The 57,671-nt window shown below is 72.3% G+C and carries 46 protein-coding genes and 2 pseudogenes (2 of these 48 running past the window's edge); 24 read left to right on the top strand and 24 right to left on the bottom strand.

Features of this window, described 5'->3' with window-relative positions; all coding sequences use genetic code 11:
* The 3 genes from OG294_RS39145 to OG294_RS39135 form a co-directional block, all read left to right on the top strand.
* On the top strand, positions 1-116 hold the final stretch of the coding sequence (locus OG294_RS39145) for a trypco2 family protein (RefSeq protein ID WP_327071338.1). Its footprint begins 184 nt before the window's first position; 116 of the gene's 300 nt are visible here — the last part of the coding sequence; its start codon lies beyond the left edge, outside the window; the stop codon is at positions 114-116.
* Positions 113-3,154, top strand: a complete 3,042-nt coding sequence (locus tag OG294_RS39140) for a tetratricopeptide repeat protein (RefSeq protein WP_327071337.1) — start codon at positions 113-115, stop codon at positions 3,152-3,154. The genes OG294_RS39145 and OG294_RS39140 overlap by 4 nt, the downstream gene beginning before the upstream one ends.
* A gap of 545 nt (positions 3,155-3,699) precedes the next feature.
* Positions 3,700-4,263: a hypothetical protein gene (locus OG294_RS39135; protein ID WP_327071336.1), complete on the top strand. Its 564-nt coding sequence runs from the start codon at positions 3,700-3,702 to the stop codon at positions 4,261-4,263.
* 873 nt (positions 4,264-5,136) lie between these two features.
* Here the strand turns inward: OG294_RS39135 and OG294_RS39130 are convergent.
* Both OG294_RS39130 and OG294_RS39125 read right to left on the bottom strand, forming a co-directional pair.
* Positions 5,137-6,471, bottom strand: coding sequence for a hypothetical protein (locus tag OG294_RS39130; RefSeq protein ID WP_327071335.1), 1,335 nt, complete (start codon positions 6,469-6,471; stop codon positions 5,137-5,139).
* Positions 6,472-7,305: 834 nt separating this feature from the next.
* Complete coding sequence (locus OG294_RS39125; protein ID WP_327071334.1) at positions 7,306-7,746, bottom strand: hypothetical protein; 441 nt, start codon at positions 7,744-7,746, stop codon at positions 7,306-7,308.
* A gap of 400 nt (positions 7,747-8,146) precedes the next feature.
* Between OG294_RS39125 and OG294_RS39120 the strand changes: the two genes are divergently transcribed.
* On the top strand, positions 8,147-8,356 hold the full coding sequence (locus OG294_RS39120) for a hypothetical protein (RefSeq protein ID WP_327071333.1): 210 nt from the start codon (positions 8,147-8,149) through the stop codon (positions 8,354-8,356).
* A 214-nt stretch (positions 8,357-8,570) separates the two neighbouring features.
* Here the strand turns inward: OG294_RS39120 and OG294_RS41285 are convergent, their stop codons facing one another.
* Positions 8,571-9,644: an eCIS core domain-containing protein gene (locus OG294_RS41285; protein WP_442789294.1), complete on the bottom strand. Its 1,074-nt coding sequence runs from the start codon at positions 9,642-9,644 to the stop codon at positions 8,571-8,573.
* 402 nt (positions 9,645-10,046) lie between these two features.
* On the opposite strand from OG294_RS41285, the pseudogene OG294_RS39110 reads away from it, so the two are divergent.
* Positions 10,047-10,385, top strand: a pseudogene (locus OG294_RS39110) (zinc-binding dehydrogenase); the annotation flags it as partial.
* A gap of 49 nt (positions 10,386-10,434) precedes the next feature.
* Here the strand turns inward: OG294_RS39110 and OG294_RS39105 are convergent.
* Complete coding sequence (locus OG294_RS39105; RefSeq protein WP_327071332.1) at positions 10,435-10,830, bottom strand: hypothetical protein; 396 nt, start codon at positions 10,828-10,830, stop codon at positions 10,435-10,437.
* A 180-nt stretch (positions 10,831-11,010) separates the two neighbouring features.
* Between OG294_RS39105 and OG294_RS39100 the strand changes: the two genes are divergently transcribed.
* On the top strand, positions 11,011-11,466 hold the full coding sequence (locus OG294_RS39100; protein ID WP_327071331.1) for a hypothetical protein: 456 nt from the start codon (positions 11,011-11,013) through the stop codon (positions 11,464-11,466).
* 515 nt (positions 11,467-11,981) lie between these two features.
* Positions 11,982-12,641 (top strand): PRC-barrel domain-containing protein, encoded by a 660-nt coding sequence (locus tag OG294_RS39095; protein WP_327071330.1) that lies wholly within the window; start codon positions 11,982-11,984, stop codon positions 12,639-12,641.
* Positions 12,642-12,860: 219 nt separating this feature from the next.
* Here OG294_RS39095 and OG294_RS39090 read toward each other — a convergent pair whose 3' ends face one another.
* The gene (locus OG294_RS39090; protein ID WP_327071329.1) at positions 12,861-13,280 is read right to left on the bottom strand and encodes a winged helix-turn-helix transcriptional regulator; all 420 of its coding nucleotides are present in this window, start codon (positions 13,278-13,280) and stop codon (positions 12,861-12,863) included.
* A 96-nt stretch (positions 13,281-13,376) separates the two neighbouring features.
* Between OG294_RS39090 and OG294_RS39085 the strand changes: the two genes are divergently transcribed.
* The 4 genes from OG294_RS39085 to OG294_RS39070 all read left to right on the top strand — a co-directional run bounded on the left by OG294_RS39085 (position 13,377) and on the right by OG294_RS39070 (position 16,479).
* Complete coding sequence (locus OG294_RS39085; RefSeq protein WP_327071328.1) at positions 13,377-14,015, top strand: NAD(P)-dependent oxidoreductase; 639 nt, start codon at positions 13,377-13,379, stop codon at positions 14,013-14,015.
* A gap of 9 nt (positions 14,016-14,024) precedes the next feature.
* On the top strand, positions 14,025-15,344 hold the full coding sequence (locus tag OG294_RS39080) for a DUF3500 domain-containing protein (protein ID WP_327071327.1): 1,320 nt from the start codon (positions 14,025-14,027) through the stop codon (positions 15,342-15,344).
* A 251-nt stretch (positions 15,345-15,595) separates the two neighbouring features.
* The gene (locus OG294_RS39075) at positions 15,596-16,063 is read left to right on the top strand and encodes a MarR family winged helix-turn-helix transcriptional regulator (RefSeq protein ID WP_327071326.1); all 468 of its coding nucleotides are present in this window, start codon (positions 15,596-15,598) and stop codon (positions 16,061-16,063) included.
* A 26-nt stretch (positions 16,064-16,089) separates the two neighbouring features.
* On the top strand, positions 16,090-16,479 hold the full coding sequence (locus OG294_RS39070) for a hypothetical protein (protein ID WP_327071325.1): 390 nt from the start codon (positions 16,090-16,092) through the stop codon (positions 16,477-16,479).
* Positions 16,480-16,530: 51 nt separating this feature from the next.
* Here the strand turns inward: OG294_RS39070 and OG294_RS39065 are convergent, their stop codons facing one another.
* Positions 16,531-16,968, bottom strand: coding sequence for a hypothetical protein (locus OG294_RS39065; RefSeq protein WP_327071324.1), 438 nt, complete (start codon positions 16,966-16,968; stop codon positions 16,531-16,533).
* A gap of 363 nt (positions 16,969-17,331) precedes the next feature.
* Here OG294_RS39065 and OG294_RS39060 point away from each other — a divergent pair.
* The 3 genes and pseudogenes from OG294_RS39060 to dacB form a co-directional block, all read left to right on the top strand.
* A pseudogene (locus OG294_RS39060) lies at positions 17,332-17,751 on the top strand (phosphohydrolase); the annotation flags it as partial.
* 251 nt (positions 17,752-18,002) lie between these two features.
* Positions 18,003-18,383 (top strand): hypothetical protein, encoded by a 381-nt coding sequence (locus OG294_RS39055; protein ID WP_327071323.1) that lies wholly within the window; start codon positions 18,003-18,005, stop codon positions 18,381-18,383.
* A gap of 381 nt (positions 18,384-18,764) precedes the next feature.
* Positions 18,765-20,357, top strand: coding sequence for a D-alanyl-D-alanine carboxypeptidase/D-alanyl-D-alanine endopeptidase (gene dacB / locus OG294_RS39050; RefSeq protein ID WP_327071322.1), 1,593 nt, complete (start codon positions 18,765-18,767; stop codon positions 20,355-20,357).
* Positions 20,358-20,470: 113 nt separating this feature from the next.
* Here dacB and OG294_RS39045 read toward each other — a convergent pair whose 3' ends face one another.
* The gene (locus OG294_RS39045) at positions 20,471-21,130 is read right to left on the bottom strand and encodes an NIPSNAP family protein (protein WP_327071321.1); all 660 of its coding nucleotides are present in this window, start codon (positions 21,128-21,130) and stop codon (positions 20,471-20,473) included.
* Positions 21,131-21,185: 55 nt separating this feature from the next.
* Between OG294_RS39045 and OG294_RS39040 the strand changes: the two genes are divergently transcribed.
* The 4 genes from OG294_RS39040 to OG294_RS39025 all read left to right on the top strand — a co-directional run bounded on the left by OG294_RS39040 (position 21,186) and on the right by OG294_RS39025 (position 24,463).
* On the top strand, positions 21,186-22,169 hold the full coding sequence (locus OG294_RS39040) for a helix-turn-helix transcriptional regulator (protein ID WP_327071320.1): 984 nt from the start codon (positions 21,186-21,188) through the stop codon (positions 22,167-22,169).
* Positions 22,170-22,238: 69 nt separating this feature from the next.
* Positions 22,239-23,204, top strand: a complete 966-nt coding sequence (locus tag OG294_RS39035) for a GlxA family transcriptional regulator (protein WP_327071319.1) — start codon at positions 22,239-22,241, stop codon at positions 23,202-23,204.
* Positions 23,205-23,286: 82 nt separating this feature from the next.
* Positions 23,287-23,964, top strand: coding sequence for an HD domain-containing protein (locus OG294_RS39030; RefSeq protein ID WP_327071318.1), 678 nt, complete (start codon positions 23,287-23,289; stop codon positions 23,962-23,964).
* Between the two features lie 76 nt (positions 23,965-24,040).
* Positions 24,041-24,463 carry a RidA family protein gene (locus tag OG294_RS39025; protein ID WP_327071317.1) on the top strand — a complete coding sequence of 141 codons (423 nt, stop codon included), beginning with the start codon at positions 24,041-24,043 and terminating at the stop codon, positions 24,461-24,463.
* A 72-nt stretch (positions 24,464-24,535) separates the two neighbouring features.
* On the opposite strand, the gene OG294_RS39020 is transcribed toward OG294_RS39025, so the two are convergent.
* The 5 genes from OG294_RS39020 to OG294_RS39000 form a co-directional block, all read right to left on the bottom strand.
* Positions 24,536-25,564: an aminoglycoside phosphotransferase family protein gene (locus OG294_RS39020; protein WP_327071316.1), complete on the bottom strand. Its 1,029-nt coding sequence runs from the start codon at positions 25,562-25,564 to the stop codon at positions 24,536-24,538.
* A gap of 140 nt (positions 25,565-25,704) precedes the next feature.
* A complete protein-coding gene (locus OG294_RS39015; RefSeq protein WP_327071315.1) occupies positions 25,705-26,223 on the bottom strand; it encodes a DinB family protein in 519 nt (172 codons plus the stop codon).
* Positions 26,224-26,256: 33 nt separating this feature from the next.
* Complete coding sequence (locus OG294_RS39010) at positions 26,257-27,258, bottom strand: aldo/keto reductase (RefSeq protein ID WP_327071314.1); 1,002 nt, start codon at positions 27,256-27,258, stop codon at positions 26,257-26,259.
* A 323-nt stretch (positions 27,259-27,581) separates the two neighbouring features.
* The gene (locus tag OG294_RS39005) at positions 27,582-33,725 is read right to left on the bottom strand and encodes a polyketide synthase (RefSeq protein WP_327071313.1); all 6,144 of its coding nucleotides are present in this window, start codon (positions 33,723-33,725) and stop codon (positions 27,582-27,584) included.
* A 97-nt stretch (positions 33,726-33,822) separates the two neighbouring features.
* On the bottom strand, positions 33,823-36,015 hold the full coding sequence (locus OG294_RS39000) for an MMPL family transporter (protein ID WP_327071312.1): 2,193 nt from the start codon (positions 36,013-36,015) through the stop codon (positions 33,823-33,825).
* Between the two features lie 163 nt (positions 36,016-36,178).
* Here OG294_RS39000 and OG294_RS38995 point away from each other — a divergent pair, with 163 nt between their 5' ends.
* A complete protein-coding gene (locus OG294_RS38995; RefSeq protein WP_327071311.1) occupies positions 36,179-36,766 on the top strand; it encodes a TetR/AcrR family transcriptional regulator in 588 nt (195 codons plus the stop codon).
* A gap of 175 nt (positions 36,767-36,941) precedes the next feature.
* Here OG294_RS38995 and OG294_RS38990 read toward each other — a convergent pair whose 3' ends face one another.
* Positions 36,942-38,369 (bottom strand): MFS transporter, encoded by a 1,428-nt coding sequence (locus OG294_RS38990; RefSeq protein ID WP_327071310.1) that lies wholly within the window; start codon positions 38,367-38,369, stop codon positions 36,942-36,944.
* A gap of 504 nt (positions 38,370-38,873) precedes the next feature.
* Between OG294_RS38990 and OG294_RS38985 the strand changes: the two genes are divergently transcribed.
* Entirely contained in the window at positions 38,874-40,007 is a 1,134-nt protein-coding gene (locus OG294_RS38985) for an aromatic ring-hydroxylating dioxygenase subunit alpha (protein WP_327071812.1), read from the top strand.
* Positions 40,008-40,082: 75 nt separating this feature from the next.
* On the opposite strand, the gene OG294_RS38980 is transcribed toward OG294_RS38985, so the two are convergent.
* From OG294_RS38980 to OG294_RS38970, 3 genes are all read right to left on the bottom strand, one after another.
* Positions 40,083-40,514 (bottom strand): hypothetical protein, encoded by a 432-nt coding sequence (locus OG294_RS38980; protein ID WP_327071309.1) that lies wholly within the window; start codon positions 40,512-40,514, stop codon positions 40,083-40,085.
* Positions 40,515-40,767: 253 nt separating this feature from the next.
* On the bottom strand, positions 40,768-42,024 hold the full coding sequence (locus tag OG294_RS38975; RefSeq protein ID WP_327071308.1) for an alpha/beta hydrolase: 1,257 nt from the start codon (positions 42,022-42,024) through the stop codon (positions 40,768-40,770).
* 204 nt (positions 42,025-42,228) lie between these two features.
* Complete coding sequence (locus OG294_RS38970) at positions 42,229-43,128, bottom strand: helix-turn-helix domain-containing protein (protein ID WP_327071307.1); 900 nt, start codon at positions 43,126-43,128, stop codon at positions 42,229-42,231.
* Positions 43,129-43,268: 140 nt separating this feature from the next.
* Between OG294_RS38970 and OG294_RS38965 the strand changes: the two genes are divergently transcribed.
* Both OG294_RS38965 and OG294_RS38960 read left to right on the top strand, forming a co-directional pair.
* The gene (locus OG294_RS38965) at positions 43,269-44,186 is read left to right on the top strand and encodes an MBL fold metallo-hydrolase (protein WP_327071306.1); all 918 of its coding nucleotides are present in this window, start codon (positions 43,269-43,271) and stop codon (positions 44,184-44,186) included.
* A 79-nt stretch (positions 44,187-44,265) separates the two neighbouring features.
* Positions 44,266-45,705, top strand: a complete 1,440-nt coding sequence (locus OG294_RS38960; protein WP_327071305.1) for a carboxylesterase/lipase family protein — start codon at positions 44,266-44,268, stop codon at positions 45,703-45,705.
* Positions 45,706-46,282: 577 nt separating this feature from the next.
* Here the strand turns inward: OG294_RS38960 and OG294_RS38955 are convergent.
* Positions 46,283-47,476: an FAD-dependent oxidoreductase gene (locus tag OG294_RS38955; protein WP_327071304.1), complete on the bottom strand. Its 1,194-nt coding sequence runs from the start codon at positions 47,474-47,476 to the stop codon at positions 46,283-46,285.
* A 246-nt stretch (positions 47,477-47,722) separates the two neighbouring features.
* On the opposite strand from OG294_RS38955, the gene OG294_RS38950 reads away from it, so the two are divergent.
* Complete coding sequence (locus tag OG294_RS38950; RefSeq protein WP_327071303.1) at positions 47,723-48,097, top strand: hypothetical protein; 375 nt, start codon at positions 47,723-47,725, stop codon at positions 48,095-48,097.
* Between the two features lie 86 nt (positions 48,098-48,183).
* On the opposite strand, the gene OG294_RS38945 is transcribed toward OG294_RS38950, so the two are convergent.
* From OG294_RS38945 to OG294_RS38915, 7 genes are all read right to left on the bottom strand, one after another.
* Positions 48,184-48,711 (bottom strand): hypothetical protein, encoded by a 528-nt coding sequence (locus tag OG294_RS38945; protein ID WP_327071302.1) that lies wholly within the window; start codon positions 48,709-48,711, stop codon positions 48,184-48,186.
* A gap of 123 nt (positions 48,712-48,834) precedes the next feature.
* Entirely contained in the window at positions 48,835-49,821 is a 987-nt protein-coding gene (locus tag OG294_RS38940) for a carbohydrate kinase family protein (protein WP_327071301.1), read from the bottom strand.
* Positions 49,818-50,807 (bottom strand): zinc-dependent alcohol dehydrogenase family protein, encoded by a 990-nt coding sequence (locus OG294_RS38935; RefSeq protein ID WP_327071300.1) that lies wholly within the window; start codon positions 50,805-50,807, stop codon positions 49,818-49,820. Before OG294_RS38935 ends, OG294_RS38940 begins: the two co-directional genes overlap by 4 nt.
* A gap of 28 nt (positions 50,808-50,835) precedes the next feature.
* A complete protein-coding gene (locus OG294_RS38930) occupies positions 50,836-51,708 on the bottom strand; it encodes a carbohydrate ABC transporter permease (protein ID WP_442789293.1) in 873 nt (290 codons plus the stop codon).
* Positions 51,705-52,541, bottom strand: a complete 837-nt coding sequence (locus tag OG294_RS38925; protein WP_442789393.1) for a carbohydrate ABC transporter permease — start codon at positions 52,539-52,541, stop codon at positions 51,705-51,707. The genes OG294_RS38930 and OG294_RS38925 overlap by 4 nt, the downstream gene beginning before the upstream one ends.
* Before the next feature lie 140 nt (positions 52,542-52,681).
* The gene (locus tag OG294_RS38920) at positions 52,682-54,046 is read right to left on the bottom strand and encodes an ABC transporter substrate-binding protein (RefSeq protein ID WP_327071298.1); all 1,365 of its coding nucleotides are present in this window, start codon (positions 54,044-54,046) and stop codon (positions 52,682-52,684) included.
* 176 nt (positions 54,047-54,222) lie between these two features.
* Entirely contained in the window at positions 54,223-54,984 is a 762-nt protein-coding gene (locus OG294_RS38915) for a DeoR/GlpR family DNA-binding transcription regulator (RefSeq protein ID WP_327071297.1), read from the bottom strand.
* A gap of 551 nt (positions 54,985-55,535) precedes the next feature.
* On the opposite strand from OG294_RS38915, the gene OG294_RS38910 reads away from it, so the two are divergent.
* Positions 55,536-57,671, top strand: partial view of an AfsR/SARP family transcriptional regulator gene (locus OG294_RS38910; protein ID WP_327071296.1) — the 5' portion only. The gene runs 753 nt beyond the window's last position; only the first 2,136 of its 2,889 coding nucleotides appear in the window; its start codon is at positions 55,536-55,538; its stop codon lies beyond the right edge, outside the window.

Here is a 57,671-nt window from a genome sequence, read left to right as displayed (position 1 = left end):
ACGGCAGCGTGGACCGCACGTCCACCCAGCGCATCAAGCTCACCCTCACCCCCCGCGAAGGCAGGGAGGGCTGGACCCCCATGGTCTCGGGTGAGGCCGGGGAGCAGGAGCGGTGACCGACCGCTCCGGCGGTCTCGATCCGCAGCGCGTCGCCGAGGTCATCATCTCCACCGCCGCCAAGGGCGGGAGCCGCCGCTGCGGATCGGGCTACCTGCTGGCCCGGGACCTGGTGCTGACCGCCGCGCACGTCCTGGACGGCGCGGCCTCGATCAGGGTGCGTCTCAACGCCGATCAGGACGGGCAGTGGACCGCTCGGGCGCAGCCCGCCTGGTCGGATGCGGACCTGGACATCGCCGTCCTGCGCATCCTCGAGGCGTCCGTCGATCCGCCGGGCCCCGTGCCACCGGTGGCTCGTGTCCGCTTCGGCCGCATCCTCCGACCGCCGGTGGAGTGCGAGACCATGGGCTTTCCACGGTTCAAGGTCCGCGACGATGCGGCGCGCCCGGGCGCCGACGGCAGACCGACCCAGTACCGCGACTGCGAGCACGCCACCGGCCATGCCACCAACTGGGCCAACCGGCGGGAGGGAACGCTGGAGATCCAGGTCCGGGAACCGGCACCCGACCCGGACCGCGGACGCTCCCCCTGGGAGGGGATGTCCGGCGCCCCGGTGTTCTGCGGGGACACCTTGGTCGGGGTGATCGGCAAGCACCACCCCAAGGACGGCCCCGGCGCGCTGGCCGCCTACCGGGTCGACCACTGGTACCAACGCCTTGACGCCGACCGGCTCGCCGAACTCGCCGCCCTGATCGGCCTGCCCGGCAAGCCCGGGGGCCTGACCCAGGTCACGGCCCCCGACCACCGGGGCACGGACGGGACTCCCCGCCAGTTGCCCGCCACGACCTCCGCATTCACCGGCCGCGAACGAGAACTCGCTCAACTGCTCGACATCACCGACGATCCCGGTGGTTCGTCGGGAACAGTGGTGATCTGGGCCATCGACGGAATGGCCGGGATCGGCAAGACCACCCTGGCCGTCCACGCCGGGCACCGACTCGCTGAGCGATTCCCTGACGGTCAGCTCTTCGTCGACCTGCACGGCTACACCCGAGGCATGACCCCGCGCGACCCCGCCGACGCGCTCGCCGCTGTGCTGCAGGGCTACGGAGTGCCTCCGGGCCGGATCCCCGCGGACCTCGACGCCCGCGCGGCGCTCTACCGCGGCCGCCTGGCCGGGACCAGGACCCTGATCATCCTGGACAACGCCCGCAGCGAAGCACAGGTGCGCCCGCTGCTGCCCGGCGACAGCGGATGCCTGGTGCTGGTGACCAGCCGAAGACGACTGGGCGCACTGGACGACGCGTCGTCCCTGCCGCTGGACGCACTCCCGATGAGGGATGCCGTGGCGCTCTTCCGCGAGGTGGCCGGGCCCGGCCGGACCCAGGCGGACGATCCCCTGCTCGAAGAGATCGTCGAGTTGTGCGGGGGCCTGCCCCTGGCGTTGCGGATCGCCGCCGCCCTCATCCGCATCCGTCCCACCTGGACCCTGTCGCGCCTCGCGCGCAGACTGCGTGACGCCCGCCCCAGCCTGCAGCGATTCTCCGACGGAGAACGGGACCTCACCTCCATGTTCGACCTGTCCTACCAGAACCTGACCCACGACCAGAAGTCCCTCTTCCGCTGTCTCAGCCTGAGCCCCGGGGCCGAGATCGACGCCTACGCCGCCGCGGCCCTGCTGGACTGCGACCTCACCGACACCGAGGACCTGCTGCAGGACCTGGTCGACCACAATCTGCTGGCCGAACCCGCGGCCGGCCGCTACCGGATGCACGACCTGATCCGCGCCCACGCCCACACCTTGGCGCAGGGCGACCCGGCCGATCAGAGGGGCGCGGCGGTGCAGCGGCTGCTGAACTACTACGGGCACACATCCGTCTCGGCCGACACGAGGACCTTCGAGTACGCCCGGCACGAGCAACACGGCTCGGCCCCTGCCCACGCGCCGGCCCTGCCCTCCCCGCACGAGGCGTACACCTGGCTCCGCGCCGAACGCGCCACCCTGGAGGCCTGCCTCGCACTGGCCACCCGCCAGGGGTGGCTCGAACACGTGGTCACACTGACCGAGGGCCTGGCCGAACTGCTCTACGCCGACGGCCCCTGGTCACGGGCACGGGCCCTGCACGCCGCCGCGGCGGCCGCCGCAGAACACCTGGGCGACCGCGCCGGGCAAGCCGACGCGTTGAACAACCTCGGACGCGTGCTGCACATGACCGGGGAGTACGTGGCCGCCGCCGACGCACATGCCCGCGCCGCCGACCTGTTCCAGCAGGTGTCCGAACGGGCCGGCCAAGCCGATGCTCTGAACGAGCTCGGGCGGGTGCTCAGGAGCACCGGGGACTACCCTGCTGCCGCCGACGCGCACTCGCGTGCGCTGGCGCTGTACCTCGAGTCGAACGACCTGATCGGCCAGGCCGGTTCACTGGGTCATCGCGGCAGGCTGCGACGACTGACCGGGGACACCGCGGGAGCCGTCGAGGACCTGTCCCAGGCGCTGAGCCGCTACGAGCAGTTGGGCCACCGGCTGAGCCAGGCCAAGACCCTCACCGTGCTGGGACAGGTGAGAAGGGCCACCGGGGACGAGGCCGGCGCCGCCGACGCCGACGGCCGCGCATTGACGATCTATCAGGAACTGTCCGAGCAGTCGCGTCCGCCGTCCGGCCACAGTGAGTGGCTGGACCGGGCCGGCGCACTCATCGGGTTGGGGCGGATGCGGATGACGGTCGAGGACTACGCGGGCGCGCTGGACGCGCATGCCCGAGCCCTGGACATCTACCGCGAGGTGAACTCCTACGACAACGAAGCGTGGGCGACGAACCTCTATGCCGCCGTCTTTGCCGCCGCCGGCGACACGGCCCACGCCTTGGCCACGTACCGCGATGCACTGCGCCTCACCCGGGAAGTGCAGCACCGCGACGACGAGGCGATCGCCCTGGAGGGCATCGGTGCCATGCTGCTGCGCTCCACCGAGGGAACCGGGCAAGGCGCCGAGTACCTGAACCAGGCGCTGGCAGCCTACCGAAGCCTCAGCATGCGCCCCGACGTCGAGCGCGTCCAGGCCCGCCTGGACGCGCTCACCACCACCGATCCGTCCTGATCCGGCAGCGGTAGCGGCAGCGGCAGCGGCAGGCAAAGAGAGCGGCTCCGAGCCGGAGCGCTGCCACCCACGGGTGGTCACCGAGGACCTGGCAGCGGGTGGGGGCACCGACTTCGCGCGGCTCCACCCGCTGTTCCAGGTTACGACCTGGCTGACGAAGCCAGCCGGTACCCTGCACGACCCGGACCCCGTCGCCCGAGGGGGGATGCCGCCGCCGTCCGTACCCGCCCGCCGCCACCGAGGGTGGATCCGGTACCCCATGCCGGTGGCTGCCTCGCGGGCGTGCCAGGGCCCATCTGCCCTGAAGTTCCCAGATTGTCGGAAAAGCAAGCCGGTTCGGAATTTTTCTGAGCCACTCGTGGGGCGGCGGTCTCGGGGTCGACGAGCATTGGCACGGCGAGTGGGACATCCACAGCGGCGGTGCCACCTGGGAGACGGCCGGCGTCGTCGCCAGCAGCGATGTCCTGCTGTGGGACGGCGAGCTCTGCCACACCGGTGCCCCCAGCGACACCACCTGGGTCTTCTGACACAAGGGAGCGCAACCTATGACGGCAGCACCGAGCACGGCATGGTCGGTCACGCTGGACTACTCACACGACATAGCCTTCGCCCTCGCCATCCGTGACGCGCTTGGCTTTACCGACCCGCTCGGCCTGCCGCCGATCGACCCGCCTCTGCCGCTGACGCCGCTTCAGGACACGGTCCCCGAGATCGAGTCACGGTGGCAAGCGTGGTGGGAGTTCGCTCTGGCATCACCGGGCCACGAGTCCAACGCCGCGCAGAGCCTTCACGGCCCCCTCGGCGCCCTCGTCCGACGCCACTCCACCGAACTCCTGGCCTGGAGCTCCCAGCGGAAGAGGGAACTGGCGAAACTGAGCCGGACCGCCCCGGGACAGCCACGCACCCGCCTGGCCGACGCCATCCACGAACACGGACGGAAAACCGGAAACCAATTCCCGGAATTTCATCTGACGATCATCGCCATCCCGGTTGCCGGAACAACGTTCACACCGGTCAACAAGAGCAGCGCCATCGTAGCCAGCATCGAGCTGATGCGAGACCGAAACGCATATTTCTCCAAAATCATCGAACACCTCGTGGGGACCTAGCTCATCCCTTTGAAAGCGGCGACCACAGCGACCGTGATCCGACCAGGTCACGAACAACAGCTCGCCGTGACCCCGTGCTGATCTGGTGCCATGGAGCCCGATGGCGGCCCTCTGCAATCCGGGGGCCGCCATCGGCACGTCGCTGCCCGGTAATGCGCCGTCGCTGCGTAGCCAGGCTGGGCTCTCGGACGATCGCCATTGAGCCCGGAGGAGCCACGTGGCCGGGCCAGGGGCGTAGCCGGGGAGGAGGCTCGCGGTCCGGGAACGGTCGCTTCCATCACGATCGCGTGCGTCGCGCCGACCACCCGTGCGGGCACGGGCCGGCGCCAGCGAACCGGCTGGCCTGGCATCCGGCCCGGCATCGACTGGCTCCTCTCTTCCGCGGCTATCGCGTGGAAAGAGGTGTCGTCGCGCGAGAAGGGCTTGCCCATAGGCCCTGACCTGCGGATACGGCGGCACGAGCCGCCAGGCGGCTGCACCTTTCGGTGCACCCTTCGGTTCACCCCTCCAGGCACCGGTCCAGGCATCCCTCCAGGCATCCCTCCAGGCACCGGTGGGACGGTGTGGCACCCACCCGGATGCCACACCGTCCTACGTCATCTGTTCCGGGGCCAGATCGGTCCTGATCCGTGTCACCCGGGCTGTGACGCATCCACTCGAACTCCAGCTGCGCCTGGTCCGTACAGGTGCACGGTTCGAGAACGGCATCCTCGTCGAGCGCGAGGAGCAGGCCGCTTGATCGACTGACGGAGCCACCGGCCGGGCCATGGCCAAGCCGTCCAGCCGCACAGATCCTGGCCCATGCCCAGTCGAGTTGCTTCGGGGCGCCGAGAGCTTGGTGCGACTGGACTACCGGCCCAGCGTCCCATGGCGTCACGGGGTGGCCGACGGCAGGGCAGGTGCCGCCTTTGCGGCGGTGGCCACGGTCGGGTCGGCGAGCAGCTTGGCGTACTGCTGCTGGAGCAGGGCGGTCATGACCGCCCGGTCGACGGCCTTGCTCGGCTGCCAGTAGCTGACGTCGATGGCGATGTTGCCGATGACGGCGTAACTCTCGGTCAGGATGTCCCCGTTGCTGTCGAGGTCGCGGTGGTCGTAGGCGATGGTGTCGCCGCTGTTCGGGATCGGGTAGGTGCCGGCGGCGTCCGCCTTGTCGCCGGCGCTGCTCTGGTGGCCGAGGGTGTAGCTCTGTGCGCCGGTCGCGGTGGCGAACTGGGCCAGTACGATGTCGGCTTCCTGGCCGTCGCTGGTGTTCCAGTTCTCCCGGACCGCGTACTGGAAGCCACGGGTGGTCTGCTTGTCGATGACGCCCTGCCGGTCGGCCTGCGCGTAGCGGATCGCGAACTGGTTGAGCGTCAGGATGCCACTCGGCCCGGTCTGGTCGTCGGCCTGCCACGGCTTGGAGGCGGCGGGCGGCGCCACCAGGTCGCCCAGCAGGCGGTTCTGGTCGGCCGGGGCCGCTGCGGCCGCCGTGGTACCGGCCGGGGCGGGCGCAGCCGACGTGGTGCCGGGGGCGGGTGCGGCCGACGTGGTGCCGGCGGGCAGCGGCGAGGGGGTGGTGACGTTCCCGGTCAACCGTGCCTGCTGGGCGCGGGCGAGTTGGGCCAGCCCGCCCGAGTCGGGCTGGCCGGGGGTGTAGTAGTGCACGTCGGCGGCGATGTTGCCAACGGAGAACCAGGCGCTCTGGCGGATGTTCCCCACGGTGTCCACCGCGCCGGCGGTCCACGTCTCGCCCCCGGATATGCCCGGCAGCGAGCCCAGCGGCCGCTGCGGCTTCTCCTCGTTCGCCGTCGCCTGCGACACGCCGCTGACGAAGTCCTGCGCGCCGTCGGACCTGGTGAACTGGAGCAGGAAGACGTCGGCCGAGGTGCCGTCCGGTGCGTCCCAGTTCACCTCTGCGGCGGACTTGAAACCCCGGTCGGTCATGCTCCGCTTCTCGTCGGACCGGTCACCGGCCTTGATCACGCCGTCGACGAACTGGTCGAGCGTCAGGATGCCGTCAGGCGACAGCGTTCCCTGGGCGAACGGCTTCGACCCGGCCGGCGCGGTGACCAGCTCGCTCTTCAACTGCTCCGGCGGCAGCGTCTTCAACTGGCCGGACAGGGCCTGGCATCCGCTGAGAGACTTGAGGCTGGCGAGTACGACGGCGACGACGGCGAACGAGATACCGCCCCTGAAACGGCGGGCGGGGCTGGACTGTTGAGACACCATGAACCAATCGGGAGCAACGAGCACAGGAACGTGAAGATCACCTGACAGTCTGACGGAGAAAGATCACATCTCCGTCGCGAGCCGATCAAGGTGTCGACCGCCCGAACCAGCGCACCTCCCGGGACCGCCCCCAGCAGTGGTGAGAGGAAGCGGGCGCACCGGAGGACGCGGACGGCTGCTGGGTGGATCGGACGGTGACCACTCGTCTGCTGGGGAAGCGGCCCTCCCGGTCTGGGTCGGCCGGGACGGCGGGGGGGCATCGCGGAGCGGCGAGCGGATCAGCAGGCGACGGTCCTGGCCGGCCGGCCGGCGGAGCGGCGGCCAGGGGACCAGCTCCAGGCGCGCGCTCTGCCGCCCGATCGGCCTCCCGGCGGTGCGGACCGTCGCCTGCTTGCGCGGCCACGAGCCGGGCCGAAAGGTCGGATCGTCACCGAGGCCGGTGCGGTTCGCGGGGCCGGCCAGCGTGGCGCCGACGGCGAGGCAGGCCGGCAGGCGGCGGTAGGAGCGGTAGGAGCGGTAGGAGCGGTAGGAGCGGTTCCAGCGCGGCCTGCACAACACTCGTCAGACGTACCCGAATGCCAACGACGTCTGCCCGGACGAACGGGGCCGGCTGCGTGTGTACGACGACGCCATGCTCAGCCTGCCCACCGACGTGCAGTAGTCGACGTTCGGTAGGCACTGCGACGTCCGATGGCGCGGTGCTCGGACCCTCAGGCGAGGGCGGCCCCGCCGGCACCCGGCACGGCGGCCGCGAGGACGGTGGCGACCAGGACGGTACTGGGCCACTCCGAAGCGGTGCCGCCTCGCCTGCGCCACGGTCTGCGGGATCAGGCGTCAGCGGCGGCCGCTGGCCAGGATGACGAGGAACTGGCCGCCGCCCGCCTCGATGTCGGCGGTCACCGGCAGCCCTGGTACCAGCCGGGAGAACCGGTCCACCAGCCAATCCGCCGCCTCTTGAGCGTCCTGCCTGGTCGGACAGCGGCCCACCATCTCGCGGCCCCCCTTGCGCTCCAGCCTCCCCGCAACGGTGATCAGCGGCGCGGGTTCGACCACGTACAGACGGTCCGGCCAGGCGATGACCACCTTGACCGCGCCCTTGTGGGTGTTGCACCCGCGGTGCGCGAGCCGCTCGGCGACCTTGGCCTTCCGGTCGGTGGTCCGGCTGTCGACGCTGGGCCCTCGCGGGTCGTTCACCGACTTGTCGGGGTCGACCGGCTCGTCGCACACCCAGCACCGCCAGCCGTCACGCTCGGCCACATCATCAAGGAGACTCACCCGAGCAAACTAGCCTGCCCGGTCGCCATCCCGCGAACCGGGGCCTCGGCAGAGTCCTGACACCGACAGACCATGCTGGAGATCCTGGCCATGACATCCGCGAAGCCTTCCCCGTCCCCGCCACCTGCCTGATCACCCACCGACACGTCCAACGTCCCTGACAGGACCCTTGCGCCGACGCTCATCGATGAGCAGGTGGTGCGCGCCCACGCCCTTCCAGGGTACGGACGCGCACCACCTGGGACGGGGTGAGGGGGCTCACGGGACGAGATTCCGAGAGGAGCGTGCGGTGCCTGACCTGTCCCCTTGCGTTCCGTCCCTGCCGAAGTGCCCTTCGCCGGTGCGGACAGCGCCGTACTGGCGCTCGGCATGAGTGCTGAGGAGCGCCTGGTGGTACTCGGTGCGATCACCCGCCTCGTGGCGGGGGCAGGGCTACGTGGCGTTGAGCGGTCTGACGGCCAGTCGGGCGCCGATCCGGCGTCGGGAGATCGGGACCGGGCCGGGTGCCGCGCTCAATCTGGCCGACTCGCTGGTCGAGTGCTCCGCGCGGGAGTTCGGCGAGCAGCACCCGCACACCTTGGCGGACCTGGTGCTGCTGTGCATGAGCTGACCCTCGTCACGGTGCGTCGGATGCGACGGCCAGCCTGCGCAACGGTCCTCGCGCGGCCCCGCCCCGCGCGCCACGCCCGCCGACTGGTCTCGCACGACCTGGCACGAGCGGTACCGGACCGGGGCAGCCTGCTGACCGCCCGTCAGCAAAGTGCTGCTCGCCACGGGTGAACAGCACCCGTGGCGAGCGGGAATGGCGAAGGCTGGCTGGATTGCTAGTCATCAGCCACATTCGGGTTCTGCGGTCGCTCATCGCCCGCCTTCACGCGGCGGCCCTTGCCGCGTGGTCCGATGACGACCGTCTTCATGGTCACCTTGGGGTGGTTCCTGGCGTAGTAGCCGCCGCTCCAGACGTCGTGGAAGGACGCCGTCGAGGCGATGGTGTACGTCCTGGGGTCCGGGGTGGTCTGTCCGCTGCCGGCGAATGCCTCCAGGGTCAGGGTGTCGGCTCCGTCCACCCCCACGACCGCCGCCGCGTGGTACTGCGACATCTCCTCCTCGCCGGGGTTCATGGCGACCATCACGTAGGCCTGGCCGACCACCGGAGCCGCGCGGCGGTCCGGCTCCCCCTTGAAGTCCGCCGCGCGCTCGCGGTTCGACTCGTCCGACACGCCGAAGGCCTTGGTGCCGTCGTTCGTACGGATGTTGCTGTTCGCACCGTCGCCCAGTTCTCCGACGGCGTTGTGCATGATCTCCTCCGCGGTGTGGAGGCAGTCGTCCAGGATCTCCCGGGCAAGCTGGTACTCCTGGTAGTTGCCGGTGCCGAAGAGGTCCTGCGGTTCCGTCGTGGTGCGCCGCAGCGCCGGGGAGACGTTCGCGGCCGGTGTCCCGGCTTTCACCCAGACCGAGTCCGGTTCATCGGCGACGACTGCGAACAGCCCGCCGGCCGACACCTTCATGGCCTGCTCGGTCTGGGAGTCCTGATCCGCCCAGCGCTGGACCGCCAGCCCCGGTGTCCGGTCGGCGCGCTGCACGGTGCTCTCCCGCACCGGCACCGCACCGCCCATCACCCGGCGGGCGGTGCTTTCCGCCTCCCGCTCGAAGCGGTCGGCGGGATCGGAGACCCGAAGCCCGTCGCCGGTGTCGGAGCCGGCCACCGGCCCCTGACGCTGCTGGATGACGTGCGTGAGCTCATGGGCAAGGGTGTGCCTGTCCGCACCGCCCGCACCGATCACCACGTGGTGCCCGGAGGTGTAGGCGCGAGCTCCGACACCGGCCGCGGATGCCTTCGCCGCCCCGTCGTCGTGGATCCGCACATCGGAGAAGTCGGCGCCGAAGCGACTCTCCATCTCGGTACGGGTACCGTCGTCGAGCGGCCGCCCAGGAGATCGCAGCACGTCGTGAACCGCTGAACGCTGCACCGCTTCCGGCCCGTCCGACGAACCCAGGCGGCCGGCCTGTCGCAGCCGCTGCACGACCGCGGCGTTCCCGACGGTCGCCTGAAGCCGGAGAAGGTCAGGAGACTGCTCCCCGCGGGCTGCCGAGGCGCCGCGGGGCACCGGGTCGGCCTCCTTCTTTCCGGTGTCCCTGGCATTCGCATGGCCGCGCACAGCGCCTCCTCCGGGGTGGAATGACGTCCTCCTCCTGGATACGCCGAACCTGGGTCTGCTGTCAGGGCCGCAGGGGCAGAGTGCGGTGCCTGCGAGGGCAGAGCCGCCCGGCCTGCGCGGGCGCCTGCCGTTCCTTGCTGCTGCGATAGCGTTGGCGGCCCGCAGTTGGTCGCGGCATGGCACCTGCTCGCTCCCGGTGGCCGTGTGCAGAGCGTCGGTTGGACCTCCGGCGAGCCGGCTGTCTTCCCTCCGTACGCGACGGTCGGCCCTGCCAGGTCGCTGACCTCCTTCGTCATCGAGGGCGACGTCGGCGCGGAGCTGGCGGTGCTGGCCGGGCTGGTCGCGGAGGGGACGCTGGCCGTGGAGACCGGTTGGCTGGGCGCCTGGGAGCGCTTCGCCGAGGCAGCCGAGGCGCTCCGCGGGCGTCGGGTCACCGGAAAGGCCGTTCTGGAGGTACGGCGCAGCGCCCCCGCAACGTGACCGGCCCGGAGCCAGGGACCCGGGTTGTCCGCGGTCGCTGCGGTGTCACTCAGCGGGACGCGGCACTCTCCCGGAACCGACGAAGGAGCTCGCGCGCCGGAGCACTCGCGGGATCGAAGGTCTGGCGAGCCAGGTTCGGGGTGACGGCCTGGCCGTAGAACCACGCCGCGTGGCAGTGGAAGCAGAAGGCGATCTCGAAGAGGACCTGACCCGAGAAGACCTGGCCCGGACCGGTGTGGGCACGGACTGCGAAGCCCGGGGAGAAGCACCGCGTCCTGGTGCTCGCGGGGAGGCCAGCGACGAGCGCGAGGACCTCCTGCGCATCGTCCCAGAGCCCGACGGTCTCGCCGGGGACGGTATCCGTCCACTGGTACCAGCCGTGTGGCTCGGTGATCCGGACGGCCTCGACCAGCTCGACGAGGCCGGCGGTGGTGGGAAGCAGCACCCGGCCAGTCTTCCGCAACCGGTCGCGTGGCAGCCAGCGGGTTTCTGTGCTCGCCCGGTACGAGCCTCTGGTCGGAGGACTTCGAGCTTCTGGTGGGAGGATCCAGCAGGCACGCCACCCACGACGCGTGATCGTGCCGAAGCGGACCGGTCGGAAGCACGCCCGGCATCCACGATCACCGTGATCATCAAGGGAAGGGGCTACGAAGTGACTGGCGAGTCCGTCGAGTACACGTCGCCGTGCCCGGACTGCGCCGCAGCGCTGACCTGCTCCGGCGGGCAGGAGCTCGTCGGCAGCACGTTGGAGTGGAGCATCGAATACCACTGCCCGACCTGTGGGTGGGCACTGGCCGATTGCGGCCGAGGCGACCTCCCCGATTCCCTTCGAGGGCGGCTTCTGGCTGAACACGGGCCCGCTCGGCTGCAGCTCGCCGACCCCGCAGCAGGCGCCGTCACCGTGATGAAGGTGCTCCGCGCCGAACTGGGCGGCGACCTGGCCCACGCCAAGGCAACCCTGCACCGGATCCGGACCGGCACATACGTGGGAACCCTCGCGGAGATGGCTCTGCTGGCCATGCGCCTGCAGGACGCCGGGATCGCGCCGCTGATCACCCGCCCGCGAGTCAGGCAGCCGTAGTGCGAAGCAGCGAAGTCGAGCAGCAATCAACCGGACAGCCAGCAACCTTGACCCTGGACGCCACCTCGCTCAACAGGACGTGGCGTCCAGGGTCGCCCGGCTCCGCGCAGAGCCACGACATCGCAGAGGGGATCACGCACCCCAAGCGTGTCCGAGGTGCCTCCCCCGCTCGTTGGGGCGTCGCTCGTTTCGATGGCCTGTCAGCCGCGGCTGAGGGCACGCACGACCAGGACGACGATGACGATGAGCACAATGGTGCCGAGCCCTATGTACATGTGACTTTCTCTCCTGTCTCGCCTCGCAAGGCGGCTTGACTGAACGTGGAGCGGCTTCCCCGCTTGCGGTGTGTCATGCCGCGGTACGACGGAAAGGACCTGGCGCTCGGTTGTCCCCTGGGGCACCGCCCAGGTCCTGGCGGGAGACCGGCGGGAGAGGTGTCGAGTGCCTGCGGCGGGGCAGACGGGCGGCGACCGGACCGCTGGACGCGGTCCGGCACAATCGCAGGAGGAATTCAGGTGAGCACACCAGTGCAGTACGCGATCGGCGCCGAGGTCCACTGCCCGGACGGCACCTACGGCCAGCTGAAGCGGGTGGTGATCGAACCGCAGTCGGCGCGGGTCACCCACCTGGTGATCGGTGGCCGTGACGCCACCGACCAGCTGGTGCCCGTCGACATCGTCGACGGGACGGCCAGTGACTCCGAGAACATCCGCCTGTTCCGGGACACGGCGGCCGTCGCCCAGCTCGCCCCCGCCGAGGAGACGGAGTACCTGGCGGGCGCCGATGAGCAGTTCGGCTACGAGCCCGGCCAGTGGCTCGTCATGCCGCCTGCCGGCCTCGGCGGAGGCGGCGCCGTCCCCATGCCGCTGTTGCCCGACAGCGGCGCGCCGCACACGGTCGTCCGCGAGCGGGTACCGGGCGACGAGGTCCAGATCCGCAAGGACGACCGCGTCGTGGCCGACGACGGCGAGGTCGGCCGCGTTCAGGGGCTGCTCGTCGACCCGCGCGACCAAGGCGTGACCCATGTGCTCCTCAAGGAGGGCCACTTGTGGGGCAGGAAGACCGTCGCCATCCCGATCGACGACGTGTCGTGGCAGGCCGGGGTCGTCACGACGCGGCTCAGCAAGGCGCAGCTGGCCGACCTTCCGCCGGTCGACATTGACAGCCGCCCCTGACCCCGGCCGGGAGTCCACCAGCCCCGCGGTGCGCGGCCCGGTCAGCGCCGCCTTCGAGTCGGGCGGGCGTGGCGAGGACGGGCAGCCCGCGGCACAAGCGGGGGCGCCGACGGCTCGGGCGGCAGGACGCGGGCGAATCCCGGCAGGAGCCCACCCGGCGGACGTGACCGCCCGTCGTGCACAGGCGCAGGCTCCTGCGGCGAGGCCGAGGTCGCAGCGCTACGTGTCGCGATCCGTGGAGTCAGGAAGAGGAGGTCGATGCGCGAGGTCGTAGGCTTCCTGCGACGCCGACACGTCGCCGAGGTGCGCGATCGACCATTCCTGTAGCGCGCGCAACGGCTCGCGCAGGGTGCGGCCCGCCTCGGTGAGCGTGTACTCGACGCGGACCGGGACTTCGGGGTGGACGGTGCGGAGCACGAGCCCGTCCCGTTCGAGCCCGCGGAGGGTCTGGGTGAGCATCTTCTGCGAGACGCCCTCGATGCGCCGCCGCAACTCCGAGAAGCGGGCGCTGCCGTCCCAGAGGGCGCCCACGATGAGCACCGTCCAACGGTCGCCGATGCGATCCAGGATGTGGCGGGTCGGGCAGTCCGCGCGGTAGGGGCTGCCGCCGGGCACCGGCTCGGCCTGCGTGGTTACCACAAAGTGCCTTCTTCCCGTCAAAGAGCTGCACTCATACGGTAATCACATCGCGTCGCCCGACGCCACCGTCCCGTCGAAAGGCCCCTCGTGTCCCGCATGACCGTCATCGGCGGTACCGGCTATGCCGGTTCGGCCATCGTCGCGGAGGCCGCCGCCCGCGGCCACCGGGTCACCGCACTGAGCCGCTCGCTCCCCGGCGCGCCCGTCCCGAACGTGACCTACGTCCAAGGCGACGCCACCGACGAAGCAACGCTCGCGGCAGTCATCGAGGGCGCGGACTCCGTCGTGGCCGCACTCGCCCCACGCGGCCCGCTGGCCGGCTCCTTCCGCGAGGTCCACCGCACCATCGCGCGACTGGCCGATGCCGCAGGCGTGCCCCTGTTCGTCGTCGGCGGCTTCTCCTCGCTGCGTCCGGCCCCCGGGGCGGATCGCTTCGTCACCGACCTCGGCCACATCCCCGCAGCGCTCCACGACGAGATCCGCGCCGGTGCGGCGCTCGTCATCGAGGACCTCCCGGCCACGCCGGCGACCCTCGACTGGGTCTTCGTGAGCCCGGCGCTCGGGTTCGGTGCGCATGTGCCCGGCGAGCGACTCGGCCGCTACCGGCTCGGCGGCGACGTCGCGGTCCAGCCCGACGACGGCGGCGCGATCTCCGCCGCGGACTACGCCCTCGGGTTCGTCGACCTGATGGAGAAGGGCGACCACCACCGGACACAGGTCAACCTCGGCCATTGAGGCGATCCGGTGATCCAGCGGTCCGGTGATCCCCGCGGGCTCCGGCTCGCCGCAAGGAAGGCATGTTCCCTCATGGATGACGACTGTGAAAAGACGCTCTACCGGGGATTCGGACCCGTTCTCGGGCTGCCGGTCCAGGACGCCCGGGTGGATCTCGCGGCCCTTCCCCCGAATCTCCGGGCGGTAGTGCGGGAGGCGTTCCCGCCGGTGCTCGAGCGGGCGAAGGAGCCGCTGGTCGGCATCACGACGGACGGGCACGTCATACCCGATCTGTTCGCCCTCCAGGACACCGGCTGGGATCCGGGGCCCGCGAGCAGGGCGGCGACCGCCTTCCTCGACGGCCTCACTCCCGCGCAGCGCGGGGAGGTCCTCTTCGCCGTCGACGCGGACGAATGGCGGATGTGGATCAATGCCTTTCCGAACTGGGATCCGCACGGCCTGCGCCTGGAGGACCTCGAGCCCACGCAGCGCGAGCGTGCGCTCGCGGTCCTCGAGGCCTGCTTGTCCGCCAGCGGCTTCTCCGACGCTCGCACGGCGATGAAACTCAACGCCGCGCTCGGCGAACTGATCGGCCAGTACCGCGACACCCTCACCGAATTCAGCTATTCCTTCGCGGTGTTCGGCACCCCCTCGACAACGGAGCCGTGGGGATGGCAACTGTGGGGCCACCACCTCGACGTGCACTGCTTCATCATCGGCCGGCAGATGGTCCTCACCCCGACCTTCATCGGCGCCGAGCCCACCGAGGCCGACCGCGGTACCCACAAGGGCCTGCGCCTGTTCGACGAGCAGCGGACGGCCGGGCTCGACCTGCGGCGCAGCCTGCACCCCGAACAGGCACGTCAGGCCGTTCTCCACCCATCCATCCGGTCGCAGGACCTGCCCGCGGAACTCGCCGACCCGGTCAACGGCAGGCACCTGGGCGGCGCGGCCCAGGACAACCGTGTCATCCCCTACGCCGGGCTGCCGGCCGGTGGGCTCTCCCCCGGGCAACAGGAGTTGCTGCTCCACTTGGTGAAGACCTACGCGCAGCGGCTCCCGGACGGTCCCGCCGCCGTGTTCATGGAGAGCGTCGAGCAGCATCTCGACGACACGCACCTCGCCTGGATCGGCGGGAGCGGCGACGACGACGCCTTCTACTACCGCATCCACAGCCCCGTCGTCCTGATCGAATACGACTGCCACCAGGGCGTCTTCCTCGACAACGACCAGCCCGAACCGTTCCACGTCCACACCATCGTGCGCACCCCCAACGGCGGCGACTACGGACGCGACCTGCTGCGCCGACACCTCGCCCACCACCATCCGCAGCAACGCATCGGACGCTGACCACCATCGCGCCCGAAGACCGGGAAGCCGGGAGACCGGGAAGCCGGGAGGCCTGGAGGCCCGGGGTGGCCGTCGCTCAGACGTGGCAGTGCACGTCGACCAGGAGTGTGTCGCCCGGCAGGGCCGCCAGGCAGCTGTTGACGCGGTCGTAGCCAGGCGCCGGATCCGGCTCTTCCCGACCCGGAAGCGACGCCCTCGCCCAGGCCATCTGTTGTCTTGACAACAGTTGTCCCGGCATGCAGACTGGAGGGGTGACAGCATCGAGCAGCGGGCTTCGTGACCACCTCGGCTACTGGCTGCGCCGGCTCTCCGACGAGGTCCACGGCCGGTTCGAGAAGCAACTCGCGGAGCACGGCGTGACCGTCTCCCAGTGGGCGGTCCTCATCACCGTCCACCGCGGCGACGCCACCACCACCCGTGAGGTGGCCCGCTACGTCGACATCGACGTCGGCGCGGTCTCCCGCCTGGTCGACCGGCTGATCGCCAAGGGCCTCATGTCCCGCGAGAGCGACCCAGGATCCCGGCGCATCCTGCGGCTCACCCTCACCGACGCCGGCCGCGACCTCGCACCGCGCCTGGCGGAGATCGCCGATCGCAATGACGCCCACTTCTTCGCCCACCTGGCCCCGGCCCAGCGCCTCCAGCTGGAGGACTGGATCCGCCGTCTGGTAGGCGACCCCCATCCCGAGACCCCCGGCTCCGGAAAGGCCCCGTCATGAAGACCAGCCCCGCCACCGTTCGCTCGGTGACCAAGACCGTCAGCATCGACCGCCCCGTCGCCGAAGTCTTCGCCTTCCTCGCCGACCCGGCGAACTGGCCCGCCTGGGCCGTCGTCAACGTCAAGGCCATCGAGCCCACCGACGAGCCCGGCTGGTGGCTGATGACCACGCCGCACGGCCCCGCCAGGCTCCGGATCCGCGGCAACGCCGAACTCGGCCTCCTCGACCACGACTACCTCGACGAACAGGCGTCCTGGCAGGTCCCCGCTCGCGTCGTCGCCAACGGCACCGGCGCGGAGTTCATGATCACCTTCTTCCAGCCGCCGGCCTTCACCGACACCTACTTCGACGAGCAGATCGCTCTCGTCGACACCGAACTGACCACCCTCAAAAGCATCCTGGAGACCGGCGCGTGACCCTGCCCGTGCCCGCCCGGACCGGAGCCGCCGGCCCAGGGCGGGCAACGGTCAGCCCATTCCCTGGCGGGCCAGGAGTTCGGCGATGCGCTTCGCCGTCTTCTCTCCTGCCCGCTGTTTGATGAGCCCCTCCTTGGCCGCACCACGAACGGACACCGTGGTGCGCTCCGGCCCGTCCTCGCTCAGACCGACGGTGATCAGCACCGGATTCAGGCTCCCGTATCCGCCCCCGACCACCGCTCGGACAGCGCGCGCCCCCGTGGGCCGGGTGTCCTCCGCGTCCAGCAGGTGTCCGGCCCGAGCGAGGACGGCAGCAACGTGTGCGGCGGCGGCATCCAGCGGCATGGCCAGCGACAGGCCGATCTCATGGACGTTCTTCTTCAGGCGCTTCGCCGCGAACGTCGCCCCCCGTCCGCCGCCGAACCCACCGCTGCCGGCTCCCAGCGCACCGATCGCAGCAGCCAGGATCTGGTCCTCGTCATCGATCACGGCCGCAGCGTACTCCCCGGCCGGGAGCGCTCACGGAGCCCCCTGCAGTCGGCGTGACCCGTACCGATCGGCCGACGGCCTGATCACGTCCACACGAAGCGGCGCGAACCGGGGAGAGCCGACGGGCAGCCGCCCGGCCCGGGCAGCCGACCGCGGCTGCTACGCCGGGCGAAGAACGGGGGCGATCCCGGCCAGGAACTCCTGCGGCTGACGAGCCCCCTGGTGGGCCCCAGGAGGTGCACCGGACCCGCAAGACCGCCCAGCTCACCCTGCCCGTCAGCTCCCTGGCGGCCGTCCTCCTGGGCCGCGTACGCCCCTCGGCACTGGCGGCGGCCGGAGCCGTGACCGTCCTCGACCCCAGAGCGCTGCCCGGCCCTGCTCTTCGACCGCGAGGCGGTGCTCTTCGGGGCCGCGACACACGACATCGGGAAGACCGTGCACGTCTCCGAGCTTTCCGGGCCCGGAGCGGCGCACGAGGAGGCCGGACAGGCTCTGCTGCTCGGCTGCGGCGTCGGCCCGGAGCTGTCCCGCTTCGCCGCGACACACGCGTCGTGGACAGCGTCGCGTGCCGGCTTGGAGGACCTCCTGGTGAGCCTCGCCGACAAGATCTGGAAGAACAAGCGCGTCGCCGACCTGGAGGATCTCGTCGTTGCCCGGCTGGCCGAAGCGACCGGCCGGGCGGCCTGGGAGGAGTTCGTCGCACTCGACGACGTCCTGTCCCGCATCGGCGATGACGCCGACGGTCGCCTGTCGTTCCAGGCATCCTTCCCGATCCACGGCTGACAGACGGTAAGCCCGCACACGGCGCCGAGTGCAGCGTGTGCGGCCTCGGCCGGCCACCCCGGCTCTGCAGCCGGCGGTGGTGTCCGCGGACACCACCCGGGTGTCCGAGAACGTCCGAAAGCCAGCGCAGCCCTTGCCACCGTGATCATCCGCTGAAAACATCGCTCCGCCCGGCCACACCCCGGCGGAGCCGTCCGCCGCTGCGTGTGCCGGGTACCGACAGGAACCGACAACAGGGGGAACCCCACACCATGCTGTCTCGCCGTACTTCGCTGCGGACCGCCGTCGCCGTCCTCGGCGCGGGGACCGTGCTCGCCCTGACCATGTCCTCGCCGGCCTTCGCCGTCGAGGGCGATTTCCAGATGCCCAGCACCCCGAACTGCGACGCCGTGCAGAAGATCGAGCCGCGGCTCTACACCGACGGCCAGTACCACGACTTCCAGGCCATCGACCCGACCAGGACCAACGGCCACTGCGAGTTCCTGATCTGGGACAGCAGCAACGGCAGGCCGGTGTACGACTCCATCAGCGGCTCCCAGTCCCCGTGGATCTACGACGGCCCGGGCCACTCCGTCCGGACCGAGATCATCGACCACCTCGGCGGCAAGCTCTCCTGGGGCATCTACAACTGACCCCGGATGAGGCCGGGGAGGCGTACGTCTCCCCGGCCGGCCCCGACGACTCCGCCACCTGCACCGCCACGTGGGAACACCCGACCGGTTCCCGGAGAGTTCGGCTGGGTCGAGGAGTCCTCCCCGGTCCGCGTGATCACAGAGCGTCGCAACTCCACGATCACCGATCCCTGCGCCCACCTTCCACCGACTGAATGATTTTCATACCGCACGCCGTCAGCACACCGCGCTGCAGCCCCGCTCCCGGAGTCCGGACTCCTACCATGCGCCGTGAGCGCCCCGCGAAGCGGGGCTTCCGACTCCAGAACGGCTGGGCGAATGAGATCGAGGATCCGTCATCGGGTTCGGGCCTGGGCCACCGTCGGCGCCACACTCGCGGTCGTGGCGGGTACAGCTGCCGCCGCACCTGCGGAGCACCCGCACAGCGGCTTCGGGCCCGACATCACGGCGATCATGGACAAACCCGCGTACGAGCACGCGCAGTGGAGTGTGCTGGAGATCGACCCCGCGAGCGGGCGGGTCATCCACTCCACGTACCCCGACCAGTTCTTCATGCCGGGTTCGACCATCAAGCTGATCACCATCTCCGGTGCCTGGCACGCCCTCGGCCCGGACCACCGCTTCACCACGCCGGTGAACGCTGTCGGCCACCTCGACGGGTCGACCCTCACCGGGAACCTGGCGCTCGTCGCCCAAGGCGATCTCACCATGGGCGGCCGGACGAAGCCGGACGGGTCGGTGGACTTCACCTCCATCGACCACACCTATGCCGACGACATCCCGGGCGCCACCCTCACGCCCGAGGACCCGCTCGCCGGCCTGGACCAGATCGCCCACCAGGTCCACGACTCGGGCATCACCACGGTCGACGGCGATGTGGTCATCGACCCGCGGCTGTTCACGCCCCCGCCGATCAGCCCCCAGCCGACGCCCCTCATCATCAACGACAACGTCATCGACCTGCTGAGCACGCCGACCTCCCCCGGTCAGCCCGCCCAGCTGAGCTGGCGCCCGCAGGTCGCGCCGTACCAGGTCACCTCCAACGTCCAGACGGTGGAGGCCGGTGGCACCACCGACATCCAGGTCTCCACGTCCCCCGACGGCACGGCGATCACGCTCTCCGGCACGATCGCCGCCGACGCCCAGCCCACCCTGAAGAACTCCCAGATCCAGGACCCCAATGCCTTCGGGCGCACCGCCCTGATCGAGGCCCTGGGCCGCGCAGGGGTCACCGTCACCGCCCCACCGACCGGGCCCAACCCGGAGAACACGCTGCCCGCCTCGTACACCGGCGATCCCCAGGTCGCCGCCTTGGTCTCGCCGCCGTACCGCGACTACGCCAAGCTGATCCTGAATGTCAGCCACAATCTCGGCGCCAACCTGGCCCTGTGCAACATGGCCGTGAGCCGCGGCAGCACGAACTGCTTCGACGGCTTCCCGGTCATCCACGACTTCCTCACCCGGACGGCGAACGTCGACCCGACCCAGTTCCAGATGGCGGACGGACGCGGTGACGTCCCCGTCGACCGCGTCACGCCCACCGGGCTCAACCAGTTGCTCGCATACTGGCTGCGCACCCCCGACGCGGACGCGTTCCGCACCTCACTGCCGATCCTCGGTGTGTCCGGCACGGGCGCCCTCTTCTGCACCAGCGACTGCCCGGCCAAGGGCAAGGTCTTCGCCAAGCCCGGCACCATCATCGGCTTCGACCAGCTCAACCAACAGGTCGCCGTCAACGCGCAGACGTACGCGGGCTACCTGCAGGCGGACGACGGCCACCTCTACACCTTCTTCGTCGGCGTCAACGGCGCGGCGGCACCGAACATCCAGGGGTTCTTCGACGTCAACGACGACGTCGACGAGATCGCCGTCCTCCTCCAGCAGGAGGCATGCGCAGAACACAGCCCCGACCGCCCGCGCCACACGGCCGGCACGTCCGCGAGCAGGCCTCTCTCCCGGATCATTCGTCCGTAGCGCGGCCAGAGCTGCCGCCCGCCTGGCGGGTGTCGCGCCGTCCGGAGGGCAACCGGGCGGCGCGACGCCTCACGACAGGGCGAAGGCCCGCTGGTCCGGCCCCGGCAGGAGTGTCACGCCACGGGTGCGAGACGCAGCTGCTGCGGGGCGGACCGCAGGTGTGCCGAGAGGTCCGGCAGGGGGGCGGTGTCACCCGCGGTGAACCACACCAGGACGTCCTCGCCCGCCCGTACCGGCAGGGCGGGGAAGGTGTTCTCCGCGTGTTCGGTGCGGTGCACCGCCAAGGGCGGTGTCAGGGCGGCCAGCTCCGGGCGCAGCTGCCGCTCGAAGTGGTCGGCGAAGGCAGCCGTGTCGAGGGGGTGGCAGATGGTCGCGACGACCGGTCCGCTGCTGTCCGGGGCGGTGAAGCCCGGGCCGCGCAGCAGGAGAACGTCGTCCGAGTCCAGCATGGTCGCGTTGGCGGCCTGCCGGTGCTCCTGCCAGACGGGGCCGTAGTAGAAGGCGTGCAGTGCTCGTTCGCGGGTCGCCATGTCCGGGAAGCCGCGCAGCCAGACGAAGCGGTCCGGGTCGTCCAGGTCACGGAACCGGCCGCCGACGGTGATGCCCACCGCCTGCTGCCCCGTCACGAACTCCCGCTCGAAGAGGTCGATCAGGGTGTCGCGGGCGCCTGGGCGCAGGGTGTACTGGCGCAGTTCGACAATGCTCATGAGGGCGTCGGCGATTCTGCGGTCGGCCACGTCCGAGGAACCGTGGCGGAAGTCGACATCGTTCATGGCCGCAGGCTAGAACCGATCCACTGACATCTTCTGTCAGTGGATACTGGCAGCCATGCGCGCCAGCCGACTGATCTCGCTGCTCCTGCTCCTGCAGAACCGCGGAAGGATGACGGCCGATCAGCTCGCCGACGAGCTGGAGGTCTCCGTCCGCACCGTCTACCGGGACCTCGAAGCCCTCGGCGCCGCCGGTGTCCCGCTGTACGGCGAGGCCGGTCACGGCGGCGGCTACCGGCTGCTCGACGGGTACCGCACCCGGCTGACCGGACTCACCGCCGATGAGTCGCAGGCCCTCTTCCTGGCCGGGCTGCCCGGCCCGGCAGCCGAGCTGGGCCTGGGCGAGGTGCTGATGACCGCCCAGCTGAAGCTGTGGGCCGCCCTTCCGGCGGAGCTTCACGAGCGGGCCAGGCTGGTCCAGGAGCGCTTCCACCTCGACGCACCCGGCTGGTACGCGCAGGCGGACGAGACGCCGCACCTGGCGGCGGTCGCCGCCGCGGTCTGGGACCGGCGCACGGTGTGGGTCCGGTACCGGCGGTGGAAGGCACCCACCGAGGTGGAACGGCGGCTGCAGCCGTACGGGCTGGTGCTCAAGGCCGGCCGCTGGTATCTGGTCGCCGCCGCGGACGGCGCCACCGCGCGTACGTACCGGGTCGATCAGATCCTCGAACTACGCTGTCTGGAGGAGCAGTTCGCGACACCCGAGGGCTTCGACCTGGCGGCGCACTGGCAGGACCGGCTCGCCGACTTCCATGCCCGGCTGCACACCGCGCAGGCGACGGTACGACTGTCGCCGCGCGGTGTCGCCCGGGGCGGCGAGCAGCTCGGCCAGGCGTTCGCCCGGGCGGTCGCGGAGTCGGGGACGGCCGAGGCGGACGGCTGGACCAGGGCGTCCGTGCCCATCGAATCCCTTGACCACGCCCACGGCGCGTTCCTGGGGCTGGGCACCGATGTCGAGGTCCTGGAACCACCGGCCCTGCGTGCCCGCCTGGCCGTGACCGCCCGCGAGCTCGCCGACCGGTACGGGGCCCCGGCCTCGTGAGGTCGTCGTCGCTGCTCCCCCGCTCATCCGGCGCGTGGCAACAATGCCCTGGTCCCCTAGGATCTTGCCATGACAGTGCATCGAGTCGCCGTCCTGGCGCTGGACGGGGTCACCCCGCTCGATCTGGCCATCCCGGCACAGATCTTCAACGCCCGACCGGAGACGCCGTACGAGATGACCGTGTGCGCGCTCGACGCGAAGGTGGCCACCACCGCAGGATTCGCCCTGGTCGCCGGTGGGGGCCTGGAGCAGGTGCGCGCCGCCGACACCGTGATCGTGCCGGGCTTCGAGCCGATCGTCCGGCCTCCGGACGCCGTACTCGCCGCGCTGGCCGAGGCCCGCGGTCGCGGTCAGCGCGTGGTGTCGATCTGCACGGGAGCCTTCGCGCTGGCCGCGGCGGGCCTGCTGGACGGCCTGCACGCCACGACCCACTGGAAGCACATCGAGGAACTCGAACGGGACTTCCCCGCCGTCACGGTCGACCGCGACGTGCTGTACGTCGACGAGGGGGACGTCCTCACGTCGGCCGGGGTGTGCTGCGGCATCGACCTCTGCCTGCACATCGTGCGCCGCGACCTGGGAGCGGGGGCCGCCAACGAGATCGCCCGCGGCCTGGTCGCCGCCCCGCACCGGGACGGCGGACAGGCCCAGTACGTGCCCGCTCCGGTCGTGGTGGCCGGTGAAGCCTCGCTCTCCGCCACCCGGGGATGGGCCCTGCAGCGACTCGACGAGCCGCTCACGCTGCCGGTACTCGCCCGCCACGCCGGCCTGTCGCAGCGCACCTTCATCCGCCGGTTCGCCGAGGAGACCGGCACGACCCCGCTGAAGTGGCTGCTCAACGCCCGGCTCGGCCGGGCGCGGGAACTGCTGGAAACCACGGACCATCCGGTGGACCGGGTGGCGAGCGACTGCGGACTGGGCACGGCCGCCAACCTGCGGCTGCACTTCCGCCGCGTACTCGACACCACGCCCACGGCCTACCGGCGCACCTTCTGGCACGCCGACCGCACCCGGCCGCCAGTGCCGACACCCTGATCGCCGGTCGTGGCAAAAACCTGACGAAGTTGGTCACTTTTGCCACTCGTCCGGCAGATGGCGCCACGGCGACGATGAAGTCATGACCGGACCTCCTCCGCACGAGGCGGTCACCGACCTGATCACGCTGCCCGGCACCCCGCTTGCCGACGCCGTCGTGAACCTCATCCGGCCGGTGCACACGCCCTCCCTGTTCAACCACAGCGCCCGCAGCTACCTGTTCGCCCGACTGGTGGCCACCCGCCTCGACCTGGCCGCCGGCCGGGACTACGACGACGACCTGCTGTTCGCCGCCTGCGCGATGCACGACCTCGGCGTCGCGTCCGACGGCCCGCACCGTCAGCGCTTCGAGGTCGAAGGCGCCGACCGGGCCGCCGAGTTCCTCATCCGCCACGGGACGTCCACGGCCGACGCCGACCAGGTCTGGCAGGCCATCGCCCTGCACACCTCGCCCGGCATCGCGGAACGCCGCGGCACGCTCTGCGTCCTCGTCCGCGGGGGCGTCGCGCTCGACTTCGGCGGCCCGCTGGGGGCCGATCACCTCGGCGCGGTCAGCGACGAGCAGGCCGACGCCGTCCACGCCGCCTATCCACGGCTGGACATGGTCCGTTCCCTGACGGACGCGATCGTCGCGCACGCGGCGAAGGACCCGAAGAACGCACCCCGGTACACGATTCCCGGCGAATTCCTGCGGGAGCGCGAGACCTTCGGCCGGACCCGGCTGGAGCACGCCTGCCGTTCCTCCCGCTGGGGCAACTGAGCCCCTGGCTCACCCCTCGGCCCGACGACCGGGCCGAAGAAGAAACCCACAGTCAACGCAAAGGCCACGCATCGCCATGACCAGCTACACCGTCGAAGTCCCCGAGGACAACGCCGTCTTCGGGCAGACCACCAGCGCCTTCGCAAGCTTCGGCTACTCCGCCGCGGTCCGCGCGAACGGCCTCCTGTTCATCGCCGGAACGATCGGTCGCCGGGCCGACGGAACCATCCCGGACACCATCGAGGAGCAGACCGAGATCGCCATCCGGAAGATCGAAGAGATCCTTCGGCTGGAGAACCTCGACCTGTCCGCCCTCGTCGACGTCACCAGCTACCACGTCGACATCCGCCAGCACCTGCCCGGCTTCGCCGAGGCCAAGAAGCGCCTCGTCAAGGAGCCCTACCCGACCTGGACGATCATCGGCGTCAGCGGCCTGGCCAGCCCAGGGCTCCTCGTCGAAATCCGCGCGATCGCCGCCTGCCCCGAGGCATCCCGGTAGATCGCCGCTCCTGGGCCGCCCCTGGCCCAGGAGCCCCTCTTGCTGTGCCGGCACCGGGCCCGGCGGGTTTGGCTACGGCCGTTGCCGGGGCAGCGGTTGAAGGGCGGGCCAGCGGGTGAGCATGCCCTGCCGCACGGTTGCGGCGAGCTGTCCCAGGCCCTTGAGCTCCTCGCCGGCTGCGGCCATCCGGCCGACGACTTCGAGACGGTGGACCAGTCGCTGCCGGGCCGTTGCCGTGCCCCACGTCCAGTCGCGGTTCGGGATCTCGGCCAGGTGGTCGGCGGTGCCACGGTGGGCCCGCTCGACCAGCGCGTCGCCCCGTAGCAGCCAGCCGGCGCATGCGTCGGTGAGATCGCCGTGGACCTCGGTGCCCGTCGCGCTGCGCCACGTCTCGCGGTAGGCGGCCTCCGCCGCCCGCAGCAGGGGCTGGGCCGGGGCGGTGACGCACCAACAGGTGGGAAAGCCGATGCGCAGGTAGGCGAGCTCCACGAGCCCGTTGCCCAGCGCTGCCTGTTCGAAGTCGATGAACCGGATGCCGCCGCCGGTGTGCATGTCATTGCCGGGGCAGGGGTCGCCGTGCAGCAGGGCATGGCCCGGTGCGCCGAGCAGACGGTTCACCAGGCCGTCCAGCTCGCTTCGGACACCGGAGGGCACTGCGACGCCGAGCGCCCTGGCAAGCCCGAGGAAGGAGTCGACGTCGTCGTGGGTCGGGCCCGACCAGGCGGGGAGCCTGCCCGCATCGTCGGCGCCGGTGGCCATGTGCAGCCGGGCCAGCGCCGAGGCGTAGTCGATCACCCAGTCCTCGCGGGGCTGCCGGTGCTCCAGGTACTCGAGGACCAGCACCCGTTCCGCCGGATCGGCGCCGAGGAGCACCGGCACCACCGGCGGATCGACCCGGGATGCGAGCGTCAGCGCGGCCACCTCGCGCGCATACCGCTCGTCGGCCTCCGGTCCGTCGACCAGCTGCTTGACCACCACGGGTGTGCCGGACAGCTCCGCCCGCCATACGCGTGATCGCGGGCTGCTGCCCAGTCGGCGGCCCCGACGAGGTGCGCCGAGCTCGGCCCGCAGCTCCTCCCCGAAGGGCAGTCCCGTCCCCATGGCGTCATCCTCGCATGCACGCGAACACTTGTGGCGGTGAAGCGGGTTGGTCACCCGGAGCCCGTCAGTCACACCCCGCCTCCGCGCGCATCCGGCGCCCGCGGCTCCGTCCGCTTCGGCGGGCGACGAGCCACCGGGGCCTAGGAACCGGTGGCGCCGTCGGTCAGCTCGCGGACGATGTCCAGGTGGCCCGCGTGACGGGCGTACTCCTGCAGGACGTGGAAGAGGATCCAGCCCAGGGTGGGCCGCGGGGTGCCGTCGTCCGGGAAGCGGCCGCCGGCGGCGGCGAGGGTGCCCAGCGGCGTCCCCGTGACGATGGCCCGGGTGCGCTCGCCGCCCGCGTGCAGCGCGGCGAGCAGGTCGGCGGCCGTCTCCTGCGGGCGGACGTACCAGCGGTCCGCGGGGCCGCGGTCGCCCCAGGGCTCCGCGACCTGCTCGCCCCGGAAGCCCCAGCGCAGCCAGCGCTGCTCCATGTGGACGAGGTGCTTGAGCAGTTCGAGCAGGGTCCACCCGGACGGGAGCCTGCTGGCGCGCAGGTCCGCGTCGGACATCCCCTCGACCTTGGCACCGATCACGGAGCGGTAGTAGTCGAGATAGTCCAGCAACAGCGCGCTGGGGTCGGAGAGTTGCTGGTCCGGCTCGGGAACTGTAAACGTCATGGACCGGAGTCTGCCACTCCAGATCCCGGCCGCCTACCAGCCCGTCCGGTCAACCGTGCGACCGGCCGCACCTGGCCGCTCAGGCCGCGGCCGGCTCCGCGTCGAGGATCGCGTCGATCTCGGCCAGTTCCTCGCGGGTCGGCACCCACTGTCCGGCGGCAGCATTGGCGCGCACCTGCTCGGCGCTGCTGGCCCCGGCGAGACCGAGCCGCAACCGGGCCGTGCGGCGAGCGCGCCCACGCCGATCTCCAGGATGCTGCGGCCGTGCGCCTGGCCCCAGGCGGCGAGGCGTTCGACCGTGTCGAGACCGGCCTCGGTCACCCGCTCGGGCCGCGACGCCAGGCGCGAGCCCGCGGGGACACCCGTGGCACGGCGCACCTTCCCGGTCAACAGACCGTTGGCGAGCGGGAAGTACGGCAGCACCCCGAGACCGTAGTGCAGCGCCGCCGGCACCACCTCCCGCTCCACGCCGCGTTCCAGCAGCGACCACTCGTTCTGGGCCGAGACGAACGGCACCGCCCCGGTCTCCCGGGCGACGTGCGCGGCCTCGGCGAGCTGCCAACCGGCGAAGTTGGAGTGCCCGATGTAGCGCACCTTGCCTTCGCGCACCAGCTCACCGAGCGCGGCGAGCGTCTCGGAGATCGGCGTGTGCGGATCGGGGGTGTGCAGCTGGTAGAGGTCGATGTGGTCGGTCTGCAGCCGCCGCAGCGATTCCTCGACCGCCCGCCGGATGTACGCCCGGCCGCCCTTCGACCCGGCCGCGGGGCCGTACCCCAGGTCCGTCCACTGATGGCCGAACTTGGTGGCCAGCACCACCTCGTCGCGCCGCCCCTTCAGTGCCTGGCCGAGCAGCGTCTCGGACCCGCCCAGGCCGCCGTACATGTCGGCGGTGTCGAAGAGCGTCACCCCGGCGTCGAGTGCCGCCTCGACCACCGCGCGGGTCTGCGCCGCGTCGAGACGTCCGCCGAAGTTGTTGCAGCCGAGTCCGACCGCGGAGACGAGGAGCCCACTGCTGCCGAGCGTTCGATAGTCCATGGGGGCACTGTACGTGCGGGACACGGACGGGCGGGGCAGGCTCGGCCCCGGAGTCAGGGCAGCAGGACGGCCCTGGCCCGGCACGCCGGCGCCCGAGGCATCGAAGACGAAGTCCACGCCGCCCGGGGCGACCGCCGCCACCCGCTCGGCCCAGCCGTCGCCGCGGCGCACGGCGGCGCCGAGTCGCCGTGGCTCTACGACGGCCCGGGCATGAGCCTGGCGGCGTGCGTGCTGTCGCCCGCCGGACTGGTGTGCGGCCCGTCCAACTGAGTGCGGTGCGGTGAGCGGGGCGGGAGCGGCCCTCGCGGGTCCGCTCCCCCGCTTCAGCCCAGGGGGAATGCTCCGGCGCCGGGGTCTGGGGCCTGTCCCTGTTCCTCCCCCGGTTCGGGCGGCAGCGTCCGGGTGAGCCACCGGTGGATCGCCTCCGCCGTGGTGGCCACGTGCTCCTCCAGGACCGAGTGGTGGTCGCCCGGCACCTCGCCGGCCCGCAGGTGCAGGGTCGGGACGGTCGTCTCCGACGGCCGGTCCAGGAACAGGCGCGTGTAGGCGCCCATCGCCGCGAGGGCGGGCTCGTCGAGCCTGAGCGCGCTGCGGACGGCCAATTCGGCCAGCCACCGCTCGTCCCGGACCGGGTGGGTGTCCACCAGCACCACCGCCAGGGCGCCGACCTGCTCCGCGACGGCCTGGGCGACCAGGCCGCCGGTGGAGCGGCCCAACAGCACCACCGGCCGGTCGAGTTGCCCGATGGAAGCGGCGTGCGCGCGGACCAGGGCCGCCACGTCCTGCGGCACGGCGCCGCCCTCGTACCCCGGGTGCGGGAGCAGCCACAGGCCGGGCAGGTGCCGGGCCAGCGGGCCGTACTCCCCGGGGGGCGAGGTGAAGGAGGGGAAGCAGACGATCGCCGGGCCGTCGCCCTCGCTGAGCCTGCGCGGAGCCGCAGCAGGCAGCGCGGCCGCCGACGGCAGCGCCCAGGAAGCGCAGACGAGCAGGTGCACGGCCTCCTGGGGCCGGCCCAGCTCGCACAGCCTGTGGTAGAGGAACGCGAGCGTCCCCGGCGCGGGTGGCGGGCGCAGCTGCTCGGCCAGGGCACGGGGCGTGGCGGAGTCGAGGACCACGGTGGCGGGCAGGCGCAGGCCGGTGCGCGCCTCCAGGCGGTTGCGCAGCTCGATCGAGGTCAGCGAGTCGAAGCCGAGGTCGAGGATCGGGGTGTCCGGCTGCACCTGCGGGTAGCTCAGCACGGCGGCGACCTCGGCGCACACCAGCTCCAGCAGGTCGGTCGGCGGCGCCTGCTGCGGCGTGCTGCCGGCCTCGGGCCGGGGCGGGCGGTCGAAGGCGATCGGCACCAGGACCGGCTCGTCGGTGCCCAGCGCCGCCTCCAGCAGGGCCACGCCCTCGGCGGGCGTCAGGGGCAGCAGGCCGGGGTCGGCCCTCTGGTCGGCCATCATCCCGATCGTCCACGGGCCCCAGGCCAGCGAGAGGGCGGGGAGCCCGAGGCGGCGGCGGTGGCGGGCGAGCTCGTCCAGGTAGCCGTTGGCCGCCGCGTAGTTGGCCTGCCCGGCATGGCCGAGCACACCGGCGGCCGAGGAGAAGAGCACGAAGGCGTCCAACTGCCGGTGCGCGGTCAGCTCGTGCAGGTGCCAGGCCGCTTCGGCCTTGGGGCGCCACACCGTCTCCAGGCGCGCCGGGGTCATCGACGCGAGGATCCCGTCGTCGAGGACCCCGGCGGTGTGCACGACGGCTCGCAGGTCCTCGATCGAGTCGACCAGCGCGGCCAGGGCCGCCCGGTCGGTGACGTCCAGCGGCGTCTCGCCGCTGCGGCCGGCGACCACGACGCGCACGCCCTGGTCCCGCAGGTGGTCGGCGACCGTCCGGCCCAGCGCGCCGCCGCCGGTGACCAGGACGGTCCCGCGCCAGCTGAAGGACCCGCCCGGCACCGGGACCAGCTCCGCGCGCTCGGCGACGATCTGCGTGCGGCCGGCGTCGGCTTCGGCCAGGGTGAACCTGCCGGGGTGCTCCGTCTGCGCGACGCGCACCAAGGCGGCCACCGCCGCTGCGGCCAGGTCCCCCGGCCGCACCAGGACCGTCAGGTGCTCGTGGCCGGCCTGCAGTTCCCGCAGGGTGAGCGCCAGCGCCGCGGGCGCGTCGCCCGGCGGCACCTGAAGGACCCGGCCGGGCGGCGGCGGGCCCGCGACCCGCTGCCACGCGGGGCGGAACAGCGTGCCGCGGCCGGTCGCGGCCGCCCGCACGGTGAGCGATTCGACGCACGCCACCGGCCGGCCGCTCTGATCGGCCAGGTCGATCCGCCCGTCCCGGAGGCGCACGCGCAGGCCGGTGGCGCCCCGCGCCAGCAGGTGCACGCCGCGCAGCGCGAACGGCACCCCGCCGCTGAGCTGCCGGGCCGGGTGCAGCGCCGCGTCGAACAGGGCGGGGTGCAGCGCGAACCGCCCCGCGTCCGGGAACTGCCCGCGCACCTCGCCGAAGAGTTCCCCGCCGCGGCGCCACATCCTGCTCAGCCCGCGGAAGGCGGGTCCGTAGTCGGCGTGCTCGACTTCGAGCTCCTCGGCGTCCGGCGGGGGCCACGGACCGAGGTCCGGCTGCGGCCCGGGCCGGGAGTCCAGGCGGCCGCTGGCGCAGCGGACCCCGCCCGCGTGCACCTCGAACGGCCGGGCGCCGTCGGACTCGGGGCGCACGACGATCTCGGCCCGCCGCGTCTGCGGAAGGCGCATGGCCGTGTGCAGGACCAGTTCGTCGACGGTGGTGCAGCCGGCCCGCGCTCCGGCGTACAGCACCAGCTCCAGGATCGCCGTGGCGGGCACGATCGCCGTGCCGTCCACGACGTGGTCGAGCAGCCACACCGGGCTGAGGTCGGCGACGCACACCACCTCGCCGGACCCGGGCACCACCACGGTCGACTCGATCAACGGGTGCTCAGCGGCGCGGTCGAGCCAGTAGCGCTGCCGGTCGAAGGCGCGGGTGCCGCGCAGCCGGGCCGCCGCCCGCTCGGGGTCGGCGGCGGGGATGACCCCTTCGACGAGCGCGGCCAGCGTGTGGCCGGGGCCCAGTTCGACCAGGGCGGCGCCGTCGACCGCGGCCAGGTGGTCGGCGAAGCGGACCGTCTCGCGCACGTGCCGCACCCAGTGGTCGGGATCCTCCGGTCGGGCCCCGATCACCGCAATGAGCGGTGGACGGTACGTCAGACTCCTTGCCACCTGCGCGAACTCGGCCAGCACGGGGTCCGTCAGCGGGGAGTGGACGGCGTCGCTCGCGGTGCGCCCCGGGGCGCCGCCCGCGGGCAGGTCGCGCATGAGCCGCCCGCGGGCGGTGACCAGGGTGGCCGCGTCCGCCAGGGACAGGACGCCTGCCACGTGCGCCGCCGCGAGCTGCCCGGCGGAGTGCCCGATCAGCGCGTCCGGGCGGTACCCCCAGGACTCCAACAGGCGGAACAGCGCCACCTGGTAGGCGAACAGGGCCGCCTGGGCGAAGTCCGTGCGGTGCACCAGGTCGGTGTCGATCGCCTCCCGCAGCTGCGGATCCAGCCGGTCGCACGCCTGCTCGAAGGCCGCAGCGAAGACCGGGTACCTGGCTGCCAGCTCCCGGCCCATCCCGCGCCGCTGCGCGCCCTGCCCCGGGAACAGGTACGCCACCCGCAGCTGCTCGTACTCCTCGACGATCACGTGCGCGTTGGTCCCCGAGATCCCGAAGGCCGACACCCCGGCCCGGCGCGGGCGGTCCCGCGCCGGCCAGGGCGTCGGCTCGGTGACCAGGCGCAGCGCACCGGCGGACCAGTCGACGTGCGGGCTGGGCTCGTCGAGGTGCAGCGTGGCGGGCACGGTGCGGTGCCGCATCGCCATCACGGTCTTGATCACGCCGGCGACCCCGGCGGCCGCCTGGGTGTGCCCGAGGTTGGACTTGACGGTGCCGACCAGGACGGGCTCCGGCCGGTCCTGGCCGTAGGTGGCGAGCAGCGCTCCCGCCTCGATCGGGTCGCCCAGCGCGGTGCCGGTTCCGTGGGCCTCGACCACGTCCACCTCGGCGCCCGTCACCCCGGCGTCGGCCAGCGCCTGCTGGATCACGGCCGCCTGGGCGGGCCCGCTGGGCGCGGTGAGGCCGTTCGACGCCCCGTCCTGGTTGACCGCCGAGCCGCGCAGCAGGGCCAGGATCGGGTGCCCCTTGCGCACCGCGTCGCTCACCCGCTCCAGGACCAGCAGCCCCACGCCCTCCGACCAGGCCGTGCCGTCGGCGGCCGCGGCGAAGGGCTTGACCCGTCCGTCCGGGGCCAGGCCGCGCTGGCGGCTGAACACCACGAAGCTGTCGGGCGTGGCCATGACCGTCGCGCCGCCGGCCAGGGCCAGGTCGCACTGTCCGGCCCGCAGGGCGTCGGCCGCGAGGTGCATGGCGACCAGCGAGGAGGAGCAGGCCGTGTCCAGGGTGAGCGCCGGACCGTGCAGCCCCAGGTGGTAGGCGATCCGCCCGGAGGCCACGCTGCCCGCCGCGCCCAGCGCGATCTGGGACTCCAACGGGTGCGCGGCGCCCCGGAAGCGGCCGGCGTAGTCGTTGTACATCAGGCCCAGGTACACGCCGGTGTTGCTGCCCCGCACCGACTCGGGCGCGATGCCCGCGCGTTCGAACGCCTCCCAGGCCGTCTCCAGCAGCAGTCGCTGCTGCGGGTCGGTGGCCAGGGCCTCGCGCGGCGACATGCGGAAGAACGCGGCGTCGAAGTCGGCGGCGCCGGTGAGGAAGCCGCCGCGCGTGACGTAGCTGGTGCCCACGTGGTCGGGGTCGGGGTGGAACAGCTCGTCCAGCGGCCAGCCCCGGTCCGCGGGGAAGTCCGTGATGGTGTCCTGGCCGGCGGCGACCACCCGCCAGAGGTCCTCGGGGCAGCTGATCCCCCCGGGGTAGCGGCAGGCCATGCCCACGATCGCGATCGGCTCGGTGGCCGGGACGGGCGGCGGCGCAGCGGCGGCCCCGCCCGCGAGGTGGCCGGCCAGCGCGCGGGGCGTGGGGTGGTCGAAGACCAGCGACGGTGGCAGCGCGAGGCCCAGCTCCGCGCCCAGCCGGTCGCGCAGGCGCACCGAGCCGAGCGAGTCCAGCCCGGCTTCGGCGAACGGCTGGTCGGCTCCGGGCGACCGGCCGGTGATCGCCTCGGTCGCCCGCCCGACGGCGTCGAGCAGGTACTGGAACCGCAGCAGCCGCCGAGCGGGCTTGCCGGAGGAGGTCTGCGGGATCCGGCTGACCGGGCGGATCGCCTGCGGCACCCGGTGCGGCGGCAGCCGGCGACGGCAGGAGGCGAGCAGCGCCGCCGGGTCCGCCTCGCCCACGACGTAGGCGACCGGCACCTCGCCGAGGAGCGGGTCAGGCTCACCCGCCACGGCCACCTCCTGGACGCCCGGGAGGGGGGCGAGGACCCGTTCGATCTCGGCCGGGTGGATGTTCTCCCCGCCCCGGATGATCATTTCGCCGGCCCGCCCGGTCACCACCAGCCGGCCGCCCTCCTGGTGGCCGAGGTCCCCGGTGGCGTGCCAGCGCTCGGCGCCGGGCATCCTCAGCTGGATCGCGCCGTCCACGAACCGGGTCTCGATGCCGGGCAGCACGACGCCGTCGACGGCGATCTTCCCGGACGCCTCCGTGCTGCCGTAGCCGTCGTGCAGGTCACGGGCGAACCTGCGGCGGAACCGGAGCCGCAGCTCCTCGGGCAGCGGGGCCCCGGCCGACAGGCACCGCACCGGCAGTGGGGCTCCGGCGTCCAGGAGTTGGCCGAAGACCGTCGGCACGCCGCCCAGCGCGGTGAACGGTGTGCGGCGCAGCAGGTCGGCGGCCCGGTCCGGGGTGAAACGGTCCATCACGTAGGCGCTCGCGCCCAGCGCCAGGACGCCCACCACGCACATCGAGTGCCCGAAGGCGTGGAACAGCGGCAGCGGCCACAGCAGGTGGTCGTCGCCGGACATGCCCAGCAGCCCCCGGTAGGCGTCCTCCGCCGACCGGAGCCAGGCTCCTTGCGCGGACAGCACGCCCTTCGGCTCCCCGCTGCTGCCGGAGGTGTAGTGGAGCCAGGCGGGCTCGTCCGGCCCGAGGTCGTCACGCGGCGGTCTGCCGGTGGGCACGAGCAGGTCGTCGACGGTCACCACGCCGACGCCGGCCACCCGCTCGACCTGCGCGAGGTGTTCGCGGTCGGTGACCACCAGCCCGGCTCCGCTGTCCGCCAGCCGGAGCCGGAGGTCGTCGTCGCCGCTGCGCGGGTCGAGCGGGACGCCCACCGCGGCCGCCCGGCAGACGCCGAGCACGGCCGTGACGGCAGGCACCCCGCTGCCCAGGTACAGCGCCACCCGGCTTCCGCGATCGACGGGGAGGTTGCCGGCCACCCGGGCGGTGCGGTGGGCGAGATCCCGGTAGCTCACCGCACCACCGGCGTCGGCGAAGGCGGTCTTGCCCTGGAGCTCCGCTGCGTGACGGAGGATCAGCTCGTGCACCTGGCACCTCTGCGGTCGGTCCCGGCGACCAACTGGCGCTGGTCGCCGGGATCCTGCCCCGCGGTCGGCTGCGGACTCCTCACACTATTCGGCGGCGTCAGGGGACGAGGGTCAGCCGGCGCTCCTCCTCCTCCCGGTGGTCGAGTGCCTCCGCCAGCTTCTCGCCCTCGATGTCGGGGTCGGGCACGAGGCGGCCGTACCACCGGGGGTGGTACCAGATCCGCGAGCCGAGGATCGCCATCAGGGCGGGCACCAGGGCGAGCCTGACCACGAAGGCGTCCACCAGGACACCGACGGCGAAGCTGAAGCCGATCGCCTTGACCATCGGGTCGTCGCCGAGCATGACGGCGACGAAGATCGAGGCCATGATCAGCGCGGCTGCGGTGACCACCCGGGCGGACAGGCCGGTGCCGGTGACGGCCGCGCCCCTGGCGTCACCGGTGCGGGTGTACTGCTCCTTGATCCGGGAGACCACGAAGATCTCGTAGTCGCTGGAGAGGCCGAAGATGATCGCCAGCAGGATGATCGGCAGGAAGCTGAGCGTCTGGGTGGGCTCGACCCCGAACAGCGCCTTGCCCCAGCCCCACTGGAACACCGCGACCTGGGCGCCGAGCGCGGCACCCGCCGAGAGCAGGAACCCGAGGATCGACTTCAGCGGCACCAGGATGGTGCGGAAGGCGAAGGTGAGCAGGACGAAGGCCAGGCCGACGACGACCACCAGGAAGACCGGCAGCGCCTGGGAGAGCTTGGCGGAGACGTCGATGTCCATCGCGGTCTGGCCGCCCACCAGCACGGTCCCGCCGGCCTGCTCCTGCAGCGCCGGGCGGTCGTCGCGGATGTGGTGGACCAGGTCGGCGGTGTGCGGGTCGGCCGGCCCTGTGGTGGGCACCACGCTGATCAGCGCGATCCCGTCGGTGACCACGCCGACGTGCGCCGAGGCGACCCCTGGGAGCCGTCCGAGGGAGGCGCTGAGCTGCTGGGCCCTGGCCGGGTCGGTGACGTTCTCGGCCAGGACGGTCAGGGTGCCGTTGTAGCCGGGGCCGAAGTGCTCGGTCGTCAGGTCGTAGGCGACGCGCGAGGTGTCGCTGGTGGGGCGGGCGTTGGCGCCGGGCAGCCCCGGGTCCATCGAGACCGCCGGGACCGCCAGCAGACCGAGGCCGAGCACGCCCAGGACCAGCACCGGAACCCGGCGGCGCACCACCCAGGCCGCCCAGCGGGTGCCCGCCAGCCGGGCGGGGTCGCGCACGGCGTTCTCGGTGGCGGGGCGGGCACGGCGCAGCAGCGGCAGCCGGGAGAACCGGCCGGCGCGCTCACCGGCGAAGCCGAGCAGGGCGGGCAGCAGGGTCAGCGCCACCAGCAGGGCGAGCGCCACGGCGCCGGCGGCGGTCAGGCCCATCACGGTCAGGAACGGGATGCCGACCACCGCGAGGCCGCACAGCGCGATGATGACGCTCAGTCCGGCGAAGACCACCGAGCTGCCCGCCGTCCCGGCGGCCCGCCCCGCGGACTCCTCGGGGCTCTGCCCGGCCAGCAGGTTGGTGCGGTGCCGGGAGAGGATGAACAGGGCGTAGTCGATGGCGCAGGACAGCCCCAGCATGCTGGCCACCGAGGTCGAGGCGGCGGCGATGTCGGTGACGGCGGCCAGGATGCTGATGCCCGTCATCGAGATGACCAGCCCGAACAGGGCGGTGGCGATGGGCAGTCCACCGGCGAGGAGGGAGCCGAAGGTGAGCACCAGTACGACGAGCGCGACCGCCATGCCGATGGTCTCGCTGTTGGCGGCCTTGGCGTGCGGGTAGACGGCGCCGCCGAACTCGACCTGCACACCGGCGTCGTGCGCGGCCTGCGCGGCGGGCCGCAGCCCGTCGACGGTGGCGCTCTTCACGTCGCCCGCGGCGGAGTCGTAGTTCACCGTGGCGAGCGCGAGGTGCTTGTCGGGTGAGACCGCCATGGTCTTGAACGGGCTTGCCACACCGGTGACCTGGGGCAGCTTGCCGAGCTCCTGCACGGCGGCGTCGATGGCCTGCTGGTAGCCGGCGGCGGTGATGTCGGCGTTCGGCGTGGCGAAGACGACCTGGGTGGAGGCTCCGGAGGCGGCGGGCAGCTTCTCCTGGAGCGCGCTGACCACCCGCTGGGACTCGGTGCCCGGGATGGAGAGCGCATCGGTGGTCCTGCCGCCGGCCGCGCCGGCGACGCCGACCGCGGCGGCTATCACCAGCAGCCAGCTGAGCAGGGTCGCCCAGCGGTGGCGGAAGCACCACCGGGCGAGTCGGTACAGGTAGCGGGACATCGGTGCTGGGCACTCCTCGTTCGATGGCGCAGGGCGTTCGGCGACCTGGGGCCTTGGGTGTCACGGGCACGCCGGACAGCGGGCTGCCAGCGAAGGCAACAATGCCAACGGTAGCTTTTTTGCAGCCAACGGCAAAAATGCCGCCTGCTGCTATGCTGCCGCCATGGGAGAACCGAAGGGGGCGCCGGGCGCGACGTCACTGCGCGAACGCTCCAAGGCCAAGCGCCGGGAGGCGATCCGGCGGGCGGGGATGCGCCTGTTCGCCGAGCGCGGCTACGAGGGGGCGACCATCGCGGACATCGCGGAGGCCGCCGAGGTGGCTCCCCGCACGGTCTCGATGTACTTCCCGTCCAAGGCCGACATCGCCCTGTCGGTGGCCGCCGACGTGGCCGGCCGGCTCACCGCGGTCTTCGAGGCCCGGCCCGGCGTCTCGTTCCTGGCGGCGGTCGACGAGTGGCTGACCGGCGAGATCGAGCACCTGGATCCGGAGCTCATGGCACTGACCGCGGCGATGTACGAGGCCAACCCCGCCCTGCGCTCACTCAGCAGCACCGAGGTCGCCGACGCGGCCGCCGTCGGCGGACCCGCCTTCGCCGCCGAGGCCGGACTCCCGCCGGAGCACCCGATGACCGCCGTGATCGGCGCCGCCGCCGGTGCGGCCATCGCCAAGTACCTGACCTCGGGCCCCGATCCGGACCTGCACGGCCCGTTCATGGCCTGCCTGCGAGCGATCACGACCGCGGCCTCCTGAGACCGCGGTCCGGCTCCGCACGGGTGCGCCGGCCCCTTGGCCGGGGCCGCCCCGGCCGCCGGGAGACGCGAAGGTCCGCCCGGGAGCAGCGCTCCCGGGCGGACCTTCGTTCCTCTCGCTCCCCGTCCGTCCTGTCCGCCCCTGGTGCGGGGCCCGCGGGCCGGTCGGCGAGGGCTCAGCCGCTCACCCTCCGGTCGCTGCCCGGCAGCCCCTGGACCAGCAGGGCCAGCAGCAGCTCGAGCGCCACCAGGGCCAGCAGGCTGAGCGTGAAGGCGTGGCCGAAGCCGCCGTGCGCCAGGCTGCTGTAGAAGAGGTTGCCGAGCAGCGCGATCCCGAGGGCGCCGCCGACCTGCTGGACGGTGGCGAGCACCCCGGACGCCGAGCCGACCAGCTGCGGGCGCACCCCGGTGAGCACCGTAGCGGTCAGCGGGCCCATCACCAGACCCATGCCGAGACCGTCGACGAACAGGCCCGGCACGAGCCACCAGACGCTGCCCGAGGTGCCGACCTCGGTCACGGTCAGCGCCATCAGGCCGAGGCCCGCGGCGATCACCACCGCGCCGAGCGCGTTCACCTGGCGGCCCAGCCGCGCCGCGACCCGCGGCGCCACGAGGGAGGTACCCAGGTAGCCGCTGCCGATCGCCATGAACAGCAGCCCGGAGTCGAGGGCGTCCAGGCCGTGGCCCTGCTGCAGGAAGACGGCGAGCACCAGGAAGAACGAACCCTGCCCGAGGTTGAAGACCAGCTGGCCCAGCAGGCCCAGGCCGGTGGCGCGGTCCCGCAGCAGCCCGAAGTCGACCACCGGGTCGGTGGCGAAGCGGCGCTGGTGCACCGCGAAGGCGGCGAACAGCAGCACCGAGCCGGCCAGGCAGACCCACGTCCACAGCGGCCAGCCCTGCGCCTGGCCCTGGATCAGCGGCAGCACCAGGGCGGTGACGGCGGCGACGACCAGCACGGTGCCCGGCAGGTCGAGTCCCTGCTTCTGCGGGGCGCGGGACTCGGGGACGCAGCGCCGCACCATCGCCAGCGTGGCCAGGCCCACCGGCACGTTGATCAGGAAGCAGCTGCGCCAGCCGAGGCCGAAGAGGTCGGCCTGGATCAGCAGACCGCCGATCAACTGCCCGAGGACCGCGCCGATGCCCATCGTCATGGCGTAGGAGCCGAACGCCCTGGCCTGCGCCGGGCCGCTGTAGGCGGTGCGCAGGATGGCCAGCACCTGGGGGCCGGTCAGCGCGGCGGCCAGGCCCTGCGCCACCCGGGCGCCGACCAGCACCCCGGCGCTCGGGGCCAGGCCGCAGGCGGCCGAGGTGATGGTGAAGAGCAGCAGGCCCAGCGCGAACATCCGGCGCCGCCCGAACCGGTCGCCGAGCCGACCGGCGGTGATCAGGCCGGCCGCCAGGGCCAGGCCGAAGCCGGCCACCACCCATTGGACGGCGGTGGGGCCGGCCCGCAGGCCGGTCTGGAGCGAGGGGATGGCCACGTTGACGATGAAGAAGTCCAGGGTGGTCATGAAGGTGGCGGTGAGCACCACGGGAAGCAGACCGCGCGGGACCGGCGCGGGGGCATCGACGCTTGGTAGCGGGCGGGACAGGGTGGTGGCCATCGGGACTCCTTCAAGAGCTGTGCCTGGAGGTGAAGCTGTGCCTGGGTGACGCTGTGGCTGGGTGACGCTGTGCCTGGGTGACGCTGTGCCTGGGGTTGAGCGGTCGCCGGCTCCGGGTCGTCGGCCCGGTTGCTGGAGGCCGGTCGTCCCCGGCTCCCCGTCGGCTTGTCGCGCCTCGTTCTTGCTGGTCATGACGTTAGGCGCGAAGCGCGACGGCCGAATCAGTCAGGCATAGGTAGGCCGCGACCGTGCCGTGCGCACGAGCAGGCCGGGCATCCGTGGATGCACCCGGCGACGCCGTCCGGCACGGCGGTGGGCCGCCCCGTCGGCGCAGGTGCGTTTGCCGTGCCGGCCGCAGCCGTGTGACGGTGAAGTGCCGTTGCGGTCGGCAGTCGCCCCCGGCCCGGGACTGTCCATCGGTCCGACCCCCCGGCGTCCGGCCTGACGAGGGAGCACCCCGTGATCGAATTCGGACCCGGAAGCGACCTGCCCGTCGCCGGTGCGGTGGCGGACGGTGCCCCGGTACCGGTGGCCGCGTATCGCGAGACCACCACGGATCTGCGGCGCGTCGGGATCGACCCCGACTTCTGGTACCCGGTGGCCGTCTCCTCGGCCGTGCGCAAGGAGGGCACCTTCGCCGCCGTCTTCGCCGGGGAGCGGATCGCGCTCTACCGCGGCCGAAGCGGGAAGGTCCACGCCCTGGAGGACCGCTGCGCGCACCGCCAGGTGCCGCTGAGCATGGGCGTCGTGGAGGAGGAGACGCTCCGCTGCTGCTACCACGCCTGGGCCTACCGCGGCAACGGCCGCATCTCGCAGATCCCGTACCTGCCCAGGGGCTGTGAGCGGCCCCCGCGCGGCGTGCGGTCCTACCCGGTGCGCGAGGCGTACGGCCTGGTCTTCGTCTTCCCCGGCGACCCGGAGAAGGCCGCCGCAGCGCCGTTCCCGCAGTTGCCGCAGTTCGGCGCGGCCACGCACCGGACGATGACGTTCTCCCGCACGGTGCGGTGCCACTACTCGTTCATGCACGAGAACCTGTTGGACATGAACCACCAGTTCCTGCACCGCAGCGTGCTGGGCAGGATCCAGCCGGAGCTGCTGGGCTACGAGGCCGGGCCGCGGTTCGTCGAGGCGCGCTACCTGTTCGTGCCCGCCGGGGGCAGGAAGGACCGCGGCGCCGGTCTGCTCTCCGCCGAGGGGCTCGGTGGACGGCAGACACCCGACGTGGTCACCATCCGCACCGAGTACCCGTACCAGACCCTGCAGGCTGTCCCCACCGGCGCCGAGCTGCCGGCGTTCTCCCTCTGGACCGCCTACGTCCCACGGGACGCCGAGCAGCGCACGTGCCACGCCTACGGACTGCTGATGATCGCGAAGCCGCCGGTTCCCGGGCTCATCCACCTGGCCTGGCCGCTCATCCGGCGCTTCACCGAGAGGGTCTTCGCCCAGGACCGGATGGCGGTCGAGGCCGAGCAACGGGCCTGGGACGAACAGGGCGAGGACCGCAACCACGAGGTGTTCCCGCTCATCCTGGAGGTCCGGAACGTCCTGCGGACCAACGGCACACCGCTTGCTCCCGAAGCCGCCGCCGAGCCCCCCGCCGTCGACGGCCCGTGCGGCGTGCACCGCGAGGGGCCGTGACCTGCTGCGCGCGAACCGTGCCCTGAAACGCGGGACGGCACCGACCCGTTGGTCGGTGCCGTCCCGGAGGTCGGGTCAGCAGAGACCGGTGTGCTTCGTGCTGCCGAACCAGACCTCGCCCTCGGTGTCGATGTTGACGTTCGACCCCGCCGCCCCCTTGGTGGCCGACGACCAGAGCACCCAACCTCCGTTGTAGAGGACGAAGTTGCCGTCCGACTGGTAGGTCGCATTGGTCGCACCGGACCCGTTCGTGTGCGTCGACCAGCACACCGAGGCCCCCGCAACCCCGTCGTTGTGCCTGTACTCGACGAGATTGCCGTCCGTCTGCAGGGTCAGCTGGTAGTGAACGTCCCCACCAATGTTGTCGGCCCAGATCGAGTCCCCGGGGTTGAGGCTCTGGCCACGGTTCAAGGCACTCATGTCGTTCGCCGAGGCGGCCCCGGACACCCCGGCCATGGCCGCCACTGCCATGGCGCCCGTCACGAGTATCTTGGTGGTCTTGCGCATGGACTTCATGATCCCGCCCTTGTCGAGTGAACTGCCATCCACGGACGGCGCCGGTGTCGGACCCTGGCGCCCCGCAGTACAGCCTCCTGGAGCAGCGATCTCGCAGCTATCCACTTCGTGACGCCGGCGGTGCGCACCTGCGGATAGCCAATCGCCCCGACGATGTGTTAGGGCCCGTCCGTCGCCCGGTCGGTGGCGCCTGAGCCGCCCCAACGATCAGCAGCGTGTCGAGGCGGCAGCCTGGAGCGGGCGGTCACCCACTGCGGTGGGTGGCGCTGGTGGCGTCGAACGTCCGCTGCAGGCGCGGGAGCAGGTCGGCCAGATCCTGGTCCCAGCAGGTGGAGTCATGGCCGCCGTCACACCGTCCCCAGCCGGCGCCACCGCCGTAGTCCACGAAGTACGGGGTCTGGCCGGCGCTCGTCAGGGCGGCGGCCAGGTGCTGGGACGAGCTCTCCATCCACCACTCCCTGACGTCCCCCGACGGTCCGTTGCCGTTGCCGACGTAGAGGGAGACGCCCATGCCTGCGAACGCCGAAGCATGCTCGGTGGGGTCGGCAGCGTTCCACAGCGAGTCGTTGTACGGCGGGGTGATCGACAGGGGGTACGGCGAGCCGAACAGCGCGTCGCTGCTGACGGCGGGCTGATAGGGGTCGTTCGTCGGATGGCAGGCGCTCCAGGTGGAGACACCGGGCACGATGCCGCTCGTCAGGACCGGAAGAGCCCCGTACCCGTCGATGAGCGAGGCGACGACCACCTCGCGCAGGACCATCTCGTTGCGCGACAGGTCGTCATCGCCCGACAGGCTCGCGACCTGACCGAACAGGTCCGGGTGAAGCTGAGCAAGGTGCAGAGCACCGAAGCCGCCCATCGAGATACCGGCGATGGCGCGGTGCTGCCGATCCGCGACGGTGCGCAGGTTCGCGTCGATGAACGGGATCACCTGGTCGATCTCGAAGTTCTCCCAGTTCTGGGAACCGGCCTGGGTGCTCTGGTCGCGCCAGTTGGAGTACCAGCTGCGGGCGCCCCCGTCGGGGATGACGGTGATCATCCCCGAGGTGTTCTTCACCGCGTTGAACTGGGGGAAGAGGGAGCTGTTGAAGTAGTCGCAGGGGTCACCCGGGGAGCCGTGGAGCAGGTACAGGACCGGGTAGCGCTTGCCCGGGCTGCTGTAGTAGTCGGCGGGCAGGACGATCCGGATGTGGTGCCCGACGCTGCTGGGGTCGTTGGCGACCTCGGGTGTCGTCACCGTGATCGTGAAGTCGGTAGCGGTGGCAGCGGGAATGTAGGGGCTGTTCAGCGACGGATCGCTCCGGGTGACCTGGGTCAGCCCGAAGCCGTCCGAGAGGACGGGCGGCGTGCTGGGGTCGGCCGGGGCGCCGGCGCCGGGGGTGAGGCTGCCTCCGGCACCCGCGGCGGCCGGGTCGGCGGATGCGGCACTGCCGGCGAAGGCCGCGAACAGCAGGCTCGCGAGGGCAGGTAGCAGAAGGCGGCGGATCGAACGCTGTGGCATCACAGGCACATTCCCTCTCTCGATGAAGCTCGACCGGACCTGCGGATCTCGCCGGGTGCGGCGGGCACCGTGAATCCCGCAGCTGAGCAGGACGTCGGTGTCCGGCCCGGCCTGCTGCGAGGACATTAGCCGTGTACGGTCAACTTCGGACAGGGGAAATCTGGACTCTTCGCTCTCTTCCGCCGGGCTGAAGGGAGTTGCGCCTCACCCGCCCGGGCGATCACTTCGCATGTCCTGCGCCACAACAGTCCGGGTGGCGCACGCCTGGGCAAGGAGCGCCAGGGCCTGCTCGGAGGAGGAGCCGGCGGGGGTCGTGCAGACGATGAGCAGCTGGTCGGGTGAACGGGCGATCGAGAGCGTCTGCTGGGTGACCGTCACCGTGCCGACGACGGGATGGTGCAGCTCGTAGGAGGCGGCCTCGCACGGCGCCACCCGGTGGTCGCGCCACAGGGCGAGGAACTGCGGGCTGCTCATCGTGAGTTCGCCGATCAGCTGCGCGAGCAGCGGGTCCTGCGGGTGCCTGCCGACGGCCAGGCGCAGGTTGCCGACCACCGCGCGCACCTTGCTCTTCCAGTCCGCGTACAGCTCCTGGCCGTGCGGGTCCAGGAACAGCATCCGGCTCATGTTGGGGCGCCGCGCCGGGTCGTCCGGGGCGAGGACGTCCAGGTGACCGGCGAGCAGGGCGTGCCCGAGGGTGTTCCAGGCCAGCACGTCGGTGCGCCGGCCCAGCACGAGCGCCGGGACGCCGTCGAGGGCGCGCAGGAGGTCGCGGGTCTCGTCGGCGAGCTTCTCGGGCCGCGGGCGGCGCACCCGGGGCGCGTGGCGGGCGGCGACGGCGAGCCGCTCCAGGTGCTCGCGCTCGTGGCTGTCGAGCAGCAGGGCGCGGGCGATCGCGTCGAGCACCTCGGCCGATGCCCCGCGGGACAGGCCCTGTTCGAGGCGGGCGTAGTAGGAGACGCTGACGCCCGCCAGCTGGGCCAGTTCCTCGCGCCGCAGCCCCGCCACCCGCCTGCGGGGCCCGAGGTCGCGCAGGCCGACGTCCTCGGGCCGCAGTTGCGTTCGTCGGGCTTGGAGGAAGGCGCCGAGCGGGCCGGGTCCGTTCATCACCCCAGTATTCGGTGCCCGGTGCTCTCCCAGCCACACCCTGCCAGGGGTAGGACAGCCCGGGAGTGGCCCACGCCCCGGCAGGCGTCCAGGCTCGGTCCCAGTCGGCCACCCACCCCACGAGGCCCTGGAGGGACCCCATGGAACAGCACCCGGAGCAGATCACCCTCGGCGAGGTCACCGTCACCCGCATCAAGGAGTTCTACGGCTCGTCCCAGCTGCCCCCGGAGGGGTTCTTCCCGGACAGCCCGGACGGCGCGTGGCAGGAGCAACGCCACTGGCTGGCACCCGACTTCTGGAACCCGCGGACGAACGAGTGCCAGACCGCGATCCAGTCCTGGCTGCTGCGCAGCCAGGGACGCACGATCCTCGTCGACACCGGCGTGGGCAACCACAAGGACCGGCCCTACGCGCCGGTGTGGAACCGCCTGGAGACGGACTACCTCGACAACCTCGCCGCCGCCGGGGTGCGGCCCGAGGACATCGACATCGTGGTCAACACCCACCTGCACATCGACCACGTCGGCTGGAACACCCGCCTCCAGGACCGGACCTGGGCGCCGACCTTCCCGAACGCCAGCTACCTGATGACCCGCCGGGACTTCGAGTTCTGGGATCCGGCCAACGAGACCACGACCGTACTCGGCCGCGGGAACCAGAACGTCTTCGAGGACAGCGTCGCACCCGTCCACCAGGCGGGACTGACCCACCTGTGGGAGGGCACGTACCGGATCGACCAGAACCTGCGCCTGGATCTCGCACCCGGGCACACCCCCGGCTCGTCCGTACTCACCCTGGAGTCCGGCGGCGAACACGCCCTGTTCGTCGGGGACCTGATGCACACCGCCCTGCAGATCACGCATCCGCAGACCAACTCCTGCTTCTGCGAGGACCCGGCGGCCTCCCGCGCCACCCGGCACAGACTGCTCGCCCGCGCCGCCGAGACCAACGCGCTCGTCTTCCCCGCGCACTTCGGCGGCCAGGGTGCCGCGCGGGTCGCACGCAGCGGGTCGACGTTCACGATCAAGCAGTGGGCGGGATTCTCGCGCCTCTCCTGACCTCTCCTGACCTCTCCTGACCTCTCCGACGGCCCTTTGACGACCCCTGTGACGACCCTCCCGAAAGGAAGTATCTCCCGTGCCCCGACAGGCAGTTCCAGTCGTCGAAACCCCGGCGGGCGCCGTGCGCGGCCTGCGTGACGCAACCGGCGAGCGCTACCGCGCGATCCCGTACGCCGCGCCACCCACCGGCGCCGGCCGCTTCGCCCCGCCCGCACCGCACCCGGGCTGGTCCGGTGTCCGCGACGCCACCCGGCCCTCCCCCACCGCTCCCCAACCGGCCCGCAGCTTCGGCCGGCTCGACATGACCCCCTACTTCGGACCGGGCTGGGTGCCCGGCGCGGAGTACCTGAGCGTCGATGTCCACACGCCCGCCGCCGACGACGCCCGGCGCCCCGTCATGGTCTTCGTGCACGGCGGCGGCTTCGTCACCGGCTCGAACCGCGCCAGGCTCTACGACGGCAGCGCCTTCGCCCGCGACGGCATCGTCCTCGTCACGGTCAACTACCGCCTCGGCATTCCCGGTTTCCTCGATCTGCCCGGTGCCCCCGCCAACCGCGGGCTGCTCGACGTGCTCGCCGCACTCGGCTGGGTGCGCGACACGATCGCGGCCTTCGGCGGCGACCCCGGCAACGTCACCGTCTTCGGCCAGTCCGCGGGCGCCACCCTCACCGGCGCACTCCTCGCCGCACCACAGGCAGCCGGCCTGTTCCAGCGGGCGATCATCCAGAGCGGCAACGGCACCGGCGCGTTCACCCCGGAACAGGCCCGACGCGTCACCACCCGGGCCGCCGCGGCCCTGGGCATCGAACCTACCGCTGAGGCGTTCGCCCCGATCCCCGACGAGCGCTTCCTGGCGATCCTGCCCGCCCTGGCCGGCCTCGACCTGCACACCGCCACCGCCACCGACCCGCTGGCCGGGCTCAGCCCGTTCAGCCTGGTGCTGCCCGTCCAGCCCGCCGACGCCCTCGCCCAGGGCCCGGCCCGCGACGTCGACCTGCTCATCGGCACCAACACCCAGGAGGGACACCTCTACCTCGTGCCGCAGGACGCCCTGGAGTCCACCACCGAAGCCGACCTGCTCACCCTCGCCACCCGGCTGCACACCCACCCGCACACCGCCCTCGCCGCCCTCCGCACCGCCAGGCCCGACGACACGCCGGGCGAACTGCGCTCGGCCCTGCTCGGAGCTGCCCTGTTCGAGACCGGCACGGCGCGCATGGCCCGGGCCCACGCGCGGATCTCGGGCGGCCGCACGCACCTCTACTCGTTCGCGTACCGCTCCACAGCCCTCGGCCGACGACTCGGCGCCGCCCACACCGTCGAACTGCCCTTCGTGTTCGACCACGCCCACCAGCCCTGGCTCCACGCCGACACCCGCCTGCTCGGCCCAGGCCCCGCCCCGACCGGACTCGCAGCCCACATCCACGGCGCCTGGACCGCCTTCGCCCGCAGCGGGGACCCGGGCTGGGCCGGCTACGACCCGCGACGACCCGCGGCGGAGATTCTGGGTGGTTGAACGTCCCCGTCCGCCCTCGCACCGCGCACCCGGGAAGCCCCGGCCCAGCCCTCCCCAGCCCAGCTGCCGTCACCGGCCGCCTGGGCAACGCCCCCCGTGGGACCGGCCGACCCGCTTGCGTCGGGCACCACTTGCTGCGGCGCGGGCGCGCTCCAGCTGTTGTCGTCCGGGTCCAGGGACATGTGGGCGACCCGGTGCACGACCCCGCCCGCAGCCTGCTGGATGGACGCACCCGCCGGTGCCACGACTCCTGCGGCGATCGCCGCGGCAACGATGAACTTGGCCGTTCCGCCGAACATGGTCTCTCCATTCGTCTTCATGCCGATGCCCCACGGGGCCACGGCGGGTGAAAGGTACGGACGCCGACCGACGAAGGCGCGCGCGAAGGGCCCGTCCGCCCCGGGAGGCGGACGGCCCCAGCAGACGCACCGTCAGCCGGTGCCGTGTCCCTGGCAAGGATGATCGAAGGACCGGCACGGGCGCTATCCGGAAATCGCCGCGGTGCGAGAGCGTCAGTGGATAGCCAGGGCTCGCCGGAGCCGGTAAGCGGCGCCGCGCCCGGTCCCCAGGATGAGCGCTACCGCTGACCGACCCGCTGCTGCCCCGTCTGCCGGGAGTCGGCCACGATCCGGGAGGCGTACTCCCGCATCCGGTTCTCGTACCGGCCGACGGCCCGCACGAACGGCTCGCCCCTGCCCGCCGCCTCGGCCAGCGCCCGGGTGAGCTCGCCGGCGTCGCGGACGGCGGTGTTGGCGCCCATCGCCAGGACCGGGCTCATCGCGTGGATCGCGTCACCGATCAGCGTCACCGGCCCGGGCTGCCAGTGCGGCACGGGGGCGGCGGTGGAGATCCGCAACGGGAAGAGCGAGTCGGTGTCCCAGTGCGCCAGCAGGCCGTGGACATCCTCGTGCCAGCCCTCACCCGTCCACCGCAGCGCGAGGTCGCGCAGCGCGGCCGGAGCGAGGGTGCGCAGCTCCGCGAAGGAGGGCATCGCGGGGTGGTCGGCCGGAGCGCCGACCAGGCAGGCGACGTAGTCGCCGACCGGGGACAGGTCCACGGGCGGGGTCAGCGCCCGGCCCGCCTCCTCGGGTCGGCGGCCGAACTCCACCGGGCCCAGGCCCAGGTGCGGCTGGCCCGGGCCGCCGGTGACGACGGTGAAGATGCTCTCGAAGACCCAGGAGGGCAGCTGTGCCCGGGTGCTTCCGTCGAGCGGGATCCTGCCGTAGACCAGCCGCAGCCCGGCGTCCTCGACCCGGGCCCCGGGCAGCAGGAGCCCGCGTACGGCCGAGTTGACGCCGTCGGCGCCGATCAGCAGGTCGGCGGTGGCGGTCCGGCCGTCGGCGAAGCGCGCGGTGACCCTGCCGTCGGCGTCGTGCCCGTAGCCCACCAGTCGCGCGCCGTAGTGCACCTGGCCGTCGAGTCCCAGGAGCATGATCTGACGCAGCGTCGGGCGGTTGAAGGCGCGCGGGCCCGACACGTCGGCAGCGGCGGAGCTGTGCGCCGCGGCCTTGTCCGCCAGGACGTCCAGCCGGCGGTTGCGGACCGAGACCCGCGCCGGGGGCGCGCCGGCGGTCGACAGGCAGAGCTCGAAGAGCGCGGCGGGCAGGCACTCCCGCAGACCGGTCAGGCCGGGTTCGTCGAGCTGGATGCGGTAGCCCTGGGGACGGGCCCCGGGGTGGGCGTCGCGTTCGTAGACGGCGACGTCGATGCCCTGCTTGCGCAGGCCGTGGGCCAGCGCGAGTCCACCCAGCCCAGCGCCAATGATGATCACACGATACGGAAAGTGCACAGTCCTCTGCCTTCGCTCATGACAACGAAGGAAGCACCGGGTCCCTCGACGAGGGACGAACACCACGTGGGGCGCCGCTCAGAAACACCATTCAGGAGCGAATTTTTCGCGCATTCCATCCAGCGCCGCCGACCCTAGCACGCCCCCGGGCGGCGGCCCTTGCCCGGGGCACAGCTGGTGGGCTGCACGCGACGGCCGGCACGGCACACCCACCGATACACTGACGCCATGTCAGCCGATCCGCACCAGGGCCCCGCCTCCGACGAGCAGCCTCTCGACCTGGTCGACGAGGGTTCCCCGGACGGCGCCGGCGCCGTCGTCGACCTGACGAGCGGGACCGACGCCCCGTCCCCGGCCTGTCAGCCCACCCGTCCCGGACCGGGAGCAGTCCCCGGCCCCATGGGCGCCCTGCCCGTAAGTCTGACGGAGATCGCGACCGGGCTCGGTGCGGCGGCGACCGCGGTGAGCGTGGTCGCGAAGGCGAAGATCGAGGCCCGTGCCGAGGTGCGCAAGGCCGAGATCGAGGCTCAGGTGCGGCGCCTGGAGATCACCGAGGAGACGCGGCGCGAGCAGATGCGCCTCGACGCCGAGCGCCCGGCCTGAGTCGGGCGGGCCTCAGGACCGCGCACCGGGGTGGCGCCGTCGCTCGTTCACCGGCCGCCTGCCCGGTGCCCGGCCTTCACGGCTTGTCACCGGACGCCCAGCCGCCGCAGGGCGCTCTGGTGGGTGATCCGGACGACCTCGTGCCAGAACGGCACGGCGGTCAGGTAGGTACCGAGCGCCGCCAGGACCCCGAAGGCCACGTCCACGCTGACCCGGCCCTCCTTCGCCCAGTACACGTCCTGCAGGTCGAGCAGCAGGGCGAACTCGTCGGCGATCAGCGCCGTGCCGGCCCCGTAGCCGGCGGCGACCGCGGGATGCCCGACGGCTTGCCGGTCGCCCCGCACCGCGACCAGTCCCACGCCGGCCAGCGCGGCGATGCCGAAGTTGTAGTGGTGCAGGTGCCTGCCGCCCGCCGAGACGTTCCCCCAGGGCAGCCAGCCGCCCCGGATGCCGTGCGTGATCAGCCGTGTCGTGCCGAAGGTCGCGCCGAAGGAGACCCAGGTCACCAGCAGCGAGCGCTTGGTCGGCGGCAGGTGGGTGTCCACCGCCTGCTGCCACCGCCGGACGAATCCGGCGTTCGGGACGTCACGTCGCGCGGGCTCGCCGATCGTCATGTTCCTCGCCTCTCCCTGTCCCTGCGTCCCACCGATGCCACCACTCCTCACAGCGACGTTACGGGGATGCCGCCGTGCCAGCACCCGCAGACGCGCGCCCGACGTCGAGACGCGTTTCGGCGATCAGTCCAGGAGCTCGGCACGGCGCGGCGGGTCGGCGCCCGGGCGGGTGCAGGTGAGGGCCGCGGTACGGGCTGCCAGGGCGAGCGACTCGACCACCGGAGCGGGCAGCCGCCGCGCGCCGGTGGCGGCCCGCAGCTCGTCGCGGGCGGGCACCCGCTCCCCCCGGGCGCCGCCCAGCAGCCCGGCCCGCAGCAACCCGCTGAGCAGGCCGGCCATGAAGGCGTCGCCGGCGCCGACCGTGTCCGCCACCTTGACCGGCACCGGCCGGACCCGGTGGCCGCCGTGCCGCCAGAAGGCCCGTGCGCCGCCGGCCCCGAGGGTCAGCACCACGAGTGAGGGGCCGCTGCGCGCCCACCGTGCGGCCACCGCGCCGGGGTCGTGGCCGGGGTAGAGCCAGCCGAGGTCCTCGTCGCCGGCCTTCACCACGTCGCTGAGGGCCACGAGTTCCTCGACCCGCGGCCGTTCCCGCGCCGCGGGGCCCAGGAGCGCGGAGCGCAGGTTCGGGTCGTAGGAGACGGTGACGCCCGGGCGCACCGCCCGTACGGCCGCGACCACCTGCTCGGCGCCGGGGGAAAGAAGCGCCGCGATCGACCCGGTGTGCAGATGCGCGACCTGGCCGGTGGCGGCCGGGTCGGTCGCCACCGGTGGCAGACTCCAGCTGACGTCGAAGTGGTACCTCGCCACGCCTTCGGCGTCGAGGACGGCGGTGGCGGTGGACGTCGCGGCGTCCACGACCGATCCGTCGGTGAGTCGCACACCGCTCTCGCCGAGGTGGCGCCGCAGCATGCGGCCGTACTCGTCGCCGCCCACCCGGGTGGCCAGCCGCACCGGGTGGCCGAGCCTGGCCAGCCCGAGCGCCACGTTCGCGGGGCTGCCCCCGGGGACGGCGCGTCGCCGGCCGTCCGGTGCGGCCAGGATGTCGATGAGCGCCTCGCCGATGACCAGGGCCGACGGTTCCGCGCGCGGCAGGGGTGCTCGGGTGCTCATGGCGTGATGACGATCTTCCGGCCCTTGCCCGCCTGGAAGCGCCGCAGCGCGGCGGCGTAGTCGGCCAGCGGGAGCCGGTCGCTGATGAAGACCTGCGGGTCCAGCACCCCGGCGGCGAAGAGCTCCGCCGCGCGCTCGTAACTGTGCAGGACCGCCATCGAGCCGGTGATGGTGATCTCCTGGTTGTAGATCCGGTAGGGCTCGATCGTCGCCCGGGCGGCGTAGTCGGCGACGCCGAACTGCAGGTAGGTGCCGCCCTTGCCGACCCGGCCCAGGGCCTCCTGGATGGCCCGCTCGTTGCCGGTGGCGTCGATGACCACGTCCCAACCGCGCGGTCGCTCGATCTCCGCGGCGTCGGCGACGGCGTTGGTGCAGCCCAGCAGGCGGGCGGCGGTGAGCCGTTCGCTGTTGATGTCGACCACGTCCACGCTGGCCGCCCCGGTGCGCTTGGCGAGCTCCAGCATCATCAGACCCATGGTGCCGGAGCCGTAGATCAGCACGTTGCTGGCCAGCCGGCTGCGCAGCACGTCGTACCCGCGCACCGCGCAGGAGAGCGGTTCGATGAGGGCGGCGTCCTCGGTGCGGACGTGCTCCGGCAGGCGCACGCAGTTGGCGGCCGGGGCGAGGGCGAACTCGGCGGCCGCGCCCGGGACGGTGACCCCGATCGCGGCGAAGTGCTCGCACAGGTTGCTCCGCCCGATCCGGCAGTAGTGGCACTCGTGGCAGGGCAGCGAGGGGTCGACGGCGACCCGGTCCCCGATCGCCAGCTCACCGACGCCGGTGCCCACGGCGACCACCTCCCCGGCGAACTCGTGGCCCGGGACGATGGGCAGGGTGGGCGCGAACTCGCCCTGCAGGATGTGCAGATCGGTGCCGCACAGACCGCAGGCCGCCACCTTGACCACCACCTCCCGCGGGCCCGGTGCCGGATCCGCCACGGTCTCCATGGTCACCACACCGGGTGCGCTGATGACGGCGGCCTTCACCGCACCGCCCCCGAGACGATCTGACCGGTCATTTGACTGCCCCAAGCGAGAGGCCCTGGACGAGCTTGTCCTGGGCGGCGAAGCCGGCGACGAGCACCGGCACGGAGATGCAGACGGCGGCGGCGCACACCTTCGCCAGGAAGAGGCCCTGGCTGGTGACGAAGCCGGTGAGGAAGACGGGTGCGGTGCCGGCGACGACGCCCGTCAGCACCCGGGCGAACAGCAGTTCGTTCCAGCTGAAGATGAAGGAGATCAGCGCGGTGGCCGCGATGCCCGGCATGGCCACGGGAGCCACGATCCGCGCCAGCGTGGTCAGCAGCCCCGCGCCGTCGATCGAGGCCGCCTCCAGCAGTTCCCTGGGCACCTCGGCCAGGAAGGAACGCATCATCCACACCGCGATCGGCAGGTTCATCGCGGTGTAGAGGATGACCAGCAGCCAGATGTCGTCCAGCATGCCGGCGTTCTGGGCGATCAGGTAGATCGGCAGCAGGCCCGCCACGGCCGGCAGCATCTTGGTGGACAGGAAGAAGAACATCACGTCGGTCCACTTGCGCACCGGCCGGATCGACAGCGCGTAGGCGGCGGGGATCGACAGCAGCAGCACCAGCAGCGTCGAAGCCACGCTGGCCGTCAGGGAGTTGATCAGCGGCGGCCACGGGCTCACCCCGGTGCCGGCGCCGAAGAACTCCCGGTAGCCCTGCAGGGTCAGCCCGGCCCCGACGCTGGGCGGGTTGGTGGCCGCGGCCGACTCGCTGTGCAGCGAGGTGAGCACCATCCAGGCGAACGGCAGGAAGAAGAGCACCCCGCAGCCCCAGGCCAGCAGCCCGAGCAGGGCGCCGCCCCGCCGGGCCGCGGCGGCACGACGGCGCGGGGCGGACAGGGTGGTGGTCGCGGCCGTCACAGTGACTCCTCCCGGAACAGCGACGAGACGGTCCTCAGCGCGAAGGTCGCGAGGAGGATGGTGCAGATGACCACGAGGACGCCCTCGGCGGAGGCCTGGCCGTAGTCGTGGCCCTGGTAGAAGGTCTGGTAGACGGTGTAGGGCAGGTTGGCGGTGCCCAGGCCGCCGGAGGTCAGCGTGAAGACCGCGTCGAAGTTCTGCACCACGTAGATGCTGCCGAGCAGTGCGGCCAGCTCCAGGTAGCGGCGCAGGTGCGGGAAGGTGAGGTAGCGGAACACCTGCCAGGTGCTCGCCCCGTCCACCCGGGCCGCCTCGACCACGTCCATCGGCCGGCTCTGCAGTCCGGCGAGCAGGATCAGCATCATGAACGGCGTCCACTGCCAGATCAGCGAGGCCTCCACCGCGAGCAGCGGCGTGGTCGAGAGCCAGTCCGGCTGTGGTGCGCGGGTGCTGCCGAACAGGCTCCAGAGCCAGGTCAGCGTGCCGTTCAGCAGACCGTAGGAGGCGTTGTAGATCGCGTGCTTCCAGAGCAGCGCGGAGGCCGCGGGCACCACCAGGAAGGGCGTGATCAGCATCGTGCGCACGATGCCGCGGCCACGGAATCGCCGGTCGAGCAGCAGCGCCAGCACCAGCCCCAGGAGCAGGCTCACCAGGACCACGGCGGCGGTCAGCAGGACCGTGGTCCCGATGGACGAGCGCAGCGCCGGATCCTCGAACGCCGCCTTGTAGTTGGCCAGGCCGCCGAAGCCGCGGTCGTCCGGCTCCAGCGCGTTCCAGCGCATGAACGAGATCACCAGGGTCCCCACGAAGGGCAGCTGGGTGACGACGATCATGAATACCAGCGCCGGCAGCAGCGGCGCCCGGCGGGACCAGGCGCCCCGCGGCCGGCGGCTCACCGGCGGGGCGCCGGGCCGCAACGCCTCCGAGGGGCGCCGGCTGCGAAGGATCGAGAGGGTGCTCAAGGGTGCCTCCGTCAGTGACCGGCGTACTTGGCGCCGACCTTGGCGGCGAGCGCCTGACTGTTCTTCAGCGCCTGGTCCACACTGGTCCGGCCCGCGATCGCGTCGCTGATCTGCTGCGAGACCTGGGTGCCCAGATCGGTGAACTCGGGGATCCCGACGAACTGGATGCCCGGCGCGGGCCGCGGCTGCACCCCCGGGTTCTGCGGATCGACGCTGGTCAGCGCGGTCTCGGTGGCCTGGGCGAACGCCGAGGCGGCGGCCACGTAGCTCGGGTTGCGGTACGTCGAGGCGCGCTTGCCGGCCGGCACCCGGGACCAGCCCAGACTCTGGCCGACCAGGTTCTCGTAGCCCTGCCCGGAGGCCCAGGAGATGAACTTCCACGCGTCGTCCTGGTGCTTGCTGGCCTTCTGCACCCCCCAGGCCCAGGTGTAGAGCCAGCCCGAACTCTTCGTCTGGTCGACCGGCGCGGGCACGTACCCGATCTTCCCCGCCACCGGTGAGTCGGAGGCCTCCAGCGAGCCGGCCGCCGAGGTCGCGTCGTACCACATGGCGACCTTGCTCTGCTCCATGTCGTTGAGGCACTCGGTGAAGCCGGACTGCGGCGCGCCCGCCTCACCGTGGGACTTCACCAGGTTGACGTAGAAGTCGGTGGCGGCGGTGAAGGCCGGCGCGGTCAGCTGGGCCTGCCAGTTCTGGTCGAACCAGGTGCCGCCCATGGTGTTGACCACGGTGGTCAGCGGTGCGATCACCTCGCCCCAGCCCGGTTGCCCGCGCAGGCAGATGCCCTTCATGCCCGGCTGCGCCCCGTCGGCCTTGGCCGCCAGGTCGGCGACCTGCTCCCAGGTCGGGTTGGCGGGCATGGTCAGGCCCTTGGCCGCGAAGACGTCCTTGCGGTACATCAGGAACGAGGACTCGCCATAGAACGGCTCGGCGTAGATCTGGCCGTTGTACGTCAGCGCCTGCTGGATGGTGGGCAGGATGTCGCTCTGCTGGAAGCCGCTGTCGCTGCTCGCGTGCCCGCTGAGCGAGGCCAGCCAGCCGTTCTTCGCGTAGAACGGGACCTCGTAGTTGCTGATGGTCGCGATGTCGTACTGGCCGGACTGGCTGGAGAAGTCCTGGGTGAACTTGTCCCGGGCGTCGTCCTCCGGCAGCACGGTGAAGTTGACCTTGATGCCGGTGGTCTTGGTGAAGTTGGCCGCCGTCAGCTTCTGCAGGTCCTCCATCTGCGGGTTGTTCACCATCAGCACGTTGATGGCGTGCGCCTGCGAGCCGCCGCCGGCGCCACCGGCGCCGCTGCATCCCGCGAGGGTGGCGCCGCAGAGGGCTGCCAGGCCCAGCGGCACGGTGGCGCGCAGGACCGTCTGTCTGATCGTCATGGTGCGTGTTCCCTTTCTCGGCGAACCCGGTCGGGTGGGACCGGTTCGGGGCACGGGCGACCGGGGCGGCGGCCGTGCGTCCTGCGGAGACGGCGGCAGCCGCGCCACGGCCACCGGCCGGTGGCGCCCGGGGCGTGCTGGTCTTCGAACGCGGGGCTTTTCTCGGGACCGGTGCCTCAGGCCCGGACGACGTGCGGTCCCAGCAAGGCGTAGCGGTGGGCTTCCGCGCTGGACAGTTCGGTGTCGGTGACGATGGTCTCGAAGTCGCCGACCTCGGCGAAACGGCAGAAGCTGCTGGCTCCGAACTTGCTGTGGTGACCCATGAAGACCCTTCTGCGGGACACCTCCAGGGCCTTGGCCTTGACGTCGGCCACCGCCGGATCGGGCGTGGTCAGGCCGAGGTCGCGGGATATCCCGTTCGCCCCCAGGAACGCCAGGTCGATGACGAAGCCCGAGAGCATCGCGCAGGCCCAGGAGCCCACGGTGGCCATGGTCCGGCCGCGGACCCGGCCGCCCAGCAGCAGGACGGTCATGTTGGCCGAGTCGGCCACCGCCGCGGCGGTCGACAGCGAGGCCGTCACCACGGTGAGCGGACGGTCGCCCGGCAGCAGCGCGGCGAGGAGCTGCGGGGTGTAGCCCTCGTCGACGAAGACGCTCTCCGCCTCGCCCACCAACTTGACGGCTTCAGCTGCGATCCGGCGCTTCGCCTCCACGTGCCGGGTGACGCGCTGCGCCAGGTCGGTCTCGAAGCCGGTGCTCTCGACCGGGTAGGCGCCGCCGTGGGTACGGCGGACCAGCCCCCTGCGCTCCAACTCGCTCAGGTCGCGCCGGATGGTCTCCACCGCGACGTCGAAGTCGGCGGCCGCGGCGGTGACCTCGACGCGCCCCTCCTGGCGGGCCAGGACCAGGATCCGGTGTTGCCGCTCCGCTGCCTGCATCTCCCGATCTCCCTCCGCCCGTTCGGACATCGGAAGCCCGAAATGCGCCCGTGGAAGATTTATACCCCCGTGCCGGAACGACGGACAGCTCCACGGCCGACCGGATCAGGCCCGAATCATGCCCGTTCCCGGTGGAGATGACTGCAGGTCAGCGGCACAAGCCTGCTCGGCGGCCGCTCTGCGATGCCCGAATGACCGGGTTCCGGCTCCCGATCCGGCACAACAGCGCCTGGATCGGTGCGGATCCGGTCATCCTGCGCAGGGGAAAGGCACGGTCACGGGGCTTGACCCCGGTGTCGGACACCGACGACACTCGGACCCCGATGGTCCGGGCCGGCCCCAGCTCTGGTGGCCGACGATCTCAGGACCACCTCGGGACCACTCCCGGAGACAGTACTGCGGACCTGGCTCCGGAGCGCCCGGCAGACCCACGCGCACGGCCGTGGTCGCCCGGGCGCCGGACGTCCTCATCGCACCACCAGGCTACGCAGAGCCGGAACAACGCCCCCACCCCGCGCCGGAACTCTGCTTTCTCCGAGGGAGAGACCGTCGTGGAGAACGACCGCCTGAGGGTTGAGACTCTCGGACCGCTGCGCGCCTACGCCCAGGGGCGAGAACTGCTTCTCGGCTCGCCGAAGCAACGCGCGGTGTTCGCTGTTCTCGCACTGAGGACCGACAGTGTCGTCTCCCGTGACGATCTGATCGACTCCATCTGGGGCGAGGCTCCCCCGGCCACCGCGGCCGGCATCCTGCACACCTACGTCTCCGGCCTGCGCCGCGCGCTGAAGGGTCTGGGCGACCCGCTGACCAGTTCAGGGCCGGGCTATGCGCTCCATCTCGCCCCCGGCCGGCTCGACATCAGCGTGGTCGAGCAGTTGGCGGACCGGGCCCGCCACAGCCGGGCCGGGCACGACCCCGCCGCCGCGGTCACCGCCCTGGACGGGGCACTGGCCCGCTGGCACCCGGGCTCCGCACTGGGCGGCCTGCCGGGTCCGTTCGCCGCCCAGCACCGCACGTGGGCGGCTGAGCTGCGGTTGCGGCTGCTGCTGGAGCGTGCCGAACTTCTCCTGGAACTCGGGCAACCGGCCACGGTGGCAGATCAGTTGACGGGCCACGTGCCGGACAGCCCGTACCACGAGCGGCTGCGTGCCCTGCTGATGACGGCGCTGCGGCGCAGCGGCCGGACGGCCGACGCGCTCGCGCAGTACCACGAGCTGCGCAGGCTGCTCGCCGAGGAGCTGGGGATCGACCCGTCGGCCGAGTTGCAGGCCCTGTACGCGTCGATCCTGTCCGACAACGCCGGGGCCGGCGCCCGTCCGCGTGGCGAGGCGGTCGCACCGGCGCACGCGCCTGTCCCCCGGCCGGCGCAACTGCCGCGCGGCGTCGGCGGGTTCGTGGGGCGTGCCGGGTCGGTCCGACAGGTGCTGGACGCGGCACGCACCGCCAGCGGTGGCGGCGGGGCCGACGAGGCCGGGTGCCCGCAGATCGTGATGGTCGTCGGAGTCGGCGGGGTCGGCAAGACCGCGCTGGCCGTCCACTGCGGTCATCTGCTGGCCGCCGACTACCCCGACGGCCAGCTGTACCTCAACCTCCGCGGCTTCGACCCCAAGCACCCGGCCAGTTCCCCCGTGGACGCCCTGCACCACCTGCTCACCTCGCTGAACGCCGGGAAGATCCCGGCGGACCAGGAGGAACGGGTCGCGCTGTGGCGCAGCATCGTGCAGAACAGGCGCATGCTCATCGTGCTGGACAACGTCGCTTCCGCCGACCAGGTGGAGGACCTGCTGCCGGGCGGCGGCCCCTCCTTCACCGTCGTGACCAGCCGCAACCGGCTCAGCGGCCTCGCGGTCCGCTACGCGGCCCGCCGGGTGTCGCTGTCCCCGTTCACCGCCGAGGAGTCGCTGCGACTGCTCCGCGACGCGATCGGCAGTGCCCGGGTCGGCGCCGAACCCTCGGCGGCACGGCGCCTCGCCGACCTGTGCGACCACCTGCCGCTGGCGCTGCGGATCGCCTCCGAGCAGGTGACCGCGGGCCCCCGCTCGCGGATCGCCGACCTGATCGCCGACCTGGAGGACGTGCGGCGCCGGCTCGACGCCCTGCAGATCCCGGACGACGAGCTGTCCTCGGTGCGCGGCGTGCTCTCCTGGTCCTACGCCGGGCTCGACGCCACGGCCGCCCACGCCTTCCGCACGCTCGGGCTGTTCCCGGGCGTGGGCATCCGCATGGAGGCTGCCGCCGCGCTGCTGGACGTCACGCCGCCGGCCGCGGCGACGGCGCTGCGCAGCCTGGCCGCCCAGCACCTGGTGGAGACCACCGGCAGCAGCTACTGGATGCACGACCTGACACGCATCTACGCCGAGGAGGTGTCCCGCGGCCACGGGACGAGCACCACGCGTCGAGCGGCCCTGGAGCGGTTGCTGCGGTGGTACGTGGGAACCCTGACGCGGGACAGCGGGGGCCACTGGGCCGGGCTCGCGCCCGCCGGTCCGGCCGCGGACGGCCACGGGCCGTCGCGCCTCGACGAGCAGCGGGAACGCGTGGCCTGGTGCGCACAGGAGCGGGACAACGTCGCCGCGCTGGTGCGCACGGCACAGCGGATCGGCTGTCACGAGCAGGCCTGGCAGCTGGCCCACCTGCTCTTCGACTACTTCTCCACCGCCGGGCAGGCCCGGCCGTGGGTGGACCTC

This window comes from Kitasatospora sp. NBC_01302, from assembly GCF_035976515.1.
Lineage (GTDB): Bacteria > Actinomycetota > Actinomycetes > Streptomycetales > Streptomycetaceae > Kitasatospora.
Note: the sequence above shows the minus strand (reverse complement) of the source record. Positions and strands in the feature narration are given on the sequence as shown.

What these genes read in the sequence shown, in the direction of transcription:
- OG294_RS38970 (WP_327071307.1), bottom strand. Translation starts at nt 43,128, where the DNA reads ATGAACGGACCCGGCCCGCTCGGCGCCTTCCTCCAAGCCCGACGAACG.
- OG294_RS38990 (WP_327071310.1), bottom strand. Translation starts at nt 38,369, where the DNA reads ATGGCCACCACCCTGTCCCGCCCGCTACCAAGCGTCGATGCCCCCGCG.
- OG294_RS38965 (WP_327071306.1), top strand. Translation starts at nt 43,269, where the DNA reads ATGGAACAGCACCCGGAGCAGATCACCCTCGGCGAGGTCACCGTCACC.
- OG294_RS38925 (WP_442789393.1), bottom strand. Translation starts at nt 52,541, where the DNA reads ATGATCGTCGTCACCCAGCTGCCCTTCGTGGGGACCCTGGTGATCTCG.
- OG294_RS38975 (WP_327071308.1), bottom strand. Translation starts at nt 42,024, where the DNA reads ATGCCACAGCGTTCGATCCGCCGCCTTCTGCTACCTGCCCTCGCGAGC.
- OG294_RS39015 (WP_327071315.1), bottom strand. Translation starts at nt 26,223, where the DNA reads ATGACGTTTACAGTTCCCGAGCCGGACCAGCAACTCTCCGACCCCAGC.
- OG294_RS38940 (WP_327071301.1), bottom strand. Translation starts at nt 49,821, where the DNA reads ATGAGCACCCGAGCACCCCTGCCGCGCGCGGAACCGTCGGCCCTGGTC.
- OG294_RS39025 (WP_327071317.1), top strand. Translation starts at nt 24,041, where the DNA reads ATGACCAGCTACACCGTCGAAGTCCCCGAGGACAACGCCGTCTTCGGG.
- OG294_RS39000 (WP_327071312.1), bottom strand. Translation starts at nt 36,015, where the DNA reads ATGTCCCGCTACCTGTACCGACTCGCCCGGTGGTGCTTCCGCCACCGC.
- OG294_RS38920 (WP_327071298.1), bottom strand. Translation starts at nt 54,046, where the DNA reads ATGACGATCAGACAGACGGTCCTGCGCGCCACCGTGCCGCTGGGCCTG.
- OG294_RS39045 (WP_327071321.1), bottom strand. Translation starts at nt 21,130, where the DNA reads ATGAACGATGTCGACTTCCGCCACGGTTCCTCGGACGTGGCCGACCGC.
- OG294_RS39010 (WP_327071314.1), bottom strand. Translation starts at nt 27,258, where the DNA reads ATGGACTATCGAACGCTCGGCAGCAGTGGGCTCCTCGTCTCCGCGGTC.
- OG294_RS39030 (WP_327071318.1), top strand. Translation starts at nt 23,287, where the DNA reads ATGACCGGACCTCCTCCGCACGAGGCGGTCACCGACCTGATCACGCTG.
- OG294_RS39035 (WP_327071319.1), top strand. Translation starts at nt 22,239, where the DNA reads ATGACAGTGCATCGAGTCGCCGTCCTGGCGCTGGACGGGGTCACCCCG.
- OG294_RS41285 (WP_442789294.1), bottom strand. Translation starts at nt 9,644, where the DNA reads ATGGAGAGTCGCTTCGGCGCCGACTTCTCCGATGTGCGGATCCACGAC.
- OG294_RS39055 (WP_327071323.1), top strand. Translation starts at nt 18,003, where the DNA reads ATGCTGTCTCGCCGTACTTCGCTGCGGACCGCCGTCGCCGTCCTCGGC.
- OG294_RS38980 (WP_327071309.1), bottom strand. Translation starts at nt 40,514, where the DNA reads ATGCGCAAGACCACCAAGATACTCGTGACGGGCGCCATGGCAGTGGCG.
- OG294_RS38915 (WP_327071297.1), bottom strand. Translation starts at nt 54,984, where the DNA reads ATGCAGGCAGCGGAGCGGCAACACCGGATCCTGGTCCTGGCCCGCCAG.
- OG294_RS39040 (WP_327071320.1), top strand. Translation starts at nt 21,186, where the DNA reads ATGCGCGCCAGCCGACTGATCTCGCTGCTCCTGCTCCTGCAGAACCGC.
- OG294_RS39085 (WP_327071328.1), top strand. Translation starts at nt 13,377, where the DNA reads ATGACCGTCATCGGCGGTACCGGCTATGCCGGTTCGGCCATCGTCGCG.
- OG294_RS38995 (WP_327071311.1), top strand. Translation starts at nt 36,179, where the DNA reads ATGGGAGAACCGAAGGGGGCGCCGGGCGCGACGTCACTGCGCGAACGC.
- OG294_RS39020 (WP_327071316.1), bottom strand. Translation starts at nt 25,564, where the DNA reads ATGGGGACGGGACTGCCCTTCGGGGAGGAGCTGCGGGCCGAGCTCGGC.
- OG294_RS39135 (WP_327071336.1), top strand. Translation starts at nt 3,700, where the DNA reads ATGACGGCAGCACCGAGCACGGCATGGTCGGTCACGCTGGACTACTCA.
- OG294_RS38945 (WP_327071302.1), bottom strand. Translation starts at nt 48,711, where the DNA reads ATGACGATCGGCGAGCCCGCGCGACGTGACGTCCCGAACGCCGGATTC.
- OG294_RS39130 (WP_327071335.1), bottom strand. Translation starts at nt 6,471, where the DNA reads ATGGTGTCTCAACAGTCCAGCCCCGCCCGCCGTTTCAGGGGCGGTATC.
- OG294_RS38950 (WP_327071303.1), top strand. Translation starts at nt 47,723, where the DNA reads ATGTCAGCCGATCCGCACCAGGGCCCCGCCTCCGACGAGCAGCCTCTC.